This window comes from Saccharothrix coeruleofusca, from assembly GCF_017876325.1.
In the GTDB taxonomy this organism is placed as follows: Bacteria; Actinomycetota; Actinomycetes; order Mycobacteriales; family Pseudonocardiaceae; genus Actinosynnema; species Actinosynnema coeruleofuscum.
This window is the reverse complement of the sequence record NZ_JAGINV010000001.1, coordinates 4,745,001-4,800,827: the sequence shown is the minus strand read 5'-3', so window position 1 is coordinate 4,800,827 and position 55,827 is coordinate 4,745,001. Positions and strand designations below refer to the sequence as shown.

Sequence of the window (55,827 nt, the reverse complement as noted above, 5' to 3'; positions counted from 1 at the left end):
AACGGGACGGCGCGCGGACGCGATGGAAGGCGCGGACCCCCTTTGGCGAACGCGGTACTGGAGCGACCGGATGGCTGATCGAGCGCCGTTAGGCGGGCCGGACGAGATGCCGGGGCACCGCGCCGTGAGCAATGAGCTCGACGGTGACGTGCACGGTGTTTCAGTGCAGGCGGGCGCGGTGAGCGGTGGTGTCCACATCCACTTCGCGGGGCGTCCTCGACGTGCTCGGGGGCGACGCAGCGGCCCGACCGGCCGGGTGCCGGGCATCCTGTTCGGCTGGGTGGTGACGTCGTCGTCGCTGTTGATGACCGGGGGCCTCATCGCCTACTTCATCAACGTGTCGGTGGGGCGGGACAGCTTGCCCCCGACCCTCGCGGCCGACGCGGTTCTGCTCGCGCTGGTCGCGGCTTGCCTGTTCGCGCGGTGGCGGCGGCGCGGAGCGAGCCTGTCCTTCGCCGCCTACGCGAGTCGTTCGCTCCTGCGCTGCACGCCGCGAAGCGTGCGGGCGACCCCGACCCCCGTCCTCGGGCTGATCGCTGTTGTCGCCGGGGCGCTCGTGGTGGGCGCGCTCGCGGCGCCCGGGTCGACGCGGTCCGCCGTGCAGGGCCAGAACGGCGTGCTGCTCATCTTCGGGGCGCTGCTGTGCCTGGTGATCGGTCAACTCCTCCGCGCGAGGACGCGGCGCTGACGCTCTCACCGCAGGCACACCGCGCAGGGCCGCGCGGTGGGGTAGCGGCCTTCGAGTTCACGCCGGGTGCCGCAGATCTTGACCTGCTCCCCGATCCACGTGGTGCCGCGCGGGGGAGTGCCGCTGATCGTGCGGCAGTTGGCGCGGTGCAGCACCATCGCGCTCGGGTTCAGGCTGCGCTCGGCGTCGATGACGTGCTGGTCCGGGTTGGCCGCGATCCACCACTCGTAGGAACCGTTGTCCTCGTTGAACTCCAGCATGAACCGATGATCTCCCGCCCGTGGTCCAGAGGTCAGGCCCAACCGGCGGCGGCTCCAGCCCGGCGCACCTGGAAACGTGGTGGCGGTTCCGGCGCCTGAGTAGCCTGGCGCCGCGGGGGAGGTGCGGGTGGCGGAGATCAGGTTCGGCCTGCTGGGACAAGTCCAGGCGTGGCTGGGGCCCGACGAGGTCGACCTGGGGCACCAGAAGCAGCGGCACGTGCTCGCGGCGCTGCTGGTCGACGCGGACCGGGTGGTGCCCGTGGCGCGCGTCCTGGAGCGGGTCTGGGGCGAGGACGCCCCGCTCAGCGCGCAGACCACGTTGTACAGCTACCTGTCCCGGTTGCGCCGCGCCCTGTCGGCGGTCCCGGACCACGTGCTCATCGAGCGGCATCCCGGCGGTTACGCGGTGCGGGTCGACCCCGACCGGGTGGACGTGCACCGGTTTCGCAGGCTGGTCGCGCAAGCCAGGGCGGTCGACCACCCGGCGGGCGCGGCGGAGGTGCTGGAGCGGGCGCTGGAGCTGTGGCGGGGTGAGCCGTTCAGCGGGGCCGAGAGCGCCTGGTTCACCACGCACCGCAACACCCTGCAACGCGAGCACGCCGCCGCCCGGCTCGCCCTGTGCGACTTGCTGCTGCGCTGCGGCCGCGACGCCGACGCGCTCGCCATCGCCTCGGCCCGCGCCGCCGAGGACCCGTTCGACGAGCGGGTCGCGGGTCAGGTGGTGCTCGCCCTGCACCGGCTTGGCCGCACAGCCGACGCGCTGGCCTGCTTCGACCGGACCCGCCGGGTGCTGGCCGACGAACTGGGGGTCGACCCAGGGGCCGCCCTGGTCGAGCTGCGCGAGCGCGTGCTGGCGGGCGACCCGGAGCTGCTGCGGGTCGAGGCGGGCGATCCCGGCGAAGGACCGGCCGAGACCATCACGTGGTCCGCGCCCGCGACGCTGCCACCGGACGTGCACGACTTCACCGACCGCGCCGGGCAGTCCGCGGCGCTGGTGGAGCGGTCGATCACCGGTGGCCGGGTCGTGGCGATCATCGGGATGGGCGGGATCGGCAAGACCTCGCTCGCCCGGCACGTCGCGAACCGGGTCGCCGACCGGTTCCCGGACGGCCAGCTGTGGGCCGACCTCGGCGACGCCGCCGCGGGGGACGTGCTCGCCCGGCTGCTGCGGGTGCTCGGCGTGCCGGACCGCGCCATCCCCGTCGACCACGCGGAACGAGGCGACCTCTACCGGACGCTGCTGCGCGGTCGGACGATGCTGGTCGTGCTGGACAACGCCACGACGCCGGGCCAGATCTACCCGCTGCTGCCGGGCACGGGGACGTGCGCTGTGCTGATCACCAGCCGCGCCAAGCCGACCGCCGCGGAAGGCGTCCAGTGGGTCGAGCTGGACGTGTTCACCACCGAGGAGGGCGTGGCGCTGCTGGCGAAGCTCGTGGGCGCGCAGCGCGTCGCGGCCGAACCCGCCGCCGCGGAGCGGATCGTCGCGCTGTGCGGCGGGCTGCCGCTCGCGGTGCGGATCGCCGGGGCACGACTGGCCGCGCGGCGCACCTGGCGGCTGGACCACCTGGTGGGGCAGCTCAGCGACGAGCGCCGCAGGCTCGACCGGCTCGCGATCGGCGACCTGGAGGTGCGCGCGTCCCTCGCGATGAGCTACGCGGGACTGAGCGGACCCGCCCGGCGGTTGTTGCGCCTGCTCGGGCTGGTCGAGGTGCCGGACTTCCCGCCGTGGGTGGTGGCGGTGCTGCTCGAACTGCCGCTCGACGAGGCGGTCGAGCACGCCGAGGAACTGGTCGACGCCCACCTGCTGACGGTGTCCGAGGTCGACCCGGTGGGGCAGTACCGGTACCGCTGCCACGACCTGGTCCGGCTGTTCGCGGTCGAGCGGGCCGAAGCCGAGGAGACGGCCGCCGACCGCGCCCGCGCCGTGGAACGGGCGCTCGGCGGCTGGCTGGCGCTCGCCGAGCGGCTGACCGAGTTCGTGCCCGGCCCCTGCTACGCGCGCATCAGCGGTGACGCCCACCGCCCGCCGGTGGGCGACCTGGTTCCCGACCTGTCACCCGAGTGGTCGGACACCTGGTTCGACGCGGAGCGGTCGGCGCTGCTCGCCGCCGTGCGCCAAGCCTGCCGCGCCCGCTTGGTCGACCTCGCCTTCGACCTCGCGGGCTGCCTGGAGAAGTACTTCGACCTGCGCGGCATGTACTCGGACTGGCTCGCGCTCAACCGGGAGGTGCTCGACGTGTGCGTCGAGCACGGCCACCGGCTGGGCGAGGCGGTGATGCGGCGCGGGCTGCTCGACGTCACGACCTGGATCGCGGACGGGCCGGGCAAGGCGATGGACCGGCTGCGCGTGGAAGCCCTCGCGCTGTGGGACCTGTTCGCCGAGCTGGGCCACGACGCGGGCGCGGCGGACGTGGCCGTGATGCACTCGTGGTCGCTGACGGCCGCTGGCAGGCACGCCGAGGCGATCGCCGTGGCGGAGACCGCGCTGGCACTGGCCGTCCGCGCCGACCACGTCGGCGGGTCGGCCCGAGCCGAGCTCGCGCTGGGCCTGGCGCACTTCGACAGCCGCGGGCTCACCACCGCCATCGAGCACGTCGAGCGCGGGCTCGTCCACGCGCGCCAACTGGGCAACCCGCGCTGGGAGGCCACGGCGCTGCAGTTCGCGGGCATCGGCTACGGGGAGGCGGGCCAGTTCGAGACCAGCAGGCGCATGCTGGACCGGTCGCTGGCCATCACCCGCGCCTACCGCGACTCCTACACCGAGGTGCTGACCCTGCTCGCGTCCGCGCGCCTGCACCTGCGGGTGGACCGCGACCGGGCGCACCGCGACGTGGAGCGCTCGCTTGCGCTGAGCCGCCGCCACCGGATGACCCACCACACGGCGCAAGGGCTGGAGCTGCTCGGGTTGCTGGCACTGGAGGAGAACCGGCCGCACGACGCCGTGGCGCACCTGGAGGAGTCCGTCGCCCTGTGGCGCACCAGGGGGTGGCACTCTTACCACGCCGTCGCCCTGGAGTCGCTGGGGCGCGCGTACGAGCGGGTGGACCGAGTGGCCGCGCGGCGCGCGTTCGCCGAGGCGCGAGAGGTGTACCTGCGCATCGGCGACACCGACCGCGCGGCCCGGATCGAGGCATGACCGTCAGGGCACCAGCAGACCCCAGTGGAGGGCCCACGGCAGGAACACCGCGCCACCGGCGAGCAGCAGGCCCAGACGCGCCCGGTGCGCCGGGGACAGCCGGGACCTGGCCCGCCACGACGCGACGGCCGTGGTGATCGCGGCGACCACGACGACCAGAGCGAGGAACTGCAGCCCCAGCCACGGCACCGGGCGGCCCAGCACCACCGCGCCGGGGGTCTTGGCGCCGCTGGTCGACAGGTAGCCCAGGTAGCCCAGGAGCCCCAGGACGCTCAGCAGCCCGGAGGTGGCCAGCCAGCGCGCCGGTCGCCGGACCGGCGGTGCGCCGCGCCGCCCGCGCAACCGCCGGACAGCGGCGCTCAACCCGTACCCCGCGAACGCCACCAGCAGCACCGCGACAGCCGCGAGCTGCGCGCCGGGCGAGACCGGCTCGACGGCCGCGGTCCGGCCCTCCTGCCGGGGCAGCGGACCGGTGCTGGCGGCGGGCGGCCCCGCGGCCAGCCCGTTGACCCAGGAGCCGACCAGCCCCAGATACTCCGGGGAGACCTCGTCGCCGCGCCGGATCCCGTCGGCGGAGACGCGCATCGTGTGCTCGGCCCCCGGCACGGTGCGCAGGGTGTAGCGGGTGTTGCCGCCCCGGTCCAGCGACTCCTGGAACACGCGCATGCTCTCGCCGCCGGGGATCACCCGGTCCTGCTCCCCCCACAGGCCGAGCACCGGCTGGGTGACCCTGGCCAGCGCGGGCGCCGGGTCGTAGCCCGCCTCGGGGAACAGCCCCGCGCCGACGACCAGGCCGATCGCGGTGCGCGAGACGGTGTCCACCATCGAACCGGACACCCCGAGGCCGGTGAGCCGGTTGCGCAGGTTCCACGACTGCTGGCGCTCGGGCGACACGCCGGACGCGCCGACCGCGACCAGGAACGCCACGTCGGTCGACCGCGCGGCGGCCAGCGGGATCACCCAGCCGCCCTCGCTGACGCCCCAGAGCCCGGTCATGGCGGGGTCGACGTCCGCGCGCCCCCGCAGCGCCCGGAACCCGGCCAGCGCGTCGTCGGCCAGCAGTTCGAAGTCGACGTCGGACTTGGACTTCCTGGGCCGCTTGTCGTAGACCAGCGTCACGATGCCCGCGCGGGCGAACGCCTCGGCCTCCTGGCGGTAGCCCTCCCGCGACACCCGGCCGGAACCGTGCACCATCACCACGGCGGGCCTGCGCACACCGGGGGAGGCGGTCGGGGCGATCACCGTGCCGCGGAGGGGCAGGTCCCCGCTGGAGAAGGTGATGTCCTGTTCGGTCAACCCGTCCGGCGCGGCCTGGGCGGGTGGCGACAGCGCGGTCAGCGCCGCGATGGCGGCTGTCGTCGCGAGCAGCCGACGGAGGGCGCGCCGGATCGGCGAGTTGCTTTCGGGGAGCACAGGTGCTCTCCTTCCCGAGGAGGTCTCGTACGAGGAGCACGCCGGAAACGGCGTGGTACTGCGACTTCCGACTGCCGGGGCCGCCGAGTGCCAGCTCGGCGGCCCCGGTCCGCTCAGCGGCGGTCGTCGGGTTGTGCTGCGTCGGGTTGTACTGGGTCGGGCTGTGCTGCGTCGGGCTGTGCTGCGTCGGGCTGTGCTGCGTCGGGCTGTGCTGCGTCGGGCTGTGCTGCGTCGGGCTGTGCTGCGTCGGGCTGTGCTGCGTCGGAGTCGGGCAGCGGAAAGGCGAAGAACCGGACGGCGACGCGACGCGCATCCACGGGTGTCTCCTCCTCCGGCCGCTGGTAGCGCTTGAGCAGCGCCATGTACTCGTCGAAGAACTGGTGCAGCTCGGGCAGCGTCAGCCGGATCGAGCCGCGCGAGTACGGCAGCGCGTCGGCCCACTCGCCAAGCTCCCCCCGCCGTCGCAGGAACTCCGCGAACAGCTCCTGGTCGGCGGCCAGCTTGAACTGGTTCAGCTGCTCCAGCAGGGCCCGCACCTCCGGGTCTCGCGGCGAGCGGGGAACCCTGAGGTCTTGAACGGGCGCACGCCACCACCGCTCGCGCCCGTGGGCGCGCTCGGGCACCTCTTCGACGAAGGCGTGCTTGGCCAGCATCCGCAGGTGGTAGCTGGTGGCACCGCTGCTCTCCCCGAGCGCCTTGCCCAGGGTGCTGGCCGTCGCCGGACCGTGCCGCGCCAAGTGCCGCAGGATGCGCTGGCGCAACGGGTGCGCCAGCGCCCGCAGTTCCACCACGTCGGTGATCTCACGAGGCGCGACCATGGTGCAAAGGTAGCTTTGCAAAGCTGTCTTTGCAAGTGGGTCCTCCGTCGAGCCGATCAGGCTCGACGGTCCGGCTCTGCGCCTCTATAAGCACCGTTCGTCCAGGTGGAGGCGTTCATGCCCGAGGGGCTCATTGCCGTGGCGGGTCGGCCCGGCATCTCGTCCGGCAGCACGTCGAAGATCCACGACGACACGTCCCCGATCAGCGACGCTTCAAGAGTCGGCCGAGCATGTCGTCCACCTGTGCCGCGTTCTGACGGCTGGTGCATCCGCGTTTTGTCGGTCAGCTCATCCGCGTTCTGTCGGTTAGCCCGCGTCCGTGAGTGCTTTCGTGCAGCGCAACGCAACTTCGAGGGTGGCTGAGCTGCTGGACCTGCCTGGGCGCGTGGTTCAGCTTCGACGACGAGAGCGTGTTGGCCCGCGCGACGGACGATCCGATCGGTTTCGTGGATGCCTTGCCCCGGCCGGCGGCGGTGGACGAGTTCCAGCGTGCGGGGCGCGGCTTCCCGCTCGCGGTGAAGCAGGCAGCCGACCGCGATCGTGCACGGGGTCAACTGCTGTTGACGGGATCGACCAACTACCCGGCGGACAAGGGCCTCTCGGAGACCTTGGCGGGCCGTGCCGGACGCTTGCTGCTGTGGCCGTTGTCGGCGGGGGAGCGGCTCGGTGCGCAGGAGACCTTCCTGGCTCTCCGGAAGCGGCACGAGAACCGATCACCAGCCGCGCGAACACCACTCGTCCGGGCGAGGTCGTTCGCGCCTCAGGGCGGAATCGTCCCCGTGGCCGAGGTGGAGCCACGTCTCGTCCAACAACACGTCGTTGATCAGCGAGGTGAAGTTCTCCGGCGACGTGCTCATGCCGACACCGCCGAGGAAGGGTGAATCACGTAACCGGTGAAGAGGTCCAGCGCTTGTAGCTCGAAGTGCTACGTAGGGCTACGCTTGGCCTGTGAAGGTCATCAGTCAACGGGAGTTTCGCAACAACTCGGCTGCGGTCATGGACGCGGTCGAGGCGGGGGAGACTTACCACGTCACCCGCAACGGTGTGGAGATCGCGGAGGTGCGCCCCCTGCCCCGCAGGCGGCGTTGGACGGCGGAGGAACTGGTGGAGCGGCACCGGAGGCTGCCGCAGGTCGATCACGACCGCATGAGGCGTGAGGCCGACGCCCTCTTCGGTGGCGAAGACCGGATCGGTGGAGACGACCCTTGGGAGCGGGGCCGTGGCTGAGCGGCGCGAGTCGGGTGTGTTGGACACCTGCGCCTACATCGACCTGGGCCTGCTCGATCCGGCGGCGCTGCCGGAGATTCCCGAATTGACCGCGATCACCATGGCCGAACTGCACCAAGGTGTGGCGATGGCGAAGGACGCCGCCACACGGGCCGCGCGGACCGAGAAGTTGGGCGCGGCGATCGCGGAGTTCGAGCCGTTGCCGTTCGACAGCCAGGCCGCTGCCCGCTTCGGCACGCTGGTGGCGCTGACCTTGGACGCGAACCGGGACCCGAAACCGCGCCGCCTGGATCTGATGATCGCCGCCATCGCCTCCGCGCGCGGACTGCCGCTGTACACGCGCAACACCAAGGACTTCGCCGGACTTGAGGGCATGGTCGAGATCGTCGAGGTGTGAGAAGCGGGCCGGAGACCTGGAGCCGCGGCGAGCGGAGTGAGGCTGAGGAGTGGTTGCAGGGCTGCCTGACCGCACGGAGGCCGTGCCGATCCGGCGGCCGTCGTAGTGCCTCAGGGCAGGCGGGATCGCCGAGCCGACGCTCAAGCGTGATGTGACGCAGTTGCACGAGCACGATCGTCGGGACCTCGCAGCAGTGGGTCCATGCCTGGACGAACACGTCGGATCGACGTACTGCGATGAGCCACTACCCTCACCGCACCCAACCTGTCGCGGGCCACCTGTCCGGTCGCCGCGCACCGTGAACCGGAGGTTCCATTGCCGAAGGTGCCTGATGCTCGCAGGCCCAGCCGTGCGGCGGTCAACGCGCTGCGGACGCTTCTGGAGCGACACAATCACATAGTTCAGGAGGTGGACGGCCAGAACGACTTCGGAGAGGACCAACACGTCACGTTCACCGAGGACGGTGAGGTCACCGGCGACCTGGTCAAGATCCAGGTCAAGGGCGGTCGTTCGTGGCGCAGGGCTGATGGGTACGCCGTGCCGATCGGTGACCATGGCAGCACCTGGGCCGATGGCAACCTCCCGGTGCTCTGCGTCGTGCACGACCCGGACACCGACGGTCTCTACTGGGCCAATGCCACCAAACAGTTGCTGTCGGCTCGGCGCAACGGCGAGGTGCTCAATGCGATCACCATCAGCCCGGACCAGAAGTTGGACGATGAATCCATTGCGGACTTTGTCGCCGAGGTCAGACGCTACCTGAGCCGTTATCGGGGAAGCCGAATCATCCAGGCTCGGTTAGGTGAGAAGGCGGGCGTCGAGTTCAGTCCATCAGATATCGTGCGACACCATGTGAACGTGTACGGGGAAGACCTGATTTTTTGGCAGCGCCGGGGTGAGGGATTTGCAACCTTGCTGCACAGCGACCTCGACTGGCAGCCGGTACATATCGGCCCCGAACATCTGCATCCCGACGGTCGGTCAGGCGTTTTTTCCGGTGTTCCCATAGTGGCGGACATAATACTGCACATGGCCGAGGCGCAGTGGCTGGCGGCCTGCTTCGACGCGACTGAGCGGGCTCGTAAACCCGCCGTCGACGATCCGCCGCTTCGAACCAACATCGACGCACGTGACAACTACGTAGCCAAAAGAGTTGAACGCCGTCTTTGGATTCAACTCGACGCCTTGCCCCGGTCAATCCAGGCGCTCCACGCCGAGACCGCGACCGACCATGACCTGGCTGCCATCGCCGCAGAGTTGGAGTCGGATGCCGAGGTGTGTGCCGAGGCGCTCTCGAGAACGTGGCCCGAGATGTCGGACAAGGCGCGTCGGCTCGTCACGTTCTACCTGGTCAAAGACGTGCACGTGGGCTCGGCCGCGTTGCCGATTGACGAGCAGTTCCGGATCGTCTGGCGATGTCCCCGGCCGACTGCCGAATACGGTTTCGGGGCGCGGATCGGACAACCGAGCACTCGCATGTCGTCGAACCGGGAGATCGTCAGGGCTTTCCAGCTCAAGCCGGGCGACAGGATCTACTGGCTGAGTCGGCACGGGAACGAACGCGGCAGGGATGTTTCGGCAATCTGGGATTCCGAGGACACTCCCGGAGCCGTCTGCGTGCTTTTCGATCGGCTGACGCTGGGCGACACCTTCTGGTTGGGGGAGTTGTTCGCCCGGAAGGCGTCCGCCAAGCCGCGCTCCGGTGCGCCTCCCGTTTAGCTTGTCTGCAGCGAAAAGGGCCGCCTGACGACTCAGGCGGCCCCGTCCGGAATGTTCTTCAGCTCACCAGCCGCGTGAGCGCCACTCGTCCAGGTGAGGTCGTTCACGCCCCAGGGTGGAGTCGTCCCCGTGACCGGGGTAGAACCACGTCTCGTCCGGCAGCACGTCGAAGACGCGCGACGACACGTCGTTGATCAACGAGGTGAAGTTCTCCGGTGACGTGGTCTTCCCGACACCGCCGGGGAACAGCGAGTCGCCGGTGAACAGGTGCGGGTGCCCGGCCGGGTCGCGGTAGAGCAGGGCGATGGACCCCGGCGTGTGCCCGCGCAGGTGGATGACCTCCAACGGCACCTCGCCGACGTGAATGACATCACCCTGAGTGACGAACCGGTCCGGCGGCACCGGCAGCACCCCGGCGTCCAGCTCGTGCGCCACCGTGTTGGAGCCGTTCGCGCCCGCCACCGCGCCCAGCGCGCCCCAGTGGTCCGCGTGCTGGTGGGTGGTCACCACGGTCTTCAGCCGCGGCCGGTGCACCGAGTGCCCCACCACGTCCGAGATGCGCTGCGGGTCCGCCGCCGCGTCGATCAGCAGCGCTTCGTTGGTGGCGCGGCACACCAGCAGGTAGGCGTTGTTGTCCATCGGCCCGACCGACACCTTCGTGATGGTCAGGGCGTCCAGCGTCCGTCGCGTGGCCGGTCCGCCCGGCTCGACGTGACCGGTGTAGTGCTCGAGTACGTCCACGATCGCCGACGGTAGCCGCGCGGGCGTGTCAAGCGCACATCTTCAGGGTGCTCACAGCTCTGCCCGTTAGGGTTGTTAACGATCGCCCCCGACCGTAATCACTCGAACACGCTCCGAACAGGTTCTCCACCCCGTGCCCAAGACTCGTCGGATCAACTGGGACGTCCTGCGCGTTCTCGCCGTGTTGGCGGTCCTGCTGCAGCACGCGACCCACGCCGGTCCCTCCGCTCACCCCGAGATCGGCTCCCCGGCCTTCACCGTCTCCCTGGAGATGGGGGCGAGCGCCCTGGTCGTGATCTCCGCCTTCTTCACCTGCGCCTCGCTGGCCAAGGGGCACCGCGCCCGCTTCCTGCGCAACCGCCTCGCCCGCCTGCTGCCCGCCTACGCCGTGGCCGCCACCTGCACCTACGGCGTGCTGCGCTACCTGGCCCCGCAGGGCTGGAGCCACCTGGAGCCGCGTGACCTGCTGCTCAACGTGCTGATGCTGCAGAACTGGTTCCCCGACGTCCGCTTGGTCGACTTCTCCTACTGGACCCTCCCGGTGCAGGTCACCGGCTTCGTCGCGGGCGCCCTGCTGGCCTCGCGCGTCCGGGGCCGGGCGTTGCCGCCGCTGCTGTGGGGGCTGGTGCTGGGGCCGCTGGTGCTGCGGTTGTGGACGGTCGAGCCCGGCCTGGTGCGCACCTTCTACGACGGCCTGGGCGTGCACCGGGCCCAGCTGTTCGCCGCGGGCGTGGGCATCTGGCTGTGGTCAAAGGGGCGCCTCGGCGACGGACACCTGATCGTGCTGCTCGCGGCGGCGCTGGGGGCGCAGTGGGTGCACAGCGCCGACCTGGAGTCGACGCTGGGCCTGGGCGTGCTGCTGGTCGGGGTGTGCGCCGCCGCGGCCGGTCCGGACTGGGACGTCTGGCCGGTGCGCGTGCTGGCCCGGCCCGTCCAGTGGCTGGCGGGCATCTCCTACGGCGTCTACCTGGTCCACCAGGAGATCGGCTACGTCGTGATGGAGCGGTTGACCGGGTTCGGGCCGTGGGTGCAGCTCGTGGCGTTCACCGGCGTCGCGGTCGCCCTGGGCTGGCTGCTGACCAAGCTCGTCGAGCGGCCCGTCTACCGGCTGCTCACCACCAGCCACCGCCCCGTGCTGGTGCGCCTGCTGCTGGCCGGTCGGCTCACCCTTCACAGCCAGCTGGGCAGCGCGGGCGCCGTCCCGTCGAGCCGGGTGCCGTCCTGGCGGCCGGTCAGCCACCCGATCGCGTCGGCCGCGGCGCCGCTGAGCGAGGTCGACGCGTCACTGCCCGTGGTGGTCAACTCCCAGCTGCGCTGACGGCCGTCCGGCAGCCGCACCTCCAGGCGCACCGCGGGCACGTCGGGGCGGTCGGCGTACTGGCCGACCGCCTCGTCCACGAACCACTCCGCCAGGTGCGGGGGCAGGTCGGCGAAGCCGACGCCGCAGTCCAGGTCGACCAGGTGCAGCCACACCTCGCGCAGCCGCAGCCAGGGGACGCGGTGGGCCAGCAGCGGGCCGCGCAGGTGGGCCACCTCGGCCTCCCACGCCCCGGCGGGCAGCTCGGCCGCGGCGGTGGCGAACCGCTGGCAGGCCGCGTCCAGGTCCGCCCGCAGCAGCTGGGGCCAGCGGATCGCGCCCTCGGCGATGTCGGCGTCCCGGTCCGCCGCGCTGGGGTACATCTGGTGCTCGACCCCGGTCTTGGCCCAGGTCAGCAGGTTGACCAGGGCGTCGGCCTGGCGGGCCAGGTGGGTGATGACGTGTGCCCGGCTCCAGCCGGGCAGCAGGCTGGGTCCGCGCATCGCCACCTGGTCCAGCCCCTCGACCGCGGCGTACAGGGCGGACGTGGCCACCTCCACCTCGGCCAGCCCGGCGACCGCGTCCTGCGCGGCCGCGGACTGCTCGCGCGGCGCGGGTACGCTCGTTCCGGTGGAGTGGACCTGGGCTGCATCAGCGAAGCTCATGGGCACCTCATCCCCGATCGGCCGCCGAATGGCCTATCGCTCCAGCGTAGGGGCGTTGCCTACCCCTCGGTAGACCCGTTGGCGCACGATCGGGCGGAAGCGGGCCGGTTTTTGTCGGTGGTCGGCCCTAGCATGGGGCGTCACCCTCCTCGGTCGGGGAAGCATCAGGTCCAGTACGCTTTTTCGAACGCGTGTTCGGGGATCGCAGAAGTCGAAGGGAACCGTAAGTGGCGGACCGCCTTGTCGTTCGCGGCGCACGCGAGCACAACCTGCGAGGCGTTGACCTCGACCTGCCCAGGGACAGCCTGATCGTGTTCACCGGGCTGTCCGGCTCGGGCAAGTCGAGCCTCGCCTTCGACACGATCTTCGCCGAGGGCCAGCGGCGCTACGTGGAGTCGCTGTCGGCCTACGCCAGGCAGTTCCTCGGTCAGATGGACAAGCCGGACGTCGACTTCATCGAGGGACTGTCGCCCGCGGTGTCGATCGACCAGAAGTCGACCAGCCGCAACCCGCGCTCGACCGTGGGCACCATCACCGAGGTCTACGACTACCTGCGGCTGCTCTACGCCCGCGCGGGCAAGCCGCACTGCCCCACCTGCGGCGAGGCGATCAGCAAGCAGACCCCGCAGCAGATCGTCGACCAGGTGCTGGCCATGACGCAGGGCACCAAGTTCCAGGTGCTCGCCCCGGTCATCCGCGGTCGCAAGGGCGAGTACCTCGACCTGTTCGCCAACCTGCAGTCGCAGGGCTACTCGCGGGCCAAGGTCGACGGCGTGGTCTACGCGCTGGGCGAGGTGCCCAAGCTCAAGAAGCAGGAGAAGCACCACATCGCGGTCGTCATCGACCGGCTCAGCGTGAAGGCCAGCGCCAAGCAGCGGCTGACCGACTCGGTGGAGACCGCGCTGCGGCTGGCCGACGGCCTGGTCGAGCTGGAGTTCGTCGACCTGCCCGAGGACGACCCGTACCGGGTGCGCGGCTTCTCCGAGAACCTGGCCTGCCCCAACGGCCACCCGCTGGCGATCGAGGACCTGGAGCCGAGGTCGTTCTCGTTCAACTCGCCCTACGGCGCGTGCCCGGTGTGCACCGGCATCGGCGTGCGCAAGGAGGTCGACCCGGAACTGGTGGTGCCCGACGACGAGCTGTCGCTGGCCGAGGGCGCGATCGCGCCGTGGGCCAGCGGGCAGACCGCCGAGTACTTCACCCGGCTGCTGGAGTCGCTGAGCCTGGCCATCGGGTTCCGCATGGACACCCCGTGGCGCAACCTGCCCGCCAAGGCGCAGAAGGCGGTCCTGCACGGCGTCGACGAGCAGGTCAACGTCCGCTACAAGAACCGCTACGGCCGCGAGCGCTCCTACTACGCCAACTTCGAGGGCGTCATCCCGTTCCTGGAGCGCCGCCAGGAGCAGACCGAGTCCGAGTACATGAAGGAGAAGTACGAGGGCTACATGCGGGAGGTGCCGTGCCCGACGTGCCAGGGCACCCGCCTCAAGCCCGAGATCCTGGCCGTGACGCTGCACCACGCCACGCGGGGTGACAAGTCCATCGCCGAGGTCTGCGCGATGAGCGTCGCGGAGTGCTCGGAGTTCCTCGACGGGCTCCAGCTGGGCGAGCGCGAGGCCATGATCGCGGGCGCGGTGCTCAAGGAGATCCAGGCCCGCCTGCACTTCCTGCTCGACGTGGGCCTGAACTACCTGTCGCTGGACCGCGCGTCGGGCACCCTGTCCGGCGGCGAGGCGCAGCGCATCCGGCTGGCCACGCAGATCGGCTCCGGCCTGGTGGGCGTGCTCTACGTGCTGGACGAGCCGTCGATCGGCCTGCACCAGCGCGACAACCACCGGCTGATCGAGACCCTGACCCGGCTGCGCGACCTGGGCAACACGCTGATCGTGGTCGAGCACGACGAGGACACCATCCGCACCTCGGACTGGGTGGTCGACATCGGTCCCGGCGCGGGCGAGCACGGCGGCCGGGTGGTGCACAGCGGCCCGTACAAGGCGCTGCTGAAGAACAAGGAGTCGATCACCGGCGCGTACCTGTCGGGGCGCCAGCAGATCCCGATGCCCGCCACGCGCCGCAAGGTCGACAAGAAGCGCCAGCTGACCGTGGTCGGCGCGCGCGAGCACAACCTGCGCGGCATCGACGTGTCGTTCCCGCTGGGCTGCCTGGTCTCGGTCACCGGTGTCTCCGGCTCGGGCAAGTCGACGCTGGTCAACGACATCCTGGCGACGGTGCTGGCGAACAAGCTCAACGGCGCCCGCCAGGTGCCCGGCAGGCACACCCGGATCAAGGGCCTGGAGCACGTCGACAAGCTGGTGCAGGTCGACCAGTCGCCGATCGGCCGCACCCCGCGGTCCAACCCGGCCACCTACACCGGGGTGTTCGACCACATCCGCAAGCTGTTCGCGGCGACGACCGAGGCCAAGGTGCGCGGCTACCAGCCGGGTCGGTTCTCGTTCAACATCAAGGGCGGGCGCTGCGAGGCGTGCGCGGGCGACGGCACCATCAAGATCGAGATGAACTTCCTGCCCGACGTCTACGTCCCCTGCGAGGTGTGCAAGGGCGCCCGGTACAACCGGGAGACGCTGGAGGTGCACTACAAGGGCAAGACCATCGCCGAGGTCCTCGACATGCCGATCGAGGAGGCGGCGGAGTTCTTCGAGCCGATCAACGCCATCCACCGGCACCTGCGGACGCTGGTCGACGTCGGCCTGGGCTACGTGCGGCTGGGCCAGCCCGCGCCGACCCTGTCCGGCGGTGAGGCCCAGCGCGTGAAGCTGGCCAGCGAGCTGCAGAAGCGCTCGACGGGCAAGACGGTCTACATCCTCGACGAGCCGACCACGGGCCTGCACTTCGAGGACATCCGCAAGCTGCTGGGCGTGATCAACGGCCTGGTGGACAAGGGCAACACGGTGATCGTGATCGAGCACAACCTCGACGTGATCAAGACCTCCGACTGGATCGTGGACATGGGTCCGGAGGGCGGCTCGGGCGGCGGCACAGTGGTCGCCGAGGGCACCCCGGAGCAGGTGGCGGAGGTCGCCGAGAGCCACACCGCGGAGTTCCTGCGCGAGGTGCTGGGGGTCCGCGCCTCGGCGTGACACGACCCCGGTGGGGGCGCGGCCGGTTCTGGTTTGCGCGCCCCCGCCGGGGTGAACACGGTGGTCATGCCGGTGAACTCCTACCGCTTCCGCAGCGTCTGGTCCGTGGCGGCTCCGCCCGGCGAGGTCTACGACGTGCTGGCCGACCTGCGCGGCTACCTGGACTGGTGGCCCGAGGTGCGCGAGGGACGCCAGATCGGCGAGCAGGCCGCCGAGCTGCGCTGTCGTTCACTGCTGCCCTACGACCTGGTCTTCGAGGTCCACCACAACACCAGCGACCGCGAGCGGCTGCTGCTGCGCGCGGACCTGGTGGGCGACCTCGACGGCACGGTGGGCTGGACGCTGCTGCCCGAGGGCGAGGGCACCAGGGTCGTCTACGACCAGGAGGTGGTCGTGCGCAAGCCGCTGCTGCGCCTGCTGGGCCTGCCCGCGCGGCCCCTGCTCAAGGCCAACCACGAGCTGATGATGCGCCACGGGCGGCGCGGGCTGGAGACCTACCTGGCGGGTTTGCGGGCCGCGCGCCAGTCCCGCGTCCGGGAGGCCGGGTAGTGGTCACCGGCCCGCCCGGAGACGCCGGGTGGTACTTGCCGTAGATCGTGGTGAACCACTCCGGGCCGCGGTACGTGCATGTGGTGAGCCGGTCGCCGGGACGGACGCGGCGACCGCGAGGAGGTTCACCATGACCCGCACACGTGCGGTGGCGCTCGGGGCGGTCGCCCCCATCGGTGCCGCGCTGCTCACCGCCCGCGGCCAGGCGCGGCGCGACGGTGCGGTGCGGGCCACCCTCGGCGGCCTGGGCGCCGTGCTGACCGACAAGGACAGCACGACGCTGCACCGGTTCGACGAGGGCAGTGCGAACCCCTCGGTGTCCACTTGCGACGGTGCGTGCGCGGTGAAGTGGCCGCCCCGCACCTTTTCCGGCGACGAGTCGTGCGGCGAGGCCAATGGCCACGGCCTGGGTGGTGGCCGGTTCGCCGCCACTCCGGAGGGGAAGAAGGCGGGCTGACCCCCGGAGGCGGGAACCCCCTGCGAGGGAGGGCGCAGGGGGTTCTCCGCGGTTGGCCGGGGGACGCTCAGACCACCAGGCTCAGCAGTGCCGCCACCGCGAAGCCGACCACGGACAGGATGGTCTCCAGCACCGTCCAGGTCTGCAGCGTCTCCTTGACCGACAGCCCGAAGTAGCGGGACACGATCCAGAAGCCGCCGTCGTTGACGTGCGAGGCGATGATCGAGCCGGACGCGATGGCCATGACCACCAGCGCCAGCTGCGGCTGCGAGTAGCCCAGGTCGGCCACCACCGGGGCGACGATGCCGGTGGTGGTCACGATGGCCACGGTCGCCGAGCCCTGCGCGATCCGCAGCGCGCAGCTGATCACGTAGGACAGCGCGATGACCGGCAGGCCGAGGTCGGACAGCTCGGTGGCCAGCACCTTGCCCACGCCGGTGGCCGAGAGCACCGCGCCGAAGAACCCGCCCGCGCCGACCACCAGCAGGATCATCGCCACCGGCCGCAGCGAGGCCGCGGACAGCTCGGTGACCTGCTCGCGGGTCATCCCGCGGCGGAAGCCCAGCAGCCAGAACGCCAGCAGCACGGCGATGGTCAGCGCCACCGCGGGCGTGCCGAAGAAGGTGAACACGCCCAGCAGCGTGGAGCCCTTGGGCAGCAGGATGCTGCCGAACGTGCCCGCCAGGATCAGCACCAGCGGCACCGCGATGATGCCCAGCACCAGCGACAGCGGCGGCTCGTCGCGGGCACCCTCGCCGCGCGCCTTCTCCGCGGCGGCCAGCATCTCCTCGGGCACCGGCACGGTCAGCCGCTTGCCGATCCACGACGAGAACAGCACACCGCCGACCAGCCACGACGGGATGGCCACGGCCAGCGCCATGATGATGATCCAGCCGAGGCTGACCCCCAGCAGACCCGCCGCGGCCACCGGGCCGGGGTGCGGCGGCATGAACGCGTGCATCACCGACAGGCCGGCCAGCAGCGGCATCGCGTAGAGCACGATCGACCGGCCGCTCTGCTTGGCGGCCACGTACACCAGCGGCGCGAGCACGAAGATGCCGATGTCGAAGAACACCGGCACGCCGAAGATCAGGCCCGCCAGGCCCATCGCCAGCGGCGCGCGGTTGTCCCCGAACAACGTCAGCAGCTTGCGGGTGAGCACCTGCGCGCCGCCGGAGGCCTCCAGGATCGCCCCGAGCAGGGTACCCAGGCCGATGATGGCGGTGATGTGGCCGAGGATGCCGCCGAAGCCCTTCTCCAGCAGCGAGTCCGACGCCTTCTGCGCCGAGCCGACCAGGGTCTCGGTGGGCACGCCCGCCGCCAGCGCGACCAGCAGGCCGACCACGATCAGCGCGATGAAGGGTTCGACCTTCCACCTGATGATCAGCAACAGCAGGAGGGCGATGCTGAGCGCGGCCAGCGTCAGCAGCCCTCCGGTCGAGTGCTGCAACCAGTCGATCACGCGCGGCTCCGGGGGTTTCGCAGGGAACGGCCAGGCAGGGCGTCGGTGCGCCTGCCGTCGTCGATCACGGGTACCCCGTTGACGACGACGTGGGGGATGCCCGCGGCGGCTTGCCGGGGCAGGTCGAAGGTGGCGGTGTCGGCCACGGTGTCGGGGTCGAACAGCACCAGGTCCGCGGCGTAGCCCTCGCGGACCAGGCCGCGGTCGGTCAGCCGCAGCCGCCGCGCGGCCCGCCCGGTCAGGTGCGCCACGCACTCCTCCAGGCCCAGCACGCCCAGTTCGCGCACGTAGCGGGCCAGGTAGCGGGGGAAGGTGCCCCAGGCGCGCGGGTGCGGCCGGTCGCCGACCAGCAGGCCGTCGCTGCCGCCGGTGTGCGCGGGGTGGCGCATGATCGCCTGCACGTTGTCCTCGTGGCCCACGTGCATCAGGCAGGACGTGCCCAGCCGCTCGGAGACCAGCACGTCGAAGTACAGCTCGGCGGGCGGGCGGCCCGCCACGCGCGCGGACTCGGCGACGCTGCGCCCGACCAGGTGCGCGTTCTCCTCCCGGCGCACGCCGTTGATCTCGATGGAGTCCCAGTCCACCGGCACGCCGTGGCAGCCGTCCGAGCCGGTGTCCTCGATCTCCGCGCGGATGCGCTCACGGGTGTCCACATCGGACAGGCGGGCCAGGGTGGCCTCCGGGCCGCCCTCGGTGGCCCAGCTGGGCAGCAGCGCGGACAGGTAGGTCGCGCCGGGCAGGTACGGGTAGGTGTCGAGGGTGATGTCCGCGCCCGCGGCGATCGCCTCGTCCAGCAGCGCCAGCAGCTCGCCCGCGCGGCCCTCGTTGACCGGGAAGTTCATCGTGGCGTGCGCCAGGTGCAGCGGGCAGCCCGATTCCCTGGACACCGCCACCATCTCCGCGTACGCCTCCAGCGCGCCCGCGCCGTAGCTGCGGTGGTGCGGGCTGTAGAACCCGCCGTGCTCGCCCACGACCTTGCACAGCTCGACCAGCTCGGCGGTCCCGGCGTACATGCCGGGCGTGTAGGTCAGCCCCGAGGACAGGCCCATCGCGCCCTGCCGCAGGGACTGCGCGAGCACCGAGCGCATCCGGTCCAGTTCGGCTTCGGTGGGCGGGCGGTCCTCCCAGCCAAGGCACAGCATCCGCAGCGTGCCCTGCGGCACCAGGTAGGCGGCGTTGACCGCGATGCCGCGGTCGAGCCGGTCCAGGTACTCGCCGACCGAGCGCCAGTCCCAGTCGAAGCCGGGCGGGTCGTCGTTCCAGCCTGCCAGCTGGCCGCGCAACGTGGCCAGCACCTCGTCGTCCACCGGGGCGTAGGACAGCCCGTCCTGGCCGAGCACCTCGGTGGTGACGCCCTGGCTGACCTTGGCCATGTGCTCGGGTTCGGCCAGCACCTGCAGGTCGGAGTGCGAGTGCATGTCGATGAAGCCCGGCGCGAGCACCAGGCCGTCCGCGTCGACGACGCGCTTGCCCCCCAAGCCGCGGCCGATGCCCGCGATGCGGCCGTCGGCGACGCCGACGTCGGCTTGGTAGGCGGGCGCTCCGGTGCCGTCGGCCACCAGCGCGCCCCGGTAGACGATGTCCACGCGGCCTCCCCGAGGAGTAGGTTCAGAAGTAGGTGCGGATCAGGTCGACCACGGTGGTGCCGCGCACCACCGGGATCAGCTGCCACTTGTCGAACACCGTGCAGGGGTGGGACAGCCCCAGGCCGATCCAGTCGCCGACCTCGACCGGCGAGTCCTCGGGCAGCCTGAGGAACGCGTGCTGGTCGTTGAGCGCGGTGACCTCCGCCTCCAGCGGCCGCTGCACGCCGTCGCGGCCGCGCACCACCTGCGGCTCGGGCAGGCCCTCGTCGAACGAGGCGTCCCGCTTGCCCAGCGTCAGCAGCGCCAGGTCCGGCTGCGGACGCGAGGTGACCTGCGCCCAGGCCCGCAGCGCGGAGCGGAACGGCTGCGCGCCGGGCGTGCGCCCCAGCGGCGAGATGCCCCGGTAGAAGCCGTCGTCGTGGGTGATGTACGCGCCGCTGCGCAGCACCGGCCGCACCGGGAACGGCCACGGCCGGGTCAGCGCCGCCGCGACCTGGTCGAAGTACGCGCTGCCGCCCGCGGTGACCACGGGCTCGTCGACCTCGAACAGCTCCCGCAGCGAGACGGTCAGCTCGCGCAGCGACTCCAGGTAGTCGTCCACGGCGGCCTTGGCGGCGGGGGAGGCGTCGTGCGCCAGCGCGCCCTCGTAGCCGCCGACGCCCGCCAGCCGCAGCGCCGGGCTCTGCGCCGCGGCCCGTGCCACGGCCTGCGCGGTCGGCAGGTCCCGCGCGCCGGTCCGGCCGCCGGGCGCGCCCAGCTCCACCAGCACGTCCACCGGCCGCTCGACCGGGCCCAGCGCCTCGGTCATCCGCTCCACCGACGCCACCGAGTCCACCCAGCAGGTGAACTCGAACGCCGGGTCGGCGGCCAGCTCGGCGGCCAGCCAGCGCAGCCCGGCCGGGTCGACCAGCTGGTTGGCCAGCAGCACCCGGCGCACGCCGAAGGCCCGGTAGACCCGCAGCTGGCTGGTGTTGGCCGCGGTGATGCCCCACGCGCCGTGGTCGAACTGCCGGGCGAACAGCTGCGGGGCCATGGTGGTCTTGCCGTGCGGGGCGAGCGCGACGCCGTGCTCGGCGCACCAGCGCGCCATCACCGCCAGGTTGTGCTCCAGCGCGTCGGCGTCCAGCACCACCAGCGGGCCGACGAAGCCGTCGGTGAACAGGTCGGGCCCGCGCGCGGCCAGCTCACCGACGGTCGAGCCGAAGGCGTCGGCGGGCACGCCCTTGAACCGCCAGTCGATCCGCTCCTGCCGGATGGCGGCGACGGCGTCGCGGTCGAGATCCACGAGTCCGCTCCTCACGTTGCACATCTCGCAACGGGTATTGCGCGATGTGATGTGGACGTGTGTAACATTCGGCTCGCCGCCCAGTCAACGAGTGAAATCCGGAGGACACGGATGCGTTACAGCGTCTCGGGCGGCGTGGTGTGCCTGGGCGAGACCATGGCGGTCCTCGTCCCCGCCGAGCCCGGACCGGTGCGCGCCGCGCGCACGTGGACGCGGGCGATCGGCGGCGCCGAGTCCAACGTGGCCGTCCACCTGGCACGCCTGGGCGTGCGCAGCCGGTGGGTCGGCGCGGTGGGCGACGACGCCTTCGGCGGCGCGGTGCTGGACGCCGTCGGCGGCGCGGGCGTGGACGTCACCGGTGTGCGCGTGGACCCCGACCGGCCCACCGGCCTCTACGTCAAGGAGGCCGACGCGGCGGGCAGCCCGGTGCGCTACTACCGGCGCGGCTCGGCGGCTTCGGCGATGGGCCCGGAGGTGCTGGACCGGCTGGACCTGGACGGCGTGGCGCTGGTGCACGTCAGCGGCATCACCGCGGCGCTGTCGGACAGCTGCCTGGCGCTGCTGCGCGCGATCGTGGCCAGGCCCCGCGACGTGCTGGTGTCCTTCGACCTGAACTGGCGGCCCGCGCTGTGGCGCGACCGCGACCCCTCGGTGCTGCGCGAGCTGGCCGACGCCGCCGACATCGTGCTGACCGGCTCCGACGAGGCCCAGCTGGTGTGGGGCACCGGAGACCCCGCGCGGCTGCGGCGGCTGCTGCCCGGCCCCGGCACGCTCGTGGTCAAGCAGGGCGAGCACGGCGCGACCCTGGCCGAGGGCGGCACGACGACCTTCCAGCCCGCCCTCAAGGTCGAGGTGGTCGAGCCGGTCGGGGCGGGCGACGCGTTCGCCGCCGGGTACCTGGCCGCCCACCTGGCGGGTGAACCGCCCGCGCGCAGGCTGCGCGCCGGTCACCTCCAAGCCGCCGCGGCGCTGCTGACCAGAGAGGATGTCGGCGACCCGCTGCCGGGTCAGGTGACCACGCCGCTGCTGGACGCCGACCCGGAGACCTGGGCCGCCGCGCACCTGAGGAGACGCCGATGAGCCAGAGCCTGGACCGCGCGCTGACGCTGGTCGGCCAGTTGGCGACCGGGCCCAAGACGCTGGAGGAGCTCTCCGGCGTCATCGGCGTGCACAAGTCCACCGCGCTGAGGCTGCTGCGCACCCTGGAGGCGCACCGGTTCGTGCAGCGCGACGGCGTGCACCACTACCGGCTGGGCACCGCCCTGTTCGACCTGGCCCACCGCGCCCTGGAGGAGCGCGACGTGCGGCGCTGCGCCGAACCCGCGCTGCGCGAGCTGAACTCGCGGCTGGGCTACACCGTCCACCTCGCGTCCTATGAGGACGGTGAGGTCATCTACATCGACAAGTACGACAGCACCCACCCGATGCGGATGTACTCCCGCATCGGCAGACGCGCGCCGCTGCACTGCACGGCGGTGGCCAAGGTGCTGCTGTCGGACCTGCCGGAGGCCGAGCGCCGCAAGGTCGCCGCCGCGATCGACTACGTGCCGCTGACCGCCAACACCATCACCGATCCGCAGACCTACCTGGCGGAACTGGCCAAGGTGCGGGAGCGCGGGTACGCCGTGGACAACGCCGAGCACGAGGACTTCATCCACTGCATCGCCGCCCCCGTGCGCGGCGCCCGCGGCGAGGTGGTGGCCGCGGTCTCGATGTCGGTGCCCAAAGTCCTGCTGGACTACGACGGCCTCATGGGCCACCTGCCCGACCTCATGGCCACCGCCCGAGCCGCCTCCGTCGAGTGCGGCTGGTCCCCCCGCCCCTAGACCACCGGACCACCGTCCCCAACCACCACGCGAGGCCGACTTCCAGGCGGCCTCACCCGACCCGGCGGAGCCGGGTCGATCGAACACAGGAGGATTCGTGCCCAAGACCGAGATCCGCACCGAGCAGGCGCCCGCCCCCGTCGCGAAGTTCTCCCAGGGGGTCCGCAAGGGCAACGTGCTGCAGGTGGCGGGCCAGGTCGCCTTCGACGCCACGGGGGCGGTCGTGGGCGAGACCGTCGCCGAGCAGACCGCCCAGGCGCTGCGCAACGTCGTGGCCGTGCTGGAGGCGGGCGGCGCGAGCCTGGACGACGTGGTGATGCTGCGCGTCTACCTGACCGACACCGCGCACTTCGCCGAGATGAACGAGGTCTACAACCAGTTCATGTCCGAGCCGTACCCGGCGCGCACCACCGTCTACGTCGGACTGCCCGCCGGCCTGCTGGTCGAGATCGACGCGCTGGCCGTGCTGGGCGACTGACGCAGTTCTGCCGGTTGTTCTGCGTGGTGCCCGCGCCCTCGCGGCGGTTGACTGGGGGTAACCCGGATCGCATGTCATGGAAGGACGACACGGCGATGGCGAAGAACGCATCACCGATCGGGTGACCTCGATTCGGCGGCCCGCGCGCGGTACTCCCCGACCGCGTCCGGGTCGCCGAGGTCGCCGTGCAGGGCGGCCAGGGCGTCGAGCACCAGTGCCAGGCGCGCATCGCGGTGCTCGGTCATCACGGCCAGCGCCCGCTCCAGCTCGGTCTTGGCTTGCGGCAGCCGACCGAGCCGGTGCAGGGCGATCCCGCGCAGGTAGGCCGCATCGCCCTGGCTGCTCGGCGCGTGGGCGGAGCGGGCGAGCTCCGCGGCTTCGCCCGCCACCTCGGCGACCTCCTCCCAGTCGCCCAGCTCGACCAGGCTCTGGCCGACCCGCACCAGCAGCGCCGCGACCATCTCGTCGCGCATCCTCGGGGCCAGGCCCAGCGCGTTGGCCCGCATGTCGGCGACCAGCCCCCGGTGCAGCTCGGCGGCTTCCTCGTAGCGCTGTAAACCGTTGAGCACCAGTCCCAGGCAGGACGCGGCGATGTGCCCGCCCAGCGGGTAGCGCGCGTCGTGGAACAGCTGCCGCGCCCGCACCGCGCTGTCCCTGGCCTCCTCCAGGCGGCCCGAGCGCAGGTGGGAGACCGCGCGGTAGTGCATGGCCCACGCCTGCTCGCGCACGTCGCCCGCGGCCACCGCGGCCTGCCACGCCCGCTCGTGCAGCGCCAGCGCCTCCTGCGGTTTGCGCAGCAGCACGGCCAGGGTCCAGGTCAGGAAGTTCAGCTGGACGGCTTCGTCGCGCACGCTGCCCAGCGCCCGCGCCGCGGCGACGCCCGCGGTGAACACCTCCGCCCACGTCTGACCGCTGCCGCGCTGGTCGGAGTACCAGTGCATGGCGGTGGCCAGTGCCAGCACCTCGGCGTGCCCGCCGTGCTCGCCCGCCCAGCGCAGCGCGCCGAGCCAGTTCGCGGTCTCGGCGGCCAGCCAGGCGTCGGCGTCGTCGGCGTCGCGCAGGTTCCCGACGGGGGACTGGCGCCCCTCGGGGGCGAAGAAGCCGCCCGCGGCGGTGGCGGTGGCCAGCAGCCAGGAGACCATTCGCCCCCTGGCCTGCTCCACCACCGGCGCGGGTTCCTCGTCGGCCAGCCGCTCGCCCGCGAAGACCCGGATCAGGTCGTGGAACAGGTAGCGGCCGGAGACCTCGGCGGTGTCCAGCAGGCTCATGTCCACCAGCTCGTCGAGGGTGTCCTCGGCGGCGAACCGGTCCACGTCGGCCAGCGCGGCGGCGAGTTCGGGGGTGAAGTCGGCCCCCGGCACCAGCGACAGCCTGCGGAACAGCACCGCGGCCTTGTCGCTGAGCTGCCGGTAGGACATCTCGAAGGCGGTGCGCACCTGCAGGTCGCCCGCGGTCAGCGCGGTCAGCCTGCGCCGCTCGTCGCCCAGCTGGCCCGCCAGGTGCGCCACGGTCCACCGGGGGCGGCTGGCCAGCCGGTTGCCCGCGATGCGCAGCGCCAGCGGCAGGTGCCCGCACAGCGCGGCGACCCTGGTGGCGGCTTCCGGCTCGGCGGCCACCCGGTCGCGGCCCGCGATGCCCGCCAGCAGCTCCAGCGAGGCGCTCGGGGTCAGCACGTCCAGGCCCAGCCGCACCGGCGCCTCCAACCCGCCCAGCACCTGCCTGCTGGTCACCAGCACCAGCGACCGCGCGCCGGTGGCCAGCAGCGGCCGCACCTGCGCCTCGTCCGACGCGTTGTCCAGCACCGTCAGGGTGGAGCGGGTGCGCAGCAGCTCCCGGTACAGGTCCGAGCGCTCGGCCTCGGTGGGGGGCATCCGGTTCTCCGCGACGCCCAGCGCCAGCAGCACCCGGTGCACCACCTCCGACGGGTGCAGCGGCCGGGCGTCCATGCCGCGCAGGTTGAAGAAGAAGCAGCCGTCGGGGAAGCGCGGGGCCAGTTGGTAGGCCGCGCGCACCGCCAGGCTGGTCTTGCCCCCGCCCGGCGGGCCGTGCACCACGACCACGCCGGTGCCGCGCACCCGGTCCGCGGCGTCGGCCAGCGCGGCCAGCTCGGCTTCCCGGCCGGTCAGGTCCACCAGGTCCGGGGGCAGCGCGCTGGGGGCCACCGGCAGCTGCTTGCGCGCCCGCCCCTCCTTCGCGGCGGCCATCAGCGCCTGCGCCTGCGGCTCGGTCAGCGCCAGCAGCCGGGCCAGCGCCTCCACCGTGCGGCGCTGCGGGCCCTTGGCCCGGCCGCGTTCCATGTCGCTGATGGCGCGCACGCTCACCCCGGAGCCCGCGGCCAGTTCCTCCTGGGTGAGCTTCGCGCGCAGCCGGTGCTCCCGCAGAAGCTCGCCGAACGTCATCGCCACTCGGCCGACCCTAGCCGGCGCCGGGCTGGTAATGCTTGCGCCATGACGTGGTACGCGGACCGCCCTGCCCGATTGGGCCGACAGGTGCTGGCGGACTTGCTGGCCGTGGCGTGGGTGTGGTTCTGGGTCGACCTGGCGCTGGGGGTGCGCGACGGGGTGCTGCGCCTGCGCGCGCCCGGCGACGGCCTGGTGTCGGCGGGGCAGGGGCTCAGCGACACCTTCCGCGACGCCGCCGACCGCGCGCGGGACGTGCCGCTGGTAGGCGGGCGGCTGGCGGACGCGCTGGGCCGGGGGCAGGACGCGGGCGGGTCGATGGTGGGCGCGGGGCAGACCCAGATCGAGGCGGTGGAGAGCACCGCGCAGTGGCTGGCCATCGCGCTGATCGCGCTGCCGGTGGCGTTCCTGCTGGTCAGCTGGCTGCCGCTGCGGGTGCGCTACGCCCGCCGCGCGGGTGCGGCCAAGCGCTTGCGGGACACCGGCCGGGAGGACCTGCTGGCGCTGCGGGCGCTCAACGAGCTGTCGCTGCGCAGGCTGGCCGCGTTCGACGGCGACCCGGTGGAGGGGTGGCGCCGCCGCGACCCGGAGGTCATCCGGGCGCTGGCGGCGGGTCAGCTGGCCGCCGCGGGCCTGCGCCCGCCGCGCTAGCCACAGCGCGTCCGGCGGGTAGTAGTCACCGGCCTGCGCGAGCCCCCTCGGGTAGTACTTGCAGACGTACCGGAGGGGGCATCGCCGGGGGTGGTCAGTACACCGGGCCGGTGTACTTCTCGCCGGGGCCCTGGCCCGGCTCGTCGGGCACGGCCGACGCCTCGCGGAAGGCTCGCTGGACCGACTGCAGGCCGTCGCGCAGCGGGGCGGCGTGCGGGCCGAGGTACTCGGTCGCGGCGGTGACCAGGCCCGCCAGCGCGGTGATCAGCCTGCGGGCCTCGTCGAGGTCGCGGCGGGGGCTGGTGTCGGGGTCCTCGTCGGCCAGGCCGAGGCGCTCGGCGGCGGCGGACAGCAGCATGATCGCCGCCTTGCTGATCACCTCGATGCTGGGAACATCGGACAGCTCGCGGACGTTGTCTGAAGGCAGGTCGGTCACGTCGGCCATTGTCGCAACCGCCTCCGCCACCGCGCCGGTTCGGGGTTGACAAGGACCGTCTGCTACTATTCTCCCGCGACCAGTCCCCGCACGTGCGGGGACGGCAAGTGGAGCCCCGCTCCCACCCGAGTCTGCCGCTTCGAGCAGGTGGCCGGGTCCGGTCCCTCGAGGGGTGGACTGCGCCCTTCGTTGTGCGATCGGTCGGAAGAGCGGGCCCCACACCGGGCAGGTGTGGGGCCTCTTGTCTTTGGCGCACAACGAGTCACAAAGGACGTGAATGACAAGTCCCTCGAACCGAGGTGCTCCCGCGAGCACCGAGCCGCGCATCAACGACCGCATCCGCGTGCCCGAGGTTCGTCTGGTCGGGCCGAACGGCGAGCAGGTCGGGATCGTTCGCATCGAGGACGCGCTCCGACTCGCCCAGGAATCGGACCTCGACCTCGTCGAGGTCGCCGCGCAGGCTCGGCCGCCGGTCTGCAAGCTCATGGACTACGGCAAGTTCAAGTACGAGAGCGCGCAGAAGGCCCGCGAGTCCCGCCGCAACCAGCAGCTGACGGTCATCAAGGAGCAGAAGCTCCGCCCGAAGATCGACCCGCACGACTACCAGACGAAGAAGGGCCACGTGGCCCGCTTCCTGTCGCACGGGAACAAGGTCAAGGTGACCATCATGTTCCGGGGTCGTGAGCAGTCCCGTCCGGAGCTGGGCTACCGGCTGCTGCAGCGGCTGGCCGAAGACGTCGCGGAGCTCGGGTTCGTCGAGTCCAACCCGAAGCAGGACGGCCGCAACATGATCATGGTGCTGGCCCCGCACAAGAACACGAAGACCCGACCGGTGAAGCAGGACAGCGGCACCGCGGAGGAGTCCGGCGAGGAGTGACCTCCGGGGCCCTGCGCCCCGGAGCAAGCATGGCCGCCCCCATCTGGTGGCTGCATGAGACGAGGACGGAAATGCCCAAGAACAAGAGCCACAGCGGGACCTCCAAGCGCGTGAAGGTCACCGGCAGCGGCAAGATCGTCCGCGAGAAGGCGGGCAAGCGGCACCTGCTGGAGAAGAAGTCCAGCAAGCTGACGCGGCGCCTGTCGGGCACCACCGAGGTCGCCAAGAACGACGTGTCGCGGATCAAGAAGCTGCTCGGCATCTGATCCACCCGCTTTCCCCCGAACACCGGGGCCTTCGGCCCCATGAGATCGACAGGATGGACCCGTGGCACGCGTCAAAAGGGCAGTGAACGCCCAGAAGAAGCGCCGTACCACCCTTGAGCTGGCCAGCGGTTACCGCGGTCAGCGCTCGCGGCTGTACCGCAAGGCCAAGGAGCAGGTGCTCCACTCGCTCAACTACGCCTACCGGGACCGCCGGGCGCGCAAGGGCGACTTCCGCAAGCTGTGGATCCAGCGCATCAACGCGGGTGTCCGTGCCAACGGCATGACCTACAACCGCTTCATCCAGGGCCTGCGCCTGGCCGAGATCGAGGTCGACCGCAAGATCCTGGCCGAGCTGGCCGTCAGCGACCCCGCCGCGTTCACCGCGCTGGTGGAGCTGGCCAAGGCCGCGCTGCCCAGCGACGTCAACGCGCCCGCTCAGGACAACGCCTGAGCACCGATCAGCGCGCACCACGACCCGGGGATGCTCCGTTCACCGAGCGGACACCCCGGGTCGTTGCCGCTCGGCGACTGACCCGCCGCTCCGGGCGCGACCGCGCGGCGCGGTTCCTCGCCGAGGGCGCCCAGGCGGTGCGCGAGGCGCTCACCTGGGCCGCCGCCGGGCGGGGGCGGGTGCACGAGCTGTTCGTCACCGCGGTCGCGGCCGATCGCAACCCGGAGCTGGTGCGCGACGCCGTCCAGGCGGGCGTGCCGGTGAGCGGGGTGACCGACAAGGCCGCCGCGGCGCTGTCGGAGACCGTGACGCCGCAGGGCCTGATCGCGGTGTGCGACCTGGTGCACGTGCCGCTCGCGGAGGCGGTGCGGCCCGGTGCCCGACTGGTCGCGGTGCTGCACGGCGTGGCCGATCCGGGCAACGCGGGCACCGTGGTCCGCGTGGCCGACGCGGCCGGGGCCGACGCCGTGGTGTTCGCGGGCGACGCGGTGGACCCGCACAACGGCAAGTGCGTGCGGGCGTCCACCGGCAGCGTGTTCCACCTGCCGCTGGCCCGCGCGCGGTCGGCGGACGAGGTGTTCGCGGCCTGCCGGGCCGCCGGGCTGCGGCTGGTCGCGGCGGACGGGTACGCCGCCGACGACCTGGTGGCCGCCGACCTGCGCGGCGACCTCGCCCGGCCCACGGCGTGGGTGTTCGGCAGCGAGGCGCACGGGCTGCCCGACGAGGTGGTCGACACCCTCGACACGGCGCTGAAGGTGCCGATCTACGGGGCCGCGGAGAGCCTGAACCTGGCCACCGCCGCCGCCGTCTGCCTCTACGCCTCCGCCCGCGCCCACCGCGCCTGACCCCCGCGCCTGCAAGTACTACCCGCCCCCTCCGCGAGGGCCGGTAAGTACCACCCGGCGTCGCGTTCACCCACATCGGGTAGTGGTCAACGGCCCCGGATCGGGGGACGGGTAGTACTTGCAGACGCTTGGGGGTCAGTCGAGGCGGGTGTTGAGGGCGCGGAGCTGGGGGTCGGTGGCGGCGGGCTTGTCCTGGGCGCGCAGGGCTTCGCCCAGCACGGCGGCGGTCTCGCCGACGACCTGCGGCGGGGTGGTGTCGTCCACCAGCTCGGCGGCGCGGCGGGCCTCGGACTCGGCGCCCTCGGCGTCACCGGAGGACAGCAGGTACCGGGCCCCGCGGGTCACCAGGAACGTCCGCCACCGCGTGTCGCCGAGCTGGTCGGCCAGCTCCTCGGCGACCCCGTTGTGCTCCAGCGCCGAGGCGAACTCGCCCGCGTCGCCGTGCAGGTAGGCCCGGATCGCGGCGATCCTGGCGGCCAGCTGGGTCCGGTGCTCGTCCGGCAGCCCGTCCAGCAGCGCCTGCGCGTGCTCCAGCGCGGTGAAGCTCTCGTCCGCCGAGGGCGACGCGGACGCCGCCTCCACCCACGACCCGGCCGCTTCACCGGGCTCCTCGGCGGCCTCCCACGCCAGCGCGGCCTCCCGGTAGCACCGGGCCGCCTCGGCCTCCTGGCCCTGCCTGCCGCGCACGGCGGCCAGCGCGTCCAGCACCGTCGCCCTGGGCACCAGGTCGTCGGGCCCGACGTGGTCCAGCGCGGTGCCCAGGTGCCGCTGCGCGGCCTCCAGCTCGCCCAGCTGCGCGCACACCTGTCCCAGCCGGAACAGCACGGGCGTGCGCTCTCCCGGCGGCAGCGCACCGTCGGCGACGCGCAGCGCCTCCTCCAGCGCCTCGGCGGCCTCCACCGGTCGCTGCGCCCCCAGGTACCCGCCCGAGAGCACGTAGCAGGCGCCCACCACCTCCGGGGGCGTGCCCCACTCGTGCGCGGCGGCCACCGCTTCGCGCAGCTCCGGCAGGTGCTCGTGAGCCAGCCCGAGCTGGTCGATCACCGCCATCCGCTGCTGGTGCGCCTCGCCCGTCCACGGCCCCCGCACGGTCGAGAAGTCGTCCACCAGCGCGTCGGCCGTGGCCAGGGCGGCTTCGGCGTCACCCCGCAGGACCTCCAGCCGCAACCGCAGCCGCAGGGCGTTGAACCGCACGGACGCCGGGGGCCGGTCGGCCAGCAGCGCCACGGCGGCCGCGTGCGCCTCGTCCAGCCGCTGCCGCACCGCCAGTTGCTCGGCCTGCTCGCAGCGCACCCGAGGCAGCAGCCGGGGCACCTCCGACTCGGCCAGTTCCGCGGCCTCCGCCAGCACGGCCTGCGCCCCGTCCAGGTCACCCGCGTGGGCCAGCAGCTTGACCAGCACCAGCCGCACCGGCACCGCGGTGTCCGGGGTGCGCGCCTGGGCCAGGCACGCGCGGACCACCGCGATCGCCGACTCCTCGTCGGAGTGGTCGAACCAGCGCAGCGCGCCGCGCGCGCGGTAGCGGGCGGCCAGGTCGTGCTCGCCCGCGCCCGCCAGCCGCTCGACCGCCGCGGTGAACTCGGCCCGCGCCGCGTCGTCCTCGTCGGCCACCAGCGCCCGCCGGGCGGCGACCTGGGCGGCCAGCACCTCGGGCAGCAGCGGGTCCAGCTCCGCGGGCAGCGACCGCAGCAGGCGCATCCCGGTGAGCATGTCGTCGCCGTCGAACGCCTCCACCGCGCCCCGCGCCAGCTCCACCGGGTCGGCGACGACCGGCTCCACCTCGACGGGGGCGGGCGCCGCGACGGGCACGGCCAGCGGCACGTGCGCGGTGTCGGGGGTCTCCAGCGTCCGCCGCACCCACCTGCTCACCGCGTCGGTGCCGTTGCGCTGGTCGAACAGCGCGGCGGTGCCCAGCGCACGCTCCTCCAGCAGCGCCCGCAGCCGGGGGGCGGTGAACGCGGTGGTGCGGCCGTCCACCGGCACCAGGAACTCCACCGGCTCGTCGACCCGGCTCAGCAGCAGCGCCGCGCCCGCCGCGAAACGCATCGCCTGGGCCGGGCTGGTCGACCCGTGCACGCGGTGCAGGTGCCGCTGGAGCAGCTCCACCCCGCGCGCCACGTTGCCGGTGGTCGCGCAGAACACCAGCTGCGCGTCCACGTAGGAGCTGACCTCGTCGTCGCGCACCAGCCGGTGCGCCACCACGTGCGCCTCGCGCGCCCGGTCCAGCTCGCCCAGCGCGACGAACGCGGGCGCCAGCGTGCTCAGGATGCCCTGCGGCTGCGTCGCGCAGCCGCTGTCCTGCCCCAGCTGGCGCTCGGCGTGCGCGACCGCCTCGGCGTGGCGGCCCTGCCGGATCAGGTGCCCGGCCTGGTCCTCAACGACGCACGCCTCGCAGTCGCTCATCGGTCCGCGGTCGGCCGCCAGGTAGCGGGCGAGGTGCTCCCGGTAGCCCTCCTCGTCGCCGATGTGCTCGGCCAGGTCGGCGCGCGCGCCGTGCACCGGCTGCAGGGAGAACCCGTGCCGCTGGTAGCGCGACGCCAGCTGGTCCAGCACCGAGCGGATCTGCTCCAGGGTGAACCGGTGGTCGGCCACCAGCCCGCTGACGATCCACTTGTGCGCCCAGTCGAAGCTGTGCCTCTCCCACTCGTCGAACGCGGTCGGGTCGCGCCGCTCCGCCGCGCCGCACCAGGCGAACGGGGCCAGCATCAGGTCGTAGCGGCCCAGGTCGTAGGCGGAGCGCAGCAGCGCGATCCGGCAGCTCACGCCCAGCGGCAGGTGGTCGCAGGCGTCCGCGGCGCGGGCCGCGCGCTCCAGCGCCTCGTGCCTGGCCATCCCGTCGGGCATCCGGTAGGCGCCGGCGAACTGCTGCTCGGCGGACTTCTTCTGGTCGTTCATCGGCTCCTCACGGCGCGGTCCAGCAGGTCGAGGAAGGATCGGTTGAGCGCCGCGGTGTCCTTGGGGCGCATCGGCCGCCGCGACTGCAGCAGCGCGTGCACGTACAGCGACTCCACGGTCAGCTCCACCAGCGCCGGGTCGGCCAGCTCGGCCAGCCTGCGCACCAGCGGGTTGCGGCAGTTGAGCACCAGCCGCTGGGAGGCCCCCGACGGCGTGGCCTCGACCAGGCTGCCCAGCAGCTCGGCCCACAGCGGGTCGGCCGCCTCGCCCGCCTGCTCGGCGTCCCGCCTGCGCTCGCCGTCCGCGTCGGCGACCAGCAGCGCGGGCAGCGACGCCGGGTCGAACTCGCGCGGCACCGCCTCGCAGTCGTGCCGCGCCAGCACCTCCGCGGCCAGCGCCAGCCGCTCCCGCACCGCCCGCTCGACCGCCCGCTCGGGCTCGCCCAGCGCGGCCAGCACCTCGGTGGGCGCCACCCGCCGCGCCGCGCCCGGCCCGTCCACGGCCACCAGCCGCTCCAGGATCTCCAGGTCGTAGGCGTAGCCCGCGTTGAGCAGCCCCATGCCCTGCGCGTGCGCCACCGGCGCGAGCTGGCGGAACTCGTCCACGTCGGACAGGTACAGCACGGTGCCGTGCTTGCGGCGGAACTGGCGCAGCGACTGCGCCCCGTCGGTGGTCTCGAACGGCAGCCACCGCTCCACCAGCCGCAGCATCTCCTCGTCCACCCGCGCCAGCGACTTGATGCCCAGGTGGTGCGCGTCGAGCAGGGCGGCGGTGCGGTCCGGGTCGGTGGCGTCCAGCCGGACCAGCCAGTCGCGCACCTGCCTGCCCAGCTCCTCCCGCACCACCAGCAGCGTCTCGTCCTGGTACAGCGCCTCCCGGCTGGCGGTCGGCCGCAGCGAGGAGGTGTCCACCACGCACCGGACGAAGTACGCCCAGTCGGGCAAAAGTCCCTCGATCGCGTCACCGACGAGCATCCGTTTGAGGTACACCCGGTGCGACTGTCGCGCACCGGGGTGAACGCCGCGTGGCAGCACGTACGCCACACCGGTCAGCCCCACCGCGGGCACCTCGACCGGGATCGCGTCGAACGGCGCCACACCCAGCACCCGCTCGCCGTAGCCCAGCGGGTCGGTCAGCCACGGCAGCTCACCCGCGGTCACCACCTCGTCGCCCACCCGCACGGTCACCGGCAGCAGCTCGCCGTACTCGCCCACCAGGGCGCGCACCACGTCGTGCTCCAGCCAGTGCTCGGCGTCCCGGCTGGGCACCAGCTCGATGGTGGTGCCGACCTCGGCGCGGGCCGACTCGTCGACCTCCACCTCGTAGTTGCCCGCCGCGTCGGCGGTCCAGCGCACCGCGGGCCCGCCGCGCGCCGACCGGCTGACCAGGTGGACCCGCTCGGCGACCAGGAAGGCCGAGAGCAGGCCGACGCCGAACTGGCCGAGGAAGCCCTGCCGGGCGAAGCCCAGCTCGTCCCGCTTGGACGTGCGGCCCAGCGTGGAGAGCAGGTCGTGGACCTCGCGCTCGGTCAGGCCGATGCCGGTGTCGGAGATGCGCAGGGTGCCGTTCCCACGCGGGTCGACCGGCTCGACGACCACCTCGCCCGGCGCGTCCGGCTGGAGCGCGCGGCGGGCGGTGATCGCGTCCACCGCGTTCTGCAGCAGTTCGCGCGCGTACACGCGGGGGCTGCTGTAGAGGTGGTGGCTGAGCAGGTCGATGATCCCGCGCAGGTCGACACCGAAGGTGTGTGCCATGGAGTGAGCTTCACCTCGGGTCGGTTCGCGTGAGTCCGCCGATTCTAGGGGCGGGAGGACGGCGGTGGACTCCGTTTTCCACGGATCACCTAGGATCTATCCGCTGCTCCGCGTGCACGGGGCGGCCATCACTGCTGTCCCGACGGGAGCTGTCCACCAACCATGTCCGGAGCCAACGACCCGTACGACCCCAAGCAGGTCGCGGCGCTCTCCCCGGAGGCGCTCGACGCGGCGGTGGAGCAGGCTCGGGAGGCGTTCGCGCAGGCGGCCGACCTCGACGAGCTGGCCGCCGCCAAGCCGGGCCACCTGGGCGACCGCTCGCCGGTGCTGCTGGCCAGGCGGGAGATCGGCGCGCTGCCCCCCGCCGCCAAGGCCGAGGCGGGCAAGCGGGTCAACGTCGCCAAGCAGGCCATCGACGCGGCCTACGAGGAGCGCCGGGCCCGGCTGCAGGTCGAGCGGGACGAGCGGGTGCTGCGCGAGGAGACCGTCGACGTCACGCTGCCGTTCGACCGCGTGCCGCGCGGGGCCCGCCACCCGATCACCACGCTGGCCGAGCGCATCGGCGACGTGTTCGTGGCCATGGGCTACGAGGTCGCCGAGGGGCCCGAGCTGGAGACCGAGTGGTTCAACTTCGACGCGCTGAACTTCGGCAAGGACCACCCGGCGCGCTCCATGCAGGACACCTTCTACGTCGGCCCGGCCGACTCGGGCCTGGTGCTGCGCACGCACACCAGCCCGGTGCAGGCCCGCGCGCTGCTGGAGCGCGAGCTGCCGGTGTACGTGGTCTGCCCCGGCCGCACCTTCCGCACCGACGAGCTGGACGCCACGCACACCCCGGTGTTCCACCAGGTCGAGGGCCTGGCCGTGGACAAGGGCCTGACCATGGCGCACCTGAAGGGCACGCTCGACGCGTTCGCCCGCGCCATGTTCGGCGAGCAGTCCCGCACCCGGCTGCGGCCCAGCTTCTTCCCCTTCACCGAGCCCTCCGCCGAGGTGGACGTGTGGTTCCCGGAGAAGAAGGGCGGCCCCGGCTGGGTCGAGTGGGGCGGCTGCGGCATGGTCAACCCGAACGTGCTGCGCAACTGCGGGGTGGACCCGGAGGTGTACTCCGGCTTCGCGTTCGGCATGGGCCTGGAGCGCACCCTGCAGTTCCGCAACGGACTGCCCGACATGCGCGACATGGTCGAAGGCGACGTCCGCTTCACCCAGCCCTTCGGAACGGAGGCATGACCGGTGCGCATCCCGGTTACCTGGCTGGTCGAGCACCTCGAATTCAGCGAGACACCCACCCCTGAGCAGCTGGCCGAGGCGTTCACGCGGATCGGCCTGGAGGTCGAGGACGTCCACCCGCTGGGCCCGGTCACCGGTCCGGTGGTGGCGGGTCGCGTGGTGGAGATCGAGGAGCTGACCGGCTTCAAGAAGCCCATCCGGTACTGCCGGGTCGAGGTCGGCCCCGACCAGGTCAACGGCATCGTCTGCGGCGCGTCGAACTTCGTCGAGGGTGACACGGTCGTGGTGGCGCTGCCGGGCGCGGTGCTGCCCGGCGACTTCGCCATCGCCGCGCGCAAGACCTACGGCCGCACCAGCGAGGGCATGATCTGCTCGGCCCGCGAGCTCGGCCTGGGCGACGACCACGCGGGCATCCTGGTGCTGCCCAGCGGCACCGCCCAGCCCGGCGACGACGCGGTGGAGCTGCTCGGCCTGGACGACACCGTCATCGAGGTCGCGCCGACCCCCGACCGCGGCTACGCGTTCTCCGTGCGCGGCCTGGCGCGGGAGATCGCCTGCGCGTTCGAGGCCCCGTTCGGCGACCCCGGCCTGGCCGAGGTGCCCGAGGGCGAGGGCGAGGTGTGGCCGGTCGAGGTCGACGAGGCGTCCGGCTGCTCGCGGTTCGCGCTGCGCCGGGTCACCGGCGTGGACCCGACCGCGCCGACGCCGTGGTGGATGCGCCGCAGGCTGATGCTGGCGGGCATCCGCTCGATCTCGCTGCCGGTGGACGTCACCAACTACGTGATGCTGGAGCTGGGCCAGCCGCTGCACGCCTTCGACGCCTCGGCGCTGCGGGGCGGCCTGGTGGTGCGGCGCGCGGCGGCGGGCGAGAAGCTGACCACGCTGGACGAGGTGGTCCGCGCGCTGGACCCGGACGACGTGGTGATCGCCGACGACAGCGGCGTGGTCTCGCTGGCCGGGGTGATGGGCGGTGCGAGCACCGAGGTGCGCGCCACCAGCTCGGACATCCTGCTGGAGGCCGCGATCTGGGACCCGGCCTCGGTGGCGCGCACCGTGCGCAGGCACAAGCTGCCCAGCGAGGCGGCCAAGCGCTACGAGCGCACCGTGGACCCGCAGCTGCCCCCGGTGGCGCTGGAGCGGGCCGCGCGGCTGCTGCACATGTTCGCCGAGGGCAGCATCCAGCCCGCCCGCACCGACGTGGGCAGGCCCGTGCCGCCCGCTCCGGTGTCCATGCCGATCGACCTGCCCGACCGGGTGGCGGGGGTGCGCTACCCGCGCGGCGCCTCGGCCCGGCGGCTGGGCCAGATCGGCTGCCGCGTCGAGGTCACCACCGACGACGCGGGCACCACGGTGATCACCGCGGTGCCGCCGACCTGGCGCGCGGACCTGACGCAGCCCGCGGACCTGGTGGAGGAGGTGCTGCGGCTGGAGGGCTACGACAGCATCCCGTCCGTGCTGCCGCCCGCCCCGGCTGGGCGGGGCCTGACCGAGCAGCAGCGCCGCCGCCGCACGGTGTCGCGCGCGCTGGCCGAGCACGGCCTGGTCGAGGTCAAGCCGTTCCCGTTCGTGGCGCCCTCGGTGTTCGACGCGCTGGGCCTGCCCGAGGGTGACGTGCGGCGCGGCACGGTCACCGTGCTCAACCCGCTGGAGGCGGACAAGAACGCGCTGGCCACCACGCTGGTGCCGGGGCTGCTGGAGACGCTGCAGCGCAACCTGGCGCGCGGCCAGAAGGATCTGGCGCTCTACACCGTGGCGCAGGTGACGCTGCCGCGCGCCCAGCCGGTGCCGGTGCCCGAGGTGGGCGTGGGGCAGCGGCCCACCGACGAGCAGGTGGCCTCGCTGCTGGCGTCGCTGCCGCAGCAGCCGGTGCACGTGGCCGCGGTGCTGTGCGGCAACCGCGAGCTGCCCGGCTGGTGGGGTGGCGGTCGCGCGGCGAGCTGGGCGGACGCGGTGGAGATCGGCCGCCTGGTCGGCCGGGCCTACGGCGTGGAGCTGGCGGTCAAGGCGTCGGACCTGGCGCCGTGGCACCCCGGCCGGTGCGCCGAGCTGCGGGTGGGCGACTGGCCGGTGGGTCACGCGGGCGAACTGCACCCGAAGGTCGTGGAGGCGCTGGGCCTGCCGAAGCGGACCGTGGCGGTGGAGCTGGACCTGGACGCGCTGCCGCTGGCCGACCACCGGCCCGCGCCGGTGGTGTCGCCGTACCCGCCGGTGCTGCTGGACGTGGCCGTGGTGGTGGACGCGGGGGTGCCCGCGGGCGAGGTGGCCCGCGCGCTGCGCGCGGGTGGCGGCGAGCTGCTGGAGGACATCCGGCTGTTCGACGACTACACCGGTGACCGGGTCGGCGAGGGCAAGCGGTCGCTGGCCTACGCGCTGCGGTTCCGCGCGCCGGACCGGACGCTGACCGTGGAGGAGGCGACGGTGGCCCGCGACGCCGCGGTCGCCGCCGCAGCGGAGCGCGTGGGTGCCGCGCTGAGGGGCTGAGCGCTGTCCTGGGCCCGCATTCCTGCGGGCCCAGGACTAATCCGCTCAGGTGAATTCACGGCACGCTGCGTGCAATGAATCCGCTGATCAGAACACCCGGAATCACCTGTCAAGGGGTATAAAGCCCTCACTTTCCGGGTAGCCCAGATGCTTGCGTAACAGTTGAACGTTCTCCAATATTGGGGCGCGGCCCGTGGGGCCGAGGGGCGAAGCGATGAACCGCCGGGCGAGACTGGTCGCCGGTCCGACGGGGAGCTAGCGGCGAACCCACCGCCTGAAGCACCGGCTCTGTGAGGTTGCCTCATGCGTACCTTGGGCCCGCGGATGGAGGTCGCCGTCGCGCTGACCATCCTCGGTGTGGGAGCAGCGGTGGTGGCGGCCATGCACCTCACCTGGCCGGAACCGGAGCTGCCGTCCATGGCCTACGCGGTCAGCGGCGGCGAGGCCGGGGTGGCCGACCTCAAGCCCTTCGAGATCAACGACATCTCCGGCGGGGCGGTCGAGCTGACCCCCGGCAGCGAGGGCGCCCGCAAGGTGCGGCTGTCCAACCCCAACAGCGTCGACATCATGGTGCTGACGCTGCAGGCGGTGCCCGGCCAGCCCGTCGACGCCGCGCACAACCGCGTGCCGGACTGCCCGTCGGGCGTGCTGACCGTGGCGCCGATGGCGCAGCCGGTGATCATCCCGCCCGCCGGGTCGGTGGAGGTGGAGATGGTCGTGCGGATCGCCCACGACGTGCCCGACGCGTGCGAGGACCTGGTGTTCCCGCTGACCTACTCCGGCCGGGCCGCCCGCGCCTGACCGGCCGGACGAGTCTTCGCGTCACCGCACCACTTGCGCCGATCGTGTGACACCCTTCCCGGCATGAGCGAGTACGACTACGACTTGGTCGTGATCGGGTCCGGCCCCGGCGGGCAGAAGGCGGCCATCGCGGGGGCCAAGCTCGGCAAGCGGGTCGCGATCGTGGACCGGCAGGACATGGTGGGCGGGGTGTGCGTCAACACCGGCACCATCCCGTCGAAGACCCTGCGCGAGGCGGTGCTCTACCTGACCGGGATGAGCCAGCGCGAGCTGTACGGCGCGAGCTACCGGGTCAAGCAGGACATCACCATCTCCGACCTGCTCTCCCGGACCCAGCACGTGATCGGCCGCGAGGTCGAGGTCGTGCGCGCGCAGCTGCACCGCAACCAGGTGGACCTGCTCACCGGCACCGCCCGGTTCGTCGACCCGCACACCATCGCCGTGCAGGGGACGCACCGCGGCGAGCACACCACCGTCACCGCGGCGCGCGTGGTGATCGCCACCGGCACCCGCCCCGCCCGGCCCTCGCAGGTCGACTTCGACGAGGCGCGGGTGCTGGACTCCGACGAGGTGCTGCAGCTGGAGGAGATCCCCTCCTCGCTCGTGGTGGTGGGCGCGGGCGTCATCGGCATCGAGTACGCCTCCATGTTCGCCGCGCTGGGCAGCCGGGTCACCGTGGTGGAGCAGCGGGAGCGGATGCTGGAGTTCTGCGACCCGGAGATCGTGGAGTCGCTGAAGTTCCACCTGCGCGACCTGGCGGTGACCTTCCGCTTCGGCGAGAAGGTGGTCGACGTGGCGGTGTCCGACAGCGGCACGGTGACCACACTGGCCAGCGGCAAGCGCATCCCGGCGGCGGCGGTGATGTACTCGGCGGGCAGGCAGGGCTCCACCGACGCGCTGGACCTGGCCAAGGCGGGGTTGGAGGCCGACCACCGCGGCAGGCTGTCGGTGGACGCGCACTACCGCACCTCGGTGGAGCACATCTACGCGGTGGGCGACGTGATCGGCTTCCCCGCACTGGCGGCCACCTCGATGGACCAGGGCAGGCTCGCGGCCTACCACGCCTTCGGCGAGGAGGCCAACGAGCTGGCGGCGCTGCAGCCCATCGGCATCTACACCATCCCGGAGATCTCCTACGTCGGCGCCACCGAGGCCGAGCTGACCTCCTCCGCGGTGCCCTACGAGGTGGGCCTGGCGCGCTACCGGGAGCTGGCCCGCGGCCAGATCGTCGGCGACGCCTACGGGATGCTCAAGCTCCTGGTGTCCACCGCGGACCGCAAGCTGCTGGGCGTGCACGTGTTCGGCACCGGCGCGACGGACCTGGTGCACATCGGCCAGGCGGTCATGGCCTGCGGCGGCACGGTCGACTACCTGGTGGACGCGGTGTTCAACTACCCGACCCTGTCCGAGGCGTACAAGGTCGCCGCGCTGGACGCGACGAACAAGATCCGGGCCCTGGACCGCTTCACCACCTGACCCCGTCTGCAAGTACTACCCGACCGCCTCCGCCGGGCCGCTGACTACTACCCGGCCGCACCCGTGCTCGGCACGGGTAGTAGCGGGCGACGCGGCGGCACCCCTCGGGTAGTACTTGCAGGCGCACGGGGGTCAGGCGGCCAGCCTGGTCACCAGGTGCAGGCGCCGCTGGCGCACGTCGGTCAGCGGCGGCACCAGCAGCGTCGGCATCCCCACCTCCAGCGCGCCCCCGTCGTGCGAGGCCCGGTCGCCGACCATCAGCGTGCGGTCGGCGTCGGTGCCCAGCTCCTCCATCGCGTAGCGGAAGATCGCGGGCTCGGGCTTCTGCACGCCGTGCTCGAACGACAGCACGAACGAGTCCACCGGCAACCCCTCGAACGCGGGCCGGATGTCGAAGTGGACGTCGCTGAGCACTCCGATGCGCAGTCCTCGCTCCTTGAGCCCGTGCAGCGTCTCGGCGGCGTCCTCGGCGAACGGGTTGGCCGAGGCGTCGCTCTCCACCTCGTACAGCGCGTCGGCCAGCTCGTCGTCCAGGCCCGCGGCGCGGAAGGCGGCGTAGAACGCGGCGCGGTGGACCTCGGCGTCGGCGTCCATCCCCGGTTCGTCCAGCTTCGCCCCGCCCAGCGCCTCGGCCAGGTCGGGGGCGTCGTCGAGGCTCCTGCCCAGCCTGCGCAGCGCCTCGCGCACCCAGCCGCCGAACGTCGGCGTGGTCACCAGGGTGCCGCGCCAGTCGAAGATCACCGCCTGCATGACGCGCATTCTGCCCGCGGGTTGACTGGAGGGCATGACGGAAATCCACGCCACGGTCGTCGAGGGGCCCACCGACGTGCCGCCCGCCGTCTTCGTGCACGGCGTGCTCAGCTGGGGGGACGACACCGCTTACGGGTTCGGCGCGCAGCGCCCGCTGGCCGCGCACCGGCGGCTGCTGCTGATGGACCGCAGGGGGCACGGCGGCAGCCCGGACCTCGCGGGGCCGCACAGCAGCGACTACGAGGTCGACGCGCGTGACGTGGTCGACCTGCTCGGCGACGGCGCCCACCTGGTCGGCCACTCCTACGGCGCGGTCGCCGCCATGCTCGCCGCCGCGGCCCGCCCGGACCTGGTGCGCTCGCTGTGCCTGATCCAGCCGGGCGCGCTGCGGCCCGCGCGGGAGCACCCGGTGATCGCCGAGGTGCTGGTGCGCAACCGCGCCGCCACCGCCGCGCCACCCCCGGACCTCACCGCCGAGGACTACCTGCGGCTGTCCACCGAGGCCGTCGGCATGGCCGCGCCCGAGCCGACCCCGGCGCGGCTGCGGGCCGCTCGCGCGACGATGGGGGAGCGGCCGTGCTGGGACGCTGAGGTGCCGCTGGAGCCGCTGGCCGAGGCCGCCTGGCCGGTGCTGGTGGTGCGCGGCGACTGGTCCGGCGCGCCCGCGGAGTACCGGCGGCTGGCGGGCGAGCCGCTGATGATCGCGGCCGAGGTCATCGCCGAGCGGACCGGGGGCGAGCTGCTGACCGTGCCCGGCTACTACCCGCAGGTGCAGCAGCCCGAGGCGGTCAACGCCGCGCTGGCCGCGCTGTGGGAGCGCGCCGACCGGTCCTGATCAGGACCGGTCGGGCTTGTGGGCGAAGAAGCACGCGCTGGGCCACCTGGCCTTCCCGGCGGGTTCGCACACCAGTCGGGCGGTGACCACCAGGCCTGCCTCGCCCAGCAGTTCGGCGATGCGCTCCACGGGCAGCAGGTGCGCCTCGTAGGACACCGGGTGGCCGCCGTACGCCCGCGTCGGGCGCAGGACCTCGTGGTCGCCGACGTAGCCCCACAGCATCAGGTGCCCGCCGGGCGCGAGCGTGCGGTGGAACTCCGCGAACACCGTCGGCAGGTGCTCCGGGGGCGTGTGGAAGGTGGAGAACAGCGCCAGCACCCCGCCGAGGCTGCCGTCGTCCAGGTCCAGCGCGGTCATCGACCCCACGGAGAAGGGCAGGTGCGGGTGGGTGGTCCTGGCCAGTTCGACCATCCTCGGCGACAGGTCGACGCCGAACGCCGACAGCCCGAGGGAGTCCAGGTGCGCGGTCACCCGGCCCGGTCCGCACCCCACGTCCGCGACCGGCCCTCGGTCGGCGGCGCGGACCAGGTCGGCGAACGCGGCGAGCATGGCGCGGGTGAGCGGGTCCATCCGCTCCGGTGGCGCGACGATCCTGACGTAGTCCTCGGCGACGGCGTCGTAGGACTGCCTGATCGCGTTGAGGAAGGAGGGCTCGGCCATCGCGACTACGACGGGACGTGGGTCCGGGCCAGTTCGTTGCCACGGCTGTGCAGCACCTCGCTGATGGCGATCGCCCGGCACCGCCAGCCCTCCGGCGTCTTCACCAGCTCGTGCGCGTAGTAGGCCCAGACCTCCCAGAGGTCGTCGCCCAGCGGCCGCCGGAGGCGGTTGAAGGCGTAGCCCTTGGACCGCACGGTGGCGCGGTCGCCGCGGATGGTGATCTCGTGGTTGGTGCGGGAGTGGAAGCTGGCCTTCTCGGCGTAGAGGTTGCGCCGCCACGCGCCGACCAGCTCGTCGGCCGGGATGCGGGCGGGCGGGCCGCCGTCCAGGGCGGCGAAGTCCACGTCGACCTGGTCGGTGAAGTAGCGGCGGCAGCGGGCCCAGTCCTTGTCGTCCACGGCGTTGTCGATGCCGTCGACGACGAGCTGGACGGCGGTCCGGTCGTCCACCCCCGGTGCGGCCTCCGCGAGCGCGGGAGCGGCGACCGCGGCGGCGCCCAGCGCGCCGGTGACGGCGGCCCGGCGCGGTAACGAGTTCGCTGACATGCGTCCCCCTTGGATTCGACGACTGGGGGTCACCGTAGCGGGCGAGGTGACAACACCGCGTGAGGTTTGATTGAGTTTGCATGACCATGCATACTTATCCGCATGACGGTCAGGATCGCGGTCGCCGGGGCCAGCGGGTACGCCGGGGGAGAGGTGCTGCGGCTGCTGCTGGGGCACCCGGAAGTGGAAATCGGCGCGCTCACCGCGGGCGGCAACGCGGGCTCGCCCCTGATCTCCCAGCAGCCGCACCTGCTCCCGCTCGCCGACCGCGTGCTCCAGGAGACCACCGTCGAGGTCCTGCGCGGCCACGACGTGGTCTTCCTCGCCCTGCCGCACGGCCACTCCGCCGAGGTCGCCGCGCGGCTGGGCGAGGACGTGCTGGTCGTCGACTGCGGCGCGGACCACCGGCTCACCGACGCCGACGCCTGGCAGCGCTGGTACGGCGGCGTCCACGCGGGCAGCTGGCCGTACGGCCTGCCCGAGCTGCCGGGACAGCGCGACCTGCTGCGCGGCACCAGGCGGGTCGCCGTCCCCGGCTGCTACCCCACGGTCTCCTCGCTGGCGCTGGCCCCCGCGATGGGCCTGGTCGAGCCCGAGGTCACCGTGGTCGCGGTGTCGGGCACCTCCGGCGCGGGCAAGGCCCCCAAGACCAACCTGCTCGGCTCGGAGGTGATGGGCTCGCTCAGCGCCTACGGCGTCGGCGGCGCGCACCGGCACACCCCGGAGATCGCCCAGAACCTGACCCTGGTGGCGGGCGAGCCGGTCAAGGTCTCCTTCACCCCGGTGCTGGCCCCGCTGCCGCGCGGCATCCTCGCCACCTGCTCGGCCACCCTCACCGCGGACGCCGACCAGGTCCGCGCCGCCTACGAGAAGGCCTACGCCGACGAGCCGTTCGTGCACCTGCTGCCGGAGGGCCACTGGCCCACCACGGGCGCGGTGCTGGGCTCCAACGCGGTGCAGCTCCAGGTCACCGTGGACGCCGACCTGAACCGCCTGGTCGTGGTCGCCGCCGTGGACAACCTCACCAAGGGCACCGCGGGCGCCGCGGTGCAGTGCATGAACCTCGCTCTCGGCCTGCCGGAGACCACCGGCCTGACCTCCGTTGGAGTCGCACCATGATCCGCACCAAGGGCGTCACCGGGCCGAAGGGCTTCAAAGCCGCGGGGGTCGCGGCGGGCATCAAGGACTCCGGCGCGCTGGACCTGGCCCTGGTGGTCAACGAGGGCCCCGGCGACGCCGCCGCGGGCGTGTTCACCACCAACCAGGTCAAGGCCGCGCCGGTGCTGTGGTCGCAGCAGGTGATCAAGGAGCGCAGGCTGGCCGCGGTGGTGCTCAACTCCGGCGGCGCGAACGCCTGCACCGGCCCGGAGGGCTTCCAGGACACCCACGCCACCGCCGAGAAGGTCGCCGAGGTGCTGGGCCGGGGCGCGGTCGAGGTCGCGGTCTGCTCCACCGGCCTGATCGGCGAGCGGCTGCCCATGGACAACCTCAAGGCGGGCGTCGAGGTCGCCGCCAAGGAGCTGGCCGACACCGACGAGGCCGGGCTGAACGCGGCCACCGCCGTGATGACCACCGACACCCACCCCAAGCAGTCCTGGGCCCAGCACCCCGACGGCTGGTCCATCGGCGGGTTCGTCAAGGGCGCGGGCATGCTGGCCCCCAACCTGGCCACCATGCTGTCGGTGATCACCACCGACGCCGTGCTCGACGGCGACGCGCTGGACGCCGCGCTGCGCGAGGCCACCGCCCGGACCTTCGACCGGCTCGACGTGGACGGCGGCACCTCCACCAACGACACGGTGCTGCTGCTGGCCTCCGGCGCGTCGGGCACCGCACCGGAGCGCGGCGACTTCGTGGAGCTGCTCACCGCCGTCGCCGCGGACCTGGTCAAGCAGCTCCAGGGCGACGCCGAGGGCGTGACCAAGGAGATCAGCATCACCGTCACCGGAGCGGCCTCCGACGCCGACGCGCTGGTCATCGGCCGGACCGTCGCCGAGGACAACCTGGTCAAGACCGCGCTGTTCGGCTCGGACCCGAACTGGGGCCGCATCGCCATGGCGGTGGGCCGCGCGCAGGCGCGGGTGGACCCGGACAAGCTGGGCATCACCATCAACGGCGTCGCGCTGTTCGCCAACGGCCGCAAGGCCGCCGACCGGTCGGAGGCGGACCTGTCCGAGCGCGACATCGCCGTGGTGATCGACCTGAACCTCGGTGACGGCGGCGCGACCGTGCTCACCACCGACCTGTCCCACGGCTACGTCGAAGAGAACAGCGCCTACTCCTCATGACCAGCCCCCGGGCCAAGGCCGAGATCCTGATCGAGGCGCTGCCGTGGTTGCAGCGCCTGCGCGGCGCGATCGTGGTGGTCAAGTACGGCGGCAACGCCATGGTCGACGACGAGCTCAAGCGCGCCTTCGCCCAGGACGTGGTGTTCCTCAAGCTGGCGGGCCTGCACCCGGTGGTGGTGCACGGCGGCGGCCCGCAGATCGCCGCCATGCTGGACAAGCTGGGCATCGAGAGCGAGTTCCGCGGCGGCCTGCGGGTGACCACGCCCGAGGCGATGGACGTGGTGCGCATGGTGCTGGTCGGCCAGGTGCAGCGCGAGCTGGTCGGGCTGATCAACGAGCACGGCCCGTACGCGGTGGGCCTGTCCGGCGAGGACGCCCACCTGCTCACCGCCGTGCGGCGGCGGGCCGTGGTGGACGGCGAGCCGGTGGACATCGGCCTGGTCGGCGACATCGTCGAGGTCAACCCCGACGCGGTGCTGGACATCGTGCGCGCGGGCCGCATCCCGGTGGTGTCCACGGTGGCCCCGGACGCCGACGGCGTGGTGCACAACGTCAACGCCGACACCGCCGCGGGCGCGGTGGCGGTGGGGCTGCGGGCGCGCAAGCTCGTGGTGCTCACCGACGTGGAGGGCCTGTACGCGGACTGGCCGGACCGGTCCTCCCTGGTGCACCGCATCCGCGCGGCCGAGCTGGAGGAGCTGCTGCCGGAGCTGGACAGCGGCATGGTGCCGAAGATGGAGGCCTGCCTGCGCGCGGTGCGCGGCGGCGTGCCCGAGGCGCACGTCATCGACGGCAGGCTGGCGCACTCGCTGCTGCTGGAGGTCTTCACCTCCGAAGGAGTCGGAACGATGGTGTTGGGGGACGAGGCGTGAACGACCGGCAGCGGTGGCAGGCCGCGATGATGGACAACTACGGCACGCCGGAGCTGACCCTGGTGCGCGGCGAGGGCGCCCACGTCTGGGACGCCGACGGCAACCGCTACCTGGACCTGCTCGGCGGCATCGCGGTCAACGCGCTGGGCCATGCGCACCCGGCCGTGGTCGCGGCGGTGACCGAGCAGATCGGCAAGCTCGGGCACACCTCCAACCTCTACATCAACGAGCCCGCGCTGAAGCTGGCCGAGCGGCTGCTGGACCTGTCCGGTGTGGACGGTCGGGTGCTGTTCTGCAACTCCGGCGCGGAGGCCAACGAGGCCGCGTTCAAGCTCAGCAGGCGCACCGGCCGCACCAAGGTGGTGGCCACCGAGGGCGGCTTCCACGGCCGCACCATGGGCGCGCTGGCGCTGACCGGCCAGCCCGCCAAGCGGGCCCCGTTCGAGCCGCTGGTGCCCGGCGTGGTGCACGTCCCGTTCGGCGACGTGGCCGCGCTGGAGGCCGCCGTCGACGAGGACACCGCGGCGTTCGTGGTGGAGCCGATCCAGGGCGAGAACGGCGTGGTGGTGCCCCCGGAGGGCTACCTGCAGGCGGCCCGCCGGATCACCGCCGAGCGCGGCGCGCTGCTGGTGCTCGACGAGGTGCAGACCGGCGTCGGGCGGCTGGGCAGCTGGTTCGCCTTCCAGCAGGTCGGCATCACCCCCGACGTGATCACCCTGGCCAAGGGCCTGGGCGGCGGGCTGCCGCTGGGCGCGTGCATCGCCGTCGGCCCGGCCAAGGACCTGTTCGCGCCCGGCCAGCACGGCACCACCTTCGGCGGCAACCCGGTGTGCTGCGCCGCCGCGCTCGCGGTGCTGGACACCATCGCCGCCGACGGCCTGCTGGAGCACGCCTCCGCGGTGGGCAAGGAGATCGCCGCGGGCGTCGAGGCGCTGGAGCACCCGCTGGTCTCCGGCGTGCGGGGCGCGGGCCTGCTGCTCGGCATCACGCTGCGCGAGGCGGTGTCGGCCAAGGCCGCGGCGGCCGCGCGGCGGGCCGGTTACCTGATCAACCCCATCCAGCCGGACGTGATCCGGCTGGCGCCGCCGCTGGTGCTCGACGAGGCCGACGCGCACCGGCTGGTGGCCGACCTGCCGACCTGGTTGGAGCCCTGATGCCACCCCGCCACTTCCTGCGCGACGACGACCTGACCCCGGCCGAGCAGGCCGAGGTGCTCGACCTGGCCGACACCTACAAGGCCGACCGGCTGGGCTCGCGCCCGCTGGCCGGGCCCAAGTCGATCGCGGTGATCTTCGAGAAGAACTCCACCCGCACCCGGCTGTCGTTCGAGGTCGGCATCGCCCAGCTGGGCGGCAACCCGGTGATCGTGGACGGCCGGTCCATGCAGCTGGGCCGCGAGGAGACCATCGAGGACACCTCCCGCATCCTGTCCGGCTACGTGGACGCGGTGGTGTGGCGGACCTTCGCCCAGAAGCGCATCGAGGCCATGGCGTCGGTGTCGCGGGTGCCGGTGATCAACGCGCTGACCGACGAGTTCCACCCCTGCCAGGTGCTGGCCGACCTGCAGACCATCCGCCGGGTGCACGGCTCGCTGGCCGGGCTGACCGTGACCTACCTCGGCGACGGCGCCAACAACATGTCCCACTCGCTGCTGCTGGGCGGCGTGACGGCCGGGATGCACGTGCGCGTGGCCGCCCCCGAGCACTTCCAGCCGCTGCCGTGGGTGCTCGACGACGCCCGCAAGCGCGCGCTGGAGACCGGCGGCTCGGTGGAGGTGCTGGTCGACCCGCGCGCCGCCGTGGACGGCGCGGACGTGCTGGTCACCGACACCTGGACCTCGATGGGGCAGGAGAACGACGGCCGCGACCGGATGCGCCCGTTCCGGCCCTACCAGGTCAACGCCGAGCTGGTGGCCGCCACCGGGGTGCGCACCACGGTGCTGCACTGCCTGCCCGCGCACCGCGGCCAGGAGATCACCGACGAGGTGCTCGACGGCCCGGACAGCGCGGTGTGGGACGAGGCGGAGAACCGGTTGCACGCCCAGAAGGCGCTGCTGGTGTGGCTGCTGGAGCACTCGCGATGACCAGGACCGCCCGGCAGGCGCGGATCGTCGAGCTGGTCAGCCAGCGCGCGATCCGCAGCCAGTCGGAGCTGGCCAAGACGCTGGCCGCGGAGGGCATCGAGGTCACCCAGGCCACCCTGTCGCGCGACCTGGACGAGCTGGGCGCGGTCAAGCTGCGCGGCCCCGACGGCGGCGCCCCGGTCTACGTCATCCCCGAGGACGGCAGCCCGGTGCGCGGCGTGCAGGGCGGCACCTCCCGGCTGGCCAGGGTGCTCGGCGAGGTGCTGGTCTCGGCCGACCACTCGGGCAACCTGGCGGTGCTGCGCACCCCGCCCGGCGCGGCGCAGTTCCTGGCCAGCGCGCTGGACCGGGCGGCGCTGCAGGACATCGTCGGCACCATCGCGGGGGATGACACCATCCTGGTCGTGGCGCGGGAACCGCTGACCGGGGCGGAACTGGCCGCGCGCCTGAGCGCGCTGGCCGCGGGCCACGGCGGCCGCGCGGCGCAGGCCGAGCACAATCGCAGCGAAAAGGACTTGAGCACATGACTTCCTTGTGGGGCGGGCGGTTCGCCAGCGGACCGGCCGAGGCGATGGCGCTGCTGTCGGCCTCGACGCACTTCGACTGGCGACTCGCCCCCTACGACATCCGGGGTTCCCGCGCCCACGCCCGCGTGCTGCACCGCGCCGGCCTGCTGACCGCCGACGAGCTGGACCGGATGCTGACCGCGCTGGACGCGCTGGAGGCCGACGTGGCCTCCGGGGCGTTCACCCCCACCCTGGCCGACGAGGACGTGCACACCGCGCTGGAGCGCGGCCTGATCGAGCGGGCGGGCCCGGAGCTGGGCGGCAAGCTGCGCGCGGGCCGCTCCCGCAACGACCAGGTGGCCACGCTGTTCCGGATGTGGCTGCGCGACGCGGCCCGCCGGGTGGCCGCGGGCGTGCTGGACGTGGTGGAGGCGCTGGCCGGGCAGGCCGGGGCGCACCCGACCGCGGTCATGCCCGGCCGCACGCACCTGCAGTCCGCGCAGCCGGTGCTGCTGGCCCACCACCTGCTGGCGCACTGCCAGGCGCTGCTGCGCGACGTGGACCGGCTGCGCGACTGGGACCGGCGCACCGCGCTGTCCCCCTACGGCTCCGGCGCGCTCGCGGGCTCCTCGCTCGGGCTGGACCCGGCGAAGGTGGCCGCCGAGCTGGGCTTCGACGGGCCGGTGGACAACTCCATCGACGGCACCGCCTCCCGCGACTTCGCCGCCGAGATCGCGTTCGTGCTGGCCATGATCGGCGTGGACCTGTCCCGGCTGGCCGAGGAGGTGATCATCTGGACCACCGCGGAGTTCGGCTTCGCCGCGCTGGACGACGCCTGGTCCACCGGCAGCTCGATCATGCCGCAGAAGAAGAACCCCGACGTGGCCGAGCTGACCCGCGGCAAGTCCGGCAGGCTCATCGGCAACCTGACCGGCCTGCTGGCCACCCTCAAGGCCCAGCCGCTGGCCTACAACCGGGACCTGCAGGAGGACAAGGAGCCGCTGTTCGACTCGGTCGAGCAGCTGGAGCTGCTGCTGCCCGCGATCACCGGCATGGTGGCCACCATGCGGTTCGACACCGACCGGATGGCCGAGGTCGCGCCCGCCGGCTTCACCCTGGCCACCGACATCGCCGAGTGGCTGGTCCGCCAGGGCGTGCCGTTCCGCGTGGCGCACGAGGCCGCGGGGGAGTGCGTGCGGCTGGCCGAGGCCCGAGGGGTGGGCCTGGACGAGCTGACCGACGAGGAGTTCGCGGGGGTCTCGCCGCACCTGACGCCCGAGGTGCGTAGCGTGCTCACCGTGGAAGGTTCCATCGCGTCGCGGGACGCGCACGGCGGCACCGCGCCCGACCGCGTGGCCGAGCAGTTGAAGGCTTTGCTGGACCGGGTGGCCCTTGCCCGCCGGTCCTAGGCAGCTGACCGAGCAGGAGCTCGCGGTCGACCCGCTGGTCGCCGCGCGGCTCCTGCTCGGCTGCGTGCTCCGGAGCACCACCCCCGAGGGCGTGGTGGCCGTGCGCGTGGTGGAGGTCGAGGCGTACCGGGGCGGCGACGACCCGGCCTCGCACTGCTATCGCGGCCGGACCCCGCGCAACGACGTGATGTTCGGCCCGGCCGGGCGGCTCTACGTCTACTTCGTCTACGGGATGCACTTCTGCGCCAACGTGGTCTCGCTGACCGACGGCGTGCCCGGCGCGGTGCTGCTGCGCGCGGGCGAGGTGGTCGAGGGCGTGGACCTGGCCCGCCGCCGCAGGCCCGCCGCCCGCAACGACGCGGAGCTGGCCAAGGGGCCGGCCCGGCTGACCGGCGTGCTCGGCCTGGACCGCGCCCACAACGGCGTGGACCTCACCGATCCCGACTCGCCGGTGAAGCTGCTGGCGGGCGAGCCGGTGACCGACGTCCGCACCGGCCCGCGCGTGGGCGTGGCCGTGGCGGTGGACGTGCCGTGGCGCTTCTGGGTCGACTCGCCCGCGGTGAGCACCTACCGCCGCGGCACCCGGCGCACGAGGGTGGTCGTGCCGCCGGAGCGCTGAGCCGGGTCAGCCGACCGGGCCGAACACGCTGCTGCCGGGCGCGTCCGGGTCGTCCCCGGCCCAGAACTCCACCCAGTGCTGGGCGAACTCGGACTTGGAGATCGCCCCGTCGCCGTCCAGGTCGAGCCTGCCGAAGACCCCGTCGGTCGGCGTGTCGGCGCCCGTCCAGGCCCGGATCATCCGGTCGTACTCGGTCGCGGTGATGCGGCCGTCGCCGTCCTCGTCCACCGCCTCGAACATCGACTCCGCGGTGGCCACCACCAGGTCGAGCATGGTGCCGAGGCGGTCCACCGCGGTGAGCACCTCGGCCAGGGTGACCTTCTCGTCGCCGTTGTGGTCGGAGGACTCCCGCAGGACCTCCCACCACCGCATCATGGTCTCGCGCAGCCGCTCCGGGTCCGCGGCGCGCAGGCGCACCCACCGGTCGGTCAACGCCTCGAAGTCGGCGCGTTCGAGGAAACCGTCGTCGTCGGCGTCCATCGCCGCGAACACGACGGAGATCTTCCGCTGCTGCAAGTCACTGGCCACGCAGCAAACTTCGCCCACCCCGGCGGTCACGGCAATTGGCCATCAGGGGCGATCGCCTTTGCAGCCGGGTGAACGAAGCGTGACGGTCGGTAGTGCCATGATGGCGGCATGGGGGAGATCGACAACTTCGCGGCATCAGTGGCCGAGCACGTGCCTGCCATCGCCGCCCGCGTCCCGCCCGCGCCCGCCGCGGAACTGGGCAGGCTCGACCGGCCCGCCGCGCTCGCGCCACCCACCGCGCCGTTCGGGGCGAGCGCCGGGTTCGCCGACCCCGTGCCCGTACGCGGCCACCCCGGTCAAGCGCTGCGGGGCCTGCCCGCCGAACGGCTGCTCGGCGCGCTGGAGCTGAGCGTCGGCGACCTCCCGCTGCGCGCCCCGGCCGCGCTCCTGCGGGGCATCGCCGCACCGCCGACGGGCACGTTCACCACCATCGGCGTCGTCGGCCAGAGCGAGCTCACCACGGCGCTGTCCATGCTGGAGGCGTTGCACGCGGGAGCCACCCGCGTGATCGCCGACCTCACCGCCCGGCTCGCCCGCCACCCCGCGCTGGCCACCGCGCTGGCGGTCGGCGACGGCGACGAGGCCACCATCGCCGCCCGGCACGGCGCCGGGCACTTCGCCCTGGCCGTGGTCACCTCGTCGGCGGTGCTGCGCGCCCTCGACGCGGCCGACCCGCCCGCCGTGGTCGGCGCCGCGCTGCAAGCCGTCGCCCAGCTGATGCCGACCCTGCCGAAACCGGCGGCCTACGAGGCGGCGCTGCTGGCCAAGCACCGCGCCGAGTACGTGCTCCCCCGGCGCGCCTCGGCACACCCGCTGGTGCGCGCCCACCACCTCGCCCTGGCCGACGGGCCGGTCCCCGACGAGGTGGACTTCTCCGACAACGGACTGGTGGCGGTGGTCGACGGCGGGGTGGTGATCCGCACCGGCCTGGCCGAGGGCCGCGTCTCGGCGCACTTGGAGGTGCTCGACGGCCCTCCGCCTCCGCCGGAGGTCGCGCACGTGGACGAGGCCGTCGAGGTGAGCTGGCGCGCCGCGCGGGGCGGGGCGACCTTCGCGGAGGACGAGCCGGTGTCGTGGGGGCAGGCGCGCCGGGTCGCCGAAACCCCGCCGTGGCCCGGCGACTACCGCGTCCTGGTCCAGGCAGGCGGACGCGACGGCGATTACGACGAGCACTACTGGATCACCGTCTGGCAGGCCCCCTGGGCCCCGCCGGTGGTGCACAAGCGCACCGACCGGCTCGGCCACCGCCTGCGCGGCGAACCCGAGCCGCCGCTGGTCGTGCCGCCCCACCAGGACCACGTCTGGGTCGAGCGCCACCCGATCTCCCAGGCGTCCTGCGTCACCGTCGTCACCGGCCTGTCCGCGCAGGAGGTCCTGCGGGCGTTCGGCGCGGACCCGACCTCCCGCCCGTGGCGGTTGGAGGAGACGCAGCGGTCGGCGGGTCTGCGGCAGTGGGTCAGCGTCCTGCAGGTCGACGGCGCTGTGATCGCCTTCGAGGACAACGGCTACCTGGGCGCCGACGAAGAGGTGCTGCGCAGGTTGTCCGCTCGCGGCCGGGCGGCCAGCATGTTCTGGAACGTCAACGCCCTCACCCGCCTGTCGTTCGCCAGGGACGGGGAACTGCTGGCCGGGTTCGAACCGATCGGCCCGGCCCAGATACCGCCCACGGCCGCGGCGTGGATCGAGGGCCTGGACCTGGCCGACTACCGGCACCGCAAGGCCAAGGGCCTCACCGCCGTGGCCCGGTTCACCGGACGCGGCTTCACCCCGGACGACCTGGCGGCACTGCGCGCCAGCGACGAGGCGTACCTGGTCGGGGAGTAGCCGAGCACGCCCGAGGGGGGCGGTGCTCGTCAGCGGAGGCGGTAGTGGACGCGGCCGACGGACAGCCCTGGTGAGCGCCCCTCGCGCCGCGAGCCGTTGAAGAAGACGACCAGGCTGTCGCCTTCCCGGACCAACGACGGTTTCCACACGCCGTCGCGGTGCCACGAGGTGCCATCGGTGGTCGACACCAGCCGCACGGGGGCAGGCCACTGGCCGAGCGTTCCGCTCCGCGCCCACCACACACCGTCGTCGGGGCCGGGGGCGGCGACCAGCGGGTGCTTCGCGGTCACCAGGTCGAACCCGGTGCCGGACGCCACGACGAGAGCGTCGAACTCGCCATCGGCGGCGAAGATCCGCCTGCCGGTCCAGCCGGTGACGCCGTCCGGGCTCTCCGCGAACCCGATGACCTGGGTGCCGTCGGTGGACAGGCCCGCGCAGTACCAGAGCAACCAGCGGCCGTCGTGGTGGAGCAGGTTCGGTTCGGCGACCGTGCCCCGTTCCCAGGGTTCGGTCGCGGTGAACACCGGCTCGGGGTGGCGGACCCACTGCGAGCCGTCCCACTCCAGGAAACCGATCGAGTACGGCCCGGTGATGTCGGTCCAAGCGGCAGAACTGGCGTAGTAAAGGCGTTCCACCCACCGCCCGCCGGAGCGGCCGCGCACGTAGGAGACGCAGTGGTACCCGGTGGCGTCCCAGCCGTCGGCCGGAGCGGGTGCCGCGCACTGGCCGACGATCGTCCACTCCGTGCGGTCCGCGGTGGCTCCCCGCAGCAGGTGCGCGGCCCGTAAGTCGATGCGGGGCACGGCCGGGTCCGCGAGTTCGCCCATGATCATCCACCAGCGGTCTTCGCGCCGCATCAGGGTGACGTCGGCGCCGTCGAAGAGCCTGGCCTTGTCGAGCAGTTCGATTGGCATGTCGCCATGGTGGCGAAAAGTGATACGATCGTCAAACAGTTCAACCATTGAAGGAGTTGGCGTGCCGGTCGCACGACTACTGGCCGCGCAGCAGCGCGCGGCGGCGCGGGGGACCGTGCTCGCCGAGCTGATCGCCGCACGGCTCGGCATCACCCCGACCGACCTCAAGTGCGTGCACCTGCTCTCCCGAGGACCCAGGACCGCCCGCGCGCTGGCCGACGAGCTGCGGCTCACGCGCAGCGCGGTCACCGCCGTGGTCGACCGGCTGGAGCGCGCCGGGTTCGCGACCCGCAACCGCGACTCGGCGGACCGCCGGGAGGTGGTCGTCAAGGCCGTGCCCGAGCGCGTCGCGCGGGCGACGGCGTTGTACCGGCCGCTGTACGAGCGGATGGCCGAGCTGGTCAGCGGCTACACCGACGACCAGGTGGCGTTGCTGCTGGACTTCGCCGAGCGGTCCGACGAGATCCTGGCCGAGGAGGTCGGCAGGCTGAGCGAGCCGCCCGCGCCGGGTGGGAAGATCGACTCATGACCCCGCCTACCCGCTACGCCGCCCTGGGCAGCTCCTTCGCCGCGGGACCGGGCATCCCGCCGATCGTCGACGTGGACGCCGTGCGCTCCGGCCGCAACTACCCGAGGCTGCTGGCTAAGGCGCTGGGAGCCGAACTCGTCGACCTGTCCGTCTCCGGCGCGACGACGGCGACCATCCTCGACGAGCCCCAGCTGACGATGACCGGTGCGCGGTTCCCGCCGCAGATCGGGGGCGTGCCCGCGACGGCGGACCTGGTGACCATCACCGCGGGCGGCAACGACCTGCGGTTCGCGGGCTCGCTGCTGTTCACCGCCTGGAACCGCGTCGACCCCGACGGCCCCATGGCCCGGATGCTGGCGGCCGACTTCCCCTCGGGCATCCCCGCGCCGACGCGGGAGGACGTCGACCGGACCGCCGCCGGCCTGGTGCGCGTCGTCGAGCGGGTCCGCGACAAGGCCCCGCGAGCCAGGGTCGTGCTGGTCGACTACCTGACGATCATCGGCGCCGGGACCAGCCCTGGCGTCCCCTTCGAGCCCGCGGAGGTCGACGCCCTCCGCGACATCCAGGACGCACTGGAAGCGGCCTACGTCGCGGCCGCCGAGCGCACGGGAGCCGAACTCGTGGCGGTGTCGCGGGTGAGCCGGGACCACGCCCTCGGCTCGACGGCTCCGTGGGTCCAGCCGTTCCTGCCGGACCTGGCCAGGACCGGCGCGTCCTTCCACCCCAACGCCGAAGGCATGGCGGTGGTCGCCGCCGAGGTCGAGAAGGCGCTGCGCCAGGACCGCCCGACCCCGGTCTGAGCCGCGGGTCGCGACGTTGGCGGCGCTCGGCTCAGGCCACGGTGCGGCGGCGGTACCAGTAGTGCCGCTCACCGGCGGGCAGCGCGACCCGCGTGACCAGGTTGGTCAGCACGGCGCCGATCACCAGCCACAGCACCGCGGCGAGCCCGTCGTTGAGCAACACCCGCAGCGTCGCGCTGGCGGGGGTGAACAGGTCGCGCAGGCCCAGCGACACGCCCGCCGACCAGGACTCGATCATCCGCGCGAAGCCGTTGGCCGGGTTGGCCCCCGCGACGACCAGGAAGATGTGCACCGCCAGCACGACGGCGAACACCCAGCAGACCACGTCGATGACCGCGCACGTCACGCGGACGGAGCGGACGCGGGAGTCACCGCGCTCCACCACCTCCTCGCGCTGCTCCATCGGCTCGACCCGACGGGTCGCGGCGGTGGGCTGGTCGGCACGCCGTAAGTCGCGGTCGCGGTAGCTCATGGCCGTTGCCTCCTCACTGGATCTCCCCGGACCGGCTACCCCCGCCCACCTCGGCTTCAAACGGCTGGACCAGGTGGGGGACAATCGGGGGGTGAGCGAGCACATCCTCGACGAGCTGTCCTGGCGCGGCCTGATCGCGCAGTCCACCGACCTCGAAGCCCTGCGCAAGGATCTCGACTCGGGACCGCTCACCCTCTATGCCGGTTTCGACCCGACCGCGCCGAGCCTGCACGCGGGCAACCTGGTGCCGCTGCTGATGCTGCGCCGCTTCCAGCGCGCCGGGCACCGGCCGGTCGTGCTGGCGGGCGGCGCCACCGGCATGATCGGCGACCCGCGCGACACCGCCGAGCGCACCCTCAACCCGCTGGACACCGTGGCCGAGTGGGTCGGCCGCATCCGCGGCCAGCTGGAGCGCTTCGTCGAGTTCGACGACGGCCCCACCGGCGCGGTCGTGGTCAACAACCTGGAGTGGACCGGCCAGCTGCCGGTGCTGGAGTTCCTGCGCGACGTCGGCAAGCACTTCTCG

General features: G+C 72.9%; 52 protein-coding genes and 2 pseudogenes (1 of these 54 cut by a window edge). 36 read left to right on the top strand and 18 right to left on the bottom strand.

The annotated features are described in order from the left end of the window. The first annotated feature begins 70 nt into the window (after positions 1-70). Positions 71-688: a hypothetical protein gene (locus tag JOF41_RS21305; RefSeq protein ID WP_209621424.1), complete on the top strand. Its 618-nt coding sequence runs from the start codon at positions 71-73 to the stop codon at positions 686-688. Between the two features lie 5 nt (positions 689-693). Here the strand turns inward: JOF41_RS21305 and JOF41_RS21300 are convergent, their stop codons facing one another. Then, on the bottom strand, positions 694-948 hold the full coding sequence (locus JOF41_RS21300) for a hypothetical protein (RefSeq protein WP_189223248.1): 255 nt from the start codon (positions 946-948) through the stop codon (positions 694-696). Positions 949-1,075: 127 nt separating this feature from the next. On the opposite strand from JOF41_RS21300, the gene JOF41_RS21295 reads away from it, so the two are divergent. After that, complete coding sequence (locus JOF41_RS21295) at positions 1,076-4,087, top strand: AfsR/SARP family transcriptional regulator (protein ID WP_209621421.1); 3,012 nt, start codon at positions 1,076-1,078, stop codon at positions 4,085-4,087. A 3-nt stretch (positions 4,088-4,090) separates the two neighbouring features. Here the strand turns inward: JOF41_RS21295 and JOF41_RS21290 are convergent, their stop codons facing one another. Further along, positions 4,091-5,500, bottom strand: coding sequence for an alpha/beta hydrolase family protein (locus JOF41_RS21290; protein WP_229795467.1), 1,410 nt, complete (start codon positions 5,498-5,500; stop codon positions 4,091-4,093). Between JOF41_RS21290 and JOF41_RS38650 the strand changes: the two genes are divergently transcribed. After that, a complete protein-coding gene (locus tag JOF41_RS38650; RefSeq protein WP_372448531.1) occupies positions 5,433-5,852 on the top strand; it encodes a pentapeptide repeat-containing protein in 420 nt (139 codons plus the stop codon). The two genes, JOF41_RS21290 and JOF41_RS38650, sit on opposite strands and share 68 nt — an antisense overlap. A gap of 256 nt (positions 5,853-6,108) precedes the next feature. On the opposite strand, the pseudogene JOF41_RS38645 reads toward JOF41_RS38650, so the two are convergent. Next, a pseudogene (locus JOF41_RS38645) lies at positions 6,109-6,318 on the bottom strand (helix-turn-helix domain-containing protein); the annotation flags it as partial. A 323-nt stretch (positions 6,319-6,641) separates the two neighbouring features. Between JOF41_RS38645 and JOF41_RS38640 the strand changes: the two are divergent. From JOF41_RS38640 to JOF41_RS21265, 4 genes are all read left to right on the top strand, one after another. After that, positions 6,642-7,199, top strand: a complete 558-nt coding sequence (locus JOF41_RS38640) for an AAA family ATPase (protein ID WP_209621413.1) — start codon at positions 6,642-6,644, stop codon at positions 7,197-7,199. A gap of 67 nt (positions 7,200-7,266) precedes the next feature. Beyond that, a complete protein-coding gene (locus tag JOF41_RS21275; protein WP_189223252.1) occupies positions 7,267-7,545 on the top strand; it encodes a type II toxin-antitoxin system Phd/YefM family antitoxin in 279 nt (92 codons plus the stop codon). Further along, on the top strand, positions 7,538-7,942 hold the full coding sequence (locus tag JOF41_RS21270; RefSeq protein ID WP_307867486.1) for a type II toxin-antitoxin system VapC family toxin: 405 nt from the start codon (positions 7,538-7,540) through the stop codon (positions 7,940-7,942). The genes JOF41_RS21275 and JOF41_RS21270 overlap by 8 nt, the downstream gene beginning before the upstream one ends. Positions 7,943-8,266: 324 nt before the next feature. Next, positions 8,267-9,661, top strand: a complete 1,395-nt coding sequence (locus JOF41_RS21265) for a DUF4365 domain-containing protein (protein WP_209621410.1) — start codon at positions 8,267-8,269, stop codon at positions 9,659-9,661. A gap of 63 nt (positions 9,662-9,724) precedes the next feature. Here JOF41_RS21265 and JOF41_RS21260 read toward each other — a convergent pair whose 3' ends face one another. Then, positions 9,725-10,402 (bottom strand): MBL fold metallo-hydrolase, encoded by a 678-nt coding sequence (locus JOF41_RS21260; RefSeq protein WP_189223255.1) that lies wholly within the window; start codon positions 10,400-10,402, stop codon positions 9,725-9,727. 133 nt (positions 10,403-10,535) lie between these two features. Between JOF41_RS21260 and JOF41_RS21255 the strand changes: the two are divergent. Continuing rightward, a pseudogene (locus tag JOF41_RS21255) lies at positions 10,536-11,471 on the top strand (acyltransferase family protein); the annotation flags it as partial. Between the two features lie 101 nt (positions 11,472-11,572). On the opposite strand, the gene JOF41_RS21250 reads toward JOF41_RS21255, so the two are convergent. Next, positions 11,573-12,364 carry a maleylpyruvate isomerase family mycothiol-dependent enzyme gene (locus JOF41_RS21250; protein ID WP_189223256.1) on the bottom strand — a complete coding sequence of 264 codons (792 nt, stop codon included), beginning with the start codon at positions 12,362-12,364 and terminating at the stop codon, positions 11,573-11,575. A 227-nt stretch (positions 12,365-12,591) separates the two neighbouring features. On the opposite strand from JOF41_RS21250, the gene uvrA reads away from it, so the two are divergent. From uvrA to JOF41_RS21235, 3 genes are all read left to right on the top strand, one after another. Then, entirely contained in the window at positions 12,592-15,462 is a 2,871-nt protein-coding gene (gene uvrA, locus JOF41_RS21245; protein WP_189223257.1) for an excinuclease ABC subunit UvrA, read from the top strand. 66 nt (positions 15,463-15,528) lie between these two features. After that, complete coding sequence (locus tag JOF41_RS21240) at positions 15,529-16,011, top strand: SRPBCC family protein (RefSeq protein ID WP_189223355.1); 483 nt, start codon at positions 15,529-15,531, stop codon at positions 16,009-16,011. Between the two features lie 130 nt (positions 16,012-16,141). Next, positions 16,142-16,468, top strand: coding sequence for a hypothetical protein (locus JOF41_RS21235; protein WP_209621408.1), 327 nt, complete (start codon positions 16,142-16,144; stop codon positions 16,466-16,468). A 67-nt stretch (positions 16,469-16,535) separates the two neighbouring features. Here JOF41_RS21235 and JOF41_RS21230 read toward each other — a convergent pair whose 3' ends face one another. From JOF41_RS21230 to JOF41_RS21220, 3 genes are read right to left on the bottom strand one after another with little or no spacing between them, the layout of a single operon-like run. Further along, a complete protein-coding gene (locus JOF41_RS21230; RefSeq protein WP_189223259.1) occupies positions 16,536-17,930 on the bottom strand; it encodes a GntP family permease in 1,395 nt (464 codons plus the stop codon). Next, complete coding sequence (locus tag JOF41_RS21225; RefSeq protein ID WP_209621406.1) at positions 17,927-19,516, bottom strand: N-acyl-D-amino-acid deacylase family protein; 1,590 nt, start codon at positions 19,514-19,516, stop codon at positions 17,927-17,929. Before JOF41_RS21225 ends, JOF41_RS21230 begins: the two co-directional genes overlap by 4 nt. Before the next feature lie 22 nt (positions 19,517-19,538). Next, a complete protein-coding gene (locus tag JOF41_RS21220) occupies positions 19,539-20,825 on the bottom strand; it encodes an amino acid deaminase (RefSeq protein ID WP_209621404.1) in 1,287 nt (428 codons plus the stop codon). An 87-nt stretch (positions 20,826-20,912) separates the two neighbouring features. On the opposite strand from JOF41_RS21220, the gene JOF41_RS21215 reads away from it, so the two are divergent. From JOF41_RS21215 to JOF41_RS21205, 3 genes are all read left to right on the top strand, one after another. Then, positions 20,913-21,881: a sugar kinase gene (locus JOF41_RS21215; protein WP_189223262.1), complete on the top strand. Its 969-nt coding sequence runs from the start codon at positions 20,913-20,915 to the stop codon at positions 21,879-21,881. After that, positions 21,878-22,627 carry an IclR family transcriptional regulator gene (locus JOF41_RS21210; protein WP_209621402.1) on the top strand — a complete coding sequence of 250 codons (750 nt, stop codon included), beginning with the start codon at positions 21,878-21,880 and terminating at the stop codon, positions 22,625-22,627. Before JOF41_RS21215 ends, JOF41_RS21210 begins: the two co-directional genes overlap by 4 nt. A gap of 97 nt (positions 22,628-22,724) precedes the next feature. Beyond that, positions 22,725-23,105 carry a RidA family protein gene (locus JOF41_RS21205; protein ID WP_189223264.1) on the top strand — a complete coding sequence of 127 codons (381 nt, stop codon included), beginning with the start codon at positions 22,725-22,727 and terminating at the stop codon, positions 23,103-23,105. A 110-nt stretch (positions 23,106-23,215) separates the two neighbouring features. On the opposite strand, the gene JOF41_RS21200 is transcribed toward JOF41_RS21205, so the two are convergent. After that, positions 23,216-25,504, bottom strand: coding sequence for an ATP-binding protein (locus tag JOF41_RS21200; RefSeq protein ID WP_209624353.1), 2,289 nt, complete (start codon positions 25,502-25,504; stop codon positions 23,216-23,218). A 48-nt stretch (positions 25,505-25,552) separates the two neighbouring features. Between JOF41_RS21200 and JOF41_RS21195 the strand changes: the two genes are divergently transcribed. Further along, complete coding sequence (locus JOF41_RS21195; protein ID WP_189223265.1) at positions 25,553-26,155, top strand: hypothetical protein; 603 nt, start codon at positions 25,553-25,555, stop codon at positions 26,153-26,155. A gap of 94 nt (positions 26,156-26,249) precedes the next feature. On the opposite strand, the gene JOF41_RS21190 is transcribed toward JOF41_RS21195, so the two are convergent. After that, positions 26,250-26,600 (bottom strand): DUF1844 domain-containing protein, encoded by a 351-nt coding sequence (locus JOF41_RS21190; RefSeq protein WP_189223266.1) that lies wholly within the window; start codon positions 26,598-26,600, stop codon positions 26,250-26,252. Between the two features lie 268 nt (positions 26,601-26,868). Between JOF41_RS21190 and infC the strand changes: the two genes are divergently transcribed. The 4 genes from infC to JOF41_RS21170 all read left to right on the top strand — a co-directional run bounded on the left by infC (position 26,869) and on the right by JOF41_RS21170 (position 29,030). Continuing rightward, positions 26,869-27,468, top strand: coding sequence for a translation initiation factor IF-3 (infC, locus tag JOF41_RS21185; RefSeq protein WP_189223267.1), 600 nt, complete (start codon positions 26,869-26,871; stop codon positions 27,466-27,468). 71 nt (positions 27,469-27,539) lie between these two features. Beyond that, positions 27,540-27,734, top strand: a complete 195-nt coding sequence (gene rpmI, locus JOF41_RS21180; RefSeq protein ID WP_189223268.1) for a 50S ribosomal protein L35 — start codon at positions 27,540-27,542, stop codon at positions 27,732-27,734. 61 nt (positions 27,735-27,795) lie between these two features. Next, positions 27,796-28,185, top strand: coding sequence for a 50S ribosomal protein L20 (gene rplT, locus JOF41_RS21175; RefSeq protein ID WP_189223269.1), 390 nt, complete (start codon positions 27,796-27,798; stop codon positions 28,183-28,185). After that, positions 28,182-29,030 carry a TrmH family RNA methyltransferase gene (locus JOF41_RS21170; protein WP_209624351.1) on the top strand — a complete coding sequence of 283 codons (849 nt, stop codon included), beginning with the start codon at positions 28,182-28,184 and terminating at the stop codon, positions 29,028-29,030. The genes rplT and JOF41_RS21170 overlap by 4 nt, the downstream gene beginning before the upstream one ends. A gap of 135 nt (positions 29,031-29,165) precedes the next feature. Here the strand turns inward: JOF41_RS21170 and JOF41_RS21165 are convergent, their stop codons facing one another. Then, complete coding sequence (locus tag JOF41_RS21165) at positions 29,166-31,925, bottom strand: hypothetical protein (RefSeq protein WP_209621400.1); 2,760 nt, start codon at positions 31,923-31,925, stop codon at positions 29,166-29,168. Continuing rightward, positions 31,922-33,679, bottom strand: a complete 1,758-nt coding sequence (locus JOF41_RS21160) for an HSP90 family protein (RefSeq protein ID WP_189223270.1) — start codon at positions 33,677-33,679, stop codon at positions 31,922-31,924. Before JOF41_RS21160 ends, JOF41_RS21165 begins: the two co-directional genes overlap by 4 nt. Before the next feature lie 162 nt (positions 33,680-33,841). Between JOF41_RS21160 and pheS the strand changes: the two genes are divergently transcribed. The 4 genes from pheS (at position 33,842) to sthA (ending at position 39,667) form a co-directional block, all read left to right on the top strand. Then, on the top strand, positions 33,842-34,909 hold the full coding sequence (pheS, locus tag JOF41_RS21155; RefSeq protein WP_189223271.1) for a phenylalanine--tRNA ligase subunit alpha: 1,068 nt from the start codon (positions 33,842-33,844) through the stop codon (positions 34,907-34,909). Between the two features lie 3 nt (positions 34,910-34,912). Beyond that, positions 34,913-37,390 carry a phenylalanine--tRNA ligase subunit beta gene (pheT, locus tag JOF41_RS21150; protein ID WP_189223272.1) on the top strand — a complete coding sequence of 826 codons (2,478 nt, stop codon included), beginning with the start codon at positions 34,913-34,915 and terminating at the stop codon, positions 37,388-37,390. A gap of 303 nt (positions 37,391-37,693) precedes the next feature. Next, complete coding sequence (locus tag JOF41_RS21145) at positions 37,694-38,191, top strand: hypothetical protein (RefSeq protein WP_189223273.1); 498 nt, start codon at positions 37,694-37,696, stop codon at positions 38,189-38,191. A 63-nt stretch (positions 38,192-38,254) separates the two neighbouring features. Next, positions 38,255-39,667, top strand: coding sequence for a Si-specific NAD(P)(+) transhydrogenase (gene sthA, locus JOF41_RS21140; protein WP_189223274.1), 1,413 nt, complete (start codon positions 38,255-38,257; stop codon positions 39,665-39,667). 132 nt (positions 39,668-39,799) lie between these two features. On the opposite strand, the gene JOF41_RS21135 is transcribed toward sthA, so the two are convergent. Next, positions 39,800-40,417, bottom strand: a complete 618-nt coding sequence (locus JOF41_RS21135) for an HAD family hydrolase (RefSeq protein ID WP_189223276.1) — start codon at positions 40,415-40,417, stop codon at positions 39,800-39,802. A 34-nt stretch (positions 40,418-40,451) separates the two neighbouring features. Here JOF41_RS21135 and JOF41_RS21130 point away from each other — a divergent pair, with 34 nt between their 5' ends. After that, positions 40,452-41,252 (top strand): alpha/beta fold hydrolase, encoded by an 801-nt coding sequence (locus JOF41_RS21130; RefSeq protein WP_189223277.1) that lies wholly within the window; start codon positions 40,452-40,454, stop codon positions 41,250-41,252. Here JOF41_RS21130 and JOF41_RS21125 read toward each other — a convergent pair whose 3' ends face one another. Both JOF41_RS21125 and JOF41_RS21120 read right to left on the bottom strand, forming a co-directional pair. Beyond that, positions 41,253-41,912: a class I SAM-dependent methyltransferase gene (locus JOF41_RS21125; protein ID WP_189223278.1), complete on the bottom strand. Its 660-nt coding sequence runs from the start codon at positions 41,910-41,912 to the stop codon at positions 41,253-41,255. A gap of 5 nt (positions 41,913-41,917) precedes the next feature. Next, entirely contained in the window at positions 41,918-42,457 is a 540-nt protein-coding gene (locus JOF41_RS21120) for a nuclear transport factor 2 family protein (RefSeq protein ID WP_209621398.1), read from the bottom strand. Positions 42,458-42,559: 102 nt separating this feature from the next. Between JOF41_RS21120 and argC the strand changes: the two genes are divergently transcribed. The 8 genes from argC to JOF41_RS21080 are packed head-to-tail and all read left to right on the top strand — an operon-like array spanning position 42,560 to position 50,234. Next, on the top strand, positions 42,560-43,576 hold the full coding sequence (gene argC, locus JOF41_RS21115; RefSeq protein WP_209621396.1) for an N-acetyl-gamma-glutamyl-phosphate reductase: 1,017 nt from the start codon (positions 42,560-42,562) through the stop codon (positions 43,574-43,576). After that, entirely contained in the window at positions 43,573-44,745 is a 1,173-nt protein-coding gene (gene argJ / locus JOF41_RS21110; protein WP_209621394.1) for a bifunctional glutamate N-acetyltransferase/amino-acid acetyltransferase ArgJ, read from the top strand. Before argC ends, argJ begins: the two co-directional genes overlap by 4 nt. Beyond that, on the top strand, positions 44,742-45,617 hold the full coding sequence (gene argB / locus JOF41_RS21105; protein WP_209621392.1) for an acetylglutamate kinase: 876 nt from the start codon (positions 44,742-44,744) through the stop codon (positions 45,615-45,617). The genes argJ and argB overlap by 4 nt, the downstream gene beginning before the upstream one ends. A gap of 26 nt (positions 45,618-45,643) precedes the next feature. Beyond that, on the top strand, positions 45,644-46,771 hold the full coding sequence (locus JOF41_RS21100) for an acetylornithine transaminase (RefSeq protein WP_229795516.1): 1,128 nt from the start codon (positions 45,644-45,646) through the stop codon (positions 46,769-46,771). After that, a complete protein-coding gene (gene argF, locus JOF41_RS21095; RefSeq protein ID WP_209621389.1) occupies positions 46,771-47,700 on the top strand; it encodes an ornithine carbamoyltransferase in 930 nt (309 codons plus the stop codon). Before JOF41_RS21100 ends, argF begins: the two co-directional genes overlap by 1 nt. Further along, the gene (locus JOF41_RS21090) at positions 47,697-48,227 is read left to right on the top strand and encodes an arginine repressor (RefSeq protein ID WP_209621386.1); all 531 of its coding nucleotides are present in this window, start codon (positions 47,697-47,699) and stop codon (positions 48,225-48,227) included. The genes argF and JOF41_RS21090 overlap by 4 nt, the downstream gene beginning before the upstream one ends. After that, positions 48,224-49,615, top strand: coding sequence for an argininosuccinate lyase (argH, locus tag JOF41_RS21085; protein ID WP_189223286.1), 1,392 nt, complete (start codon positions 48,224-48,226; stop codon positions 49,613-49,615). Before JOF41_RS21090 ends, argH begins: the two co-directional genes overlap by 4 nt. Then, positions 49,599-50,234 (top strand): DNA-3-methyladenine glycosylase, encoded by a 636-nt coding sequence (locus tag JOF41_RS21080; RefSeq protein ID WP_229795477.1) that lies wholly within the window; start codon positions 49,599-49,601, stop codon positions 50,232-50,234. The genes argH and JOF41_RS21080 overlap by 17 nt, the downstream gene beginning before the upstream one ends. Positions 50,235-50,240: 6 nt before the next feature. On the opposite strand, the gene JOF41_RS21075 is transcribed toward JOF41_RS21080, so the two are convergent. Beyond that, on the bottom strand, positions 50,241-50,762 hold the full coding sequence (locus JOF41_RS21075; protein ID WP_189223287.1) for an EF-hand domain-containing protein: 522 nt from the start codon (positions 50,760-50,762) through the stop codon (positions 50,241-50,243). A gap of 108 nt (positions 50,763-50,870) precedes the next feature. Between JOF41_RS21075 and JOF41_RS21070 the strand changes: the two genes are divergently transcribed. Continuing rightward, on the top strand, positions 50,871-52,586 hold the full coding sequence (locus JOF41_RS21070) for a DUF6461 domain-containing protein (RefSeq protein WP_209621383.1): 1,716 nt from the start codon (positions 50,871-50,873) through the stop codon (positions 52,584-52,586). A 29-nt stretch (positions 52,587-52,615) separates the two neighbouring features. On the opposite strand, the gene JOF41_RS21065 is transcribed toward JOF41_RS21070, so the two are convergent. Further along, entirely contained in the window at positions 52,616-53,500 is an 885-nt protein-coding gene (locus JOF41_RS21065; RefSeq protein WP_209621380.1) for a glycoside hydrolase family protein, read from the bottom strand. Between the two features lie 61 nt (positions 53,501-53,561). On the opposite strand from JOF41_RS21065, the gene JOF41_RS21060 reads away from it, so the two are divergent. Together JOF41_RS21060 and JOF41_RS21055 are read left to right on the top strand one after the other, a co-directional pair. Further along, positions 53,562-54,029: a MarR family winged helix-turn-helix transcriptional regulator gene (locus tag JOF41_RS21060; protein ID WP_189223290.1), complete on the top strand. Its 468-nt coding sequence runs from the start codon at positions 53,562-53,564 to the stop codon at positions 54,027-54,029. Beyond that, complete coding sequence (locus JOF41_RS21055; protein WP_209621377.1) at positions 54,026-54,829, top strand: SGNH/GDSL hydrolase family protein; 804 nt, start codon at positions 54,026-54,028, stop codon at positions 54,827-54,829. Before JOF41_RS21060 ends, JOF41_RS21055 begins: the two co-directional genes overlap by 4 nt. Before the next feature lie 31 nt (positions 54,830-54,860). Here the strand turns inward: JOF41_RS21055 and JOF41_RS21050 are convergent, their stop codons facing one another. Further along, positions 54,861-55,301 (bottom strand): hypothetical protein, encoded by a 441-nt coding sequence (locus tag JOF41_RS21050; protein ID WP_189223292.1) that lies wholly within the window; start codon positions 55,299-55,301, stop codon positions 54,861-54,863. 91 nt (positions 55,302-55,392) lie between these two features. Between JOF41_RS21050 and tyrS the strand changes: the two genes are divergently transcribed. Then, positions 55,393-55,827, top strand: the 5' portion of a protein-coding gene (tyrS, locus tag JOF41_RS21045; protein ID WP_189223293.1) for a tyrosine--tRNA ligase. 840 nt of this gene lie beyond the right edge of the window; only the first 435 of its 1,275 coding nucleotides appear in the window; it begins with the start codon at positions 55,393-55,395; the stop codon falls past the right edge of the window.

Bases quoted from the DNA above. Each gene is read 5' to 3' on its own strand.
- JOF41_RS21090 (WP_209621386.1), top strand. From the start codon at position 47,697: ATGACCAGGACCGCCCGGCAGGCGCGGATCGTCGAGCTGGTCAGCCAG.
- JOF41_RS21220 (WP_209621404.1), bottom strand. From the start codon at position 20,825: ATGTGCAACGTGAGGAGCGGACTCGTGGATCTCGACCGCGACGCCGTC.
- JOF41_RS21120 (WP_209621398.1), bottom strand. From the start codon at position 42,457: ATGTCAGCGAACTCGTTACCGCGCCGGGCCGCCGTCACCGGCGCGCTG.
- JOF41_RS21130 (WP_189223277.1), top strand. From the start codon at position 40,452: ATGACGGAAATCCACGCCACGGTCGTCGAGGGGCCCACCGACGTGCCG.
- JOF41_RS21135 (WP_189223276.1), bottom strand. From the start codon at position 40,417: ATGCAGGCGGTGATCTTCGACTGGCGCGGCACCCTGGTGACCACGCCG.
- JOF41_RS21210 (WP_209621402.1), top strand. From the start codon at position 21,878: ATGAGCCAGAGCCTGGACCGCGCGCTGACGCTGGTCGGCCAGTTGGCG.
- JOF41_RS21235 (WP_209621408.1), top strand. From the start codon at position 16,142: ATGACCCGCACACGTGCGGTGGCGCTCGGGGCGGTCGCCCCCATCGGT.
- JOF41_RS21145 (WP_189223273.1), top strand. From the start codon at position 37,694: ATGCGTACCTTGGGCCCGCGGATGGAGGTCGCCGTCGCGCTGACCATC.
- infC (WP_189223267.1), top strand. From the start codon at position 26,869: ATGACAAGTCCCTCGAACCGAGGTGCTCCCGCGAGCACCGAGCCGCGC.
- argB (WP_209621392.1), top strand. From the start codon at position 44,742: ATGACCAGCCCCCGGGCCAAGGCCGAGATCCTGATCGAGGCGCTGCCG.
- JOF41_RS21070 (WP_209621383.1), top strand. From the start codon at position 50,871: ATGGGGGAGATCGACAACTTCGCGGCATCAGTGGCCGAGCACGTGCCT.
- argC (WP_209621396.1), top strand. From the start codon at position 42,560: ATGACGGTCAGGATCGCGGTCGCCGGGGCCAGCGGGTACGCCGGGGGA.
- JOF41_RS21055 (WP_209621377.1), top strand. From the start codon at position 54,026: ATGACCCCGCCTACCCGCTACGCCGCCCTGGGCAGCTCCTTCGCCGCG.
- JOF41_RS21160 (WP_189223270.1), bottom strand. From the start codon at position 33,679: ATGGCACACACCTTCGGTGTCGACCTGCGCGGGATCATCGACCTGCTC.
- JOF41_RS21125 (WP_189223278.1), bottom strand. From the start codon at position 41,912: ATGGCCGAGCCCTCCTTCCTCAACGCGATCAGGCAGTCCTACGACGCC.
- rpmI (WP_189223268.1), top strand. From the start codon at position 27,540: ATGCCCAAGAACAAGAGCCACAGCGGGACCTCCAAGCGCGTGAAGGTC.
- JOF41_RS21300 (WP_189223248.1), bottom strand. From the start codon at position 948: ATGCTGGAGTTCAACGAGGACAACGGTTCCTACGAGTGGTGGATCGCG.
- JOF41_RS21215 (WP_189223262.1), top strand. From the start codon at position 20,913: ATGCGTTACAGCGTCTCGGGCGGCGTGGTGTGCCTGGGCGAGACCATG.
- JOF41_RS21195 (WP_189223265.1), top strand. From the start codon at position 25,553: ATGACGTGGTACGCGGACCGCCCTGCCCGATTGGGCCGACAGGTGCTG.
- pheS (WP_189223271.1), top strand. From the start codon at position 33,842: ATGTCCGGAGCCAACGACCCGTACGACCCCAAGCAGGTCGCGGCGCTC.
- JOF41_RS21250 (WP_189223256.1), bottom strand. From the start codon at position 12,364: ATGAGCTTCGCTGATGCAGCCCAGGTCCACTCCACCGGAACGAGCGTA.
- argH (WP_189223286.1), top strand. From the start codon at position 48,224: ATGACTTCCTTGTGGGGCGGGCGGTTCGCCAGCGGACCGGCCGAGGCG.
- argJ (WP_209621394.1), top strand. From the start codon at position 43,573: ATGATCCGCACCAAGGGCGTCACCGGGCCGAAGGGCTTCAAAGCCGCG.
- JOF41_RS21100 (WP_229795516.1), top strand. From the start codon at position 45,644: ATGATGGACAACTACGGCACGCCGGAGCTGACCCTGGTGCGCGGCGAG.
- sthA (WP_189223274.1), top strand. From the start codon at position 38,255: ATGAGCGAGTACGACTACGACTTGGTCGTGATCGGGTCCGGCCCCGGC.
- JOF41_RS21305 (WP_209621424.1), top strand. From the start codon at position 71: ATGGCTGATCGAGCGCCGTTAGGCGGGCCGGACGAGATGCCGGGGCAC.
- JOF41_RS21050 (WP_189223292.1), bottom strand. From the start codon at position 55,301: ATGAGCTACCGCGACCGCGACTTACGGCGTGCCGACCAGCCCACCGCC.
- JOF41_RS21165 (WP_209621400.1), bottom strand. From the start codon at position 31,925: ATGAACGACCAGAAGAAGTCCGCCGAGCAGCAGTTCGCCGGCGCCTAC.
- JOF41_RS38650 (WP_372448531.1), top strand. From the start codon at position 5,433: ATGGCGGCTGTCGTCGCGAGCAGCCGACGGAGGGCGCGCCGGATCGGC.
- JOF41_RS21190 (WP_189223266.1), bottom strand. From the start codon at position 26,600: ATGGCCGACGTGACCGACCTGCCTTCAGACAACGTCCGCGAGCTGTCC.
- JOF41_RS21200 (WP_209624353.1), bottom strand. From the start codon at position 25,504: ATGACGTTCGGCGAGCTTCTGCGGGAGCACCGGCTGCGCGCGAAGCTC.
- argF (WP_209621389.1), top strand. From the start codon at position 46,771: ATGCCACCCCGCCACTTCCTGCGCGACGACGACCTGACCCCGGCCGAG.
- JOF41_RS21240 (WP_189223355.1), top strand. From the start codon at position 15,529: ATGCCGGTGAACTCCTACCGCTTCCGCAGCGTCTGGTCCGTGGCGGCT.
- JOF41_RS21065 (WP_209621380.1), bottom strand. From the start codon at position 53,500: ATGCCAATCGAACTGCTCGACAAGGCCAGGCTCTTCGACGGCGCCGAC.